The organism is Ochrobactrum sp. CGA5 (assembly GCF_006345815.1).
Lineage (GTDB): Bacteria > Pseudomonadota > Alphaproteobacteria > Rhizobiales > Rhizobiaceae > Brucella.
This window is the reverse complement of record NZ_VCIG01000007.1, coordinates 168,786-224,073: the sequence shown is the minus strand read 5'-3', so window position 1 is coordinate 224,073 and position 55,288 is coordinate 168,786. Positions and strand designations below refer to the sequence as shown.

Here is a 55,288-nt window from a genome sequence, read left to right as displayed (position 1 = left end):
CGAAGATCCACCGTGACAATCGCAGGTAGTTTCACATCAATGGTCTGAAGACCGCCGTCAACTTCACGTGTTACCTTGGCCGAACCGTCGCCCAGCTCAACCTTCGAGGCGAAGGTCGCCTGGCTCCAGCCCAGAAGCGCCGACAGCATCTGGCCGGTCTGGTTTGAATCGTCGTCGATTGCCTGTTTGCCGAGGAAGACGAGGTCTGGCTTCTCGGCTTCGACAACACCCTTCAGAACCTTGGCAACGCCAAGCGGCTCAACCGTTTCGTCCGACTTGACCAGGATCGCACGATCCGCGCCCATCGCCAGCGCCGTGCGCAACGTTTCCTGTGCCTGAGCCGGGCCAACCGAAACCGCGACGATTTCCGTCACCTTGCCCGCTTCCTTCAGACGGATCGCTTCTTCAACCGCGATCTCGTCAAAAGGGTTCATCGACATCTTGACGTTCGCAAGCTCAACGCCCGAACCGTCTCCCTTTACACGGATCTTTACGTTGTAATCGACAACCCGTTTCACTGCGACAAGGACTTTCATCCGCGATTACCTCTTCAATGACTCTTGCAGCACGACTATGCCGCCGTGAACTCCCACCCGCATGTCAAAATCCGACATGAAAGCGGCACCGGCGCAAACTGGTCAGTGACGCAAATGCGCCGCCTATCCGCCGGGAACCGGCACGAAACCTAAAGACGGTTGACGTGCACGTCAATCAGGGTTGGGCCGCTATATCGATTAAAATCACTTTATCTTGACAAGAGGTCATTCCGAATCCGAGCAACCCGACGCCTCTTCTTTTCATGTCATTTACAAGCGACGCGCCATGCTTTAGGTAACGCCCCGCTATCCGGTCGCAGCCTACCCGGTCAAAACAAGGAACCCTGACTTATGAAAACGCTCGTCGTCTGCTCCGGCGGACTCGATTCTGTTTCGCTTGCTTACAGAGTAGCAGCCGAACACCAACTCACCGCTCTCCTCTCCTTCGACTATGGCCAGCGCCACAAAAAGGAACTGGATTCGGCCAGCGCCTGTGCCAAAAGACTCGGCGTTCCCCATCAGGTCATCGATATCACCAGTATCGGCGCTCGTCTGACCGGCTCTGCGCTCACCGACAATGTCGATGTGCCGGACGGACATTATGCGGAGGAAACGATGAAGATCACCGTCGTTCCGAACCGCAATGCAATCATGCTGACAATCGCCTTCGGTGTGGCGGCGGCGCAAGGCGCAGACGCCGTAGCCCTCGCTGTCCATGGCGGCGATCATTTTATCTATCCAGACTGCCGCCCCGGCTTTATCGATGCTTTTCAAACGATGCAGAACCATGCATTGGACGGTTATGCGAACATAAAACTGCTCGCGCCTTATGTGCACGTTTCGAAAGCCGATATCGTTGTCGACGGCGTAAAACACGGTACGCCTTTTGCCGCGACGTGGTCCTGCTACAAGGGCGGCGAACATCATTGCGGGCGCTGCGGCACCTGTGTTGAGCGCCGCGAGGCCTTTCATATCGCGGGCATCGAAGACCCGACGCCCTATGAAGATACGGATTTCTGGCAAGACGCCGTTGCGCGGAGGAACGCCTGATGTTTCGCATCACGAAGGAATTTCATTTCTCCGCATCACACCAACTGGCCGGGCTACCCGCAGACCATCAATGCGCCCGTCTGCACGGCCACAACTATATTGTTGAGGTCGAGCTTTCAGCCCCCGATCTCAACCAGCATGGTTTTGTCCGCGACTATCATGAGCTGGCACCATTCAAGCGCTACATTGATGATCGTTTTGACCATCGTCATCTCAACGATGTTCTGGGGCACGATCAGAGCACGGCTGAGACCCTCGCCCGGCATTTTTTCGAATGGTGTCACGTGCGCTGGCCGGAAGTTTCCGCCGTACGGGTCAGTGAAACGCCCAAGACGTGGGCCGAGTACAGACCGTGACGCAAATACGCATCGCAGAGATCTTCGGCCCCACAATACAGGGCGAAGGCGTGCTGATCGGCGAGCCAACGGTTTTCGTGCGAACCGGTGGCTGCGACTATCGCTGTGTCTGGTGCGACAGCCTCCATGCCGTTGAAAGCCGTTTTCGTCACGAGTGGAAAGCGATGAGCGTGGAGTCGATTTGGGATAAAGTGACGACACTTTCTCGAAATAGACCGCTAACAGTGTCACTTTCTGGCGGCAACCCCGCCATTCAGCCCTTGGGACCGCTCATTGAGCATGGCAAAGCCGAGGGCTATCGCTTTGCGCTGGAAACTCAAGGCTCGGTTGCCCAAGGCTGGTTTTCTGCAGTGGACACATTGGTACTGAGCCCAAAGCCACCCTCGAGCAGCATGAGCTTCGATTTCGATGCTCTGGCGGCCTGTATTGAGGCTGCGGGTGGAGCGCCGCGAACAGTGCTGAAAATGGTCATCTTCGACGATGAGGATTACGCCTTCGCCAAAGAGTTAGGCAGCAGCTATCCCGCTCTGCCGGTTTATCTTCAGCCGGGCAATCACACACCGCCGCCGCCCGAAGCACATGACGGGGCAATTGATATTGACGGCATTATGCGGCGGATGGAGTGGCTGGTTGAAAAGGTGATTGCGGATGGCTGGTATGAAGCGCATGTCCTGCCCCAGCTTCACGTACTGATATGGGGCAACAGACGTGGTGTCTGACTATCTGTTTTGACCGGGAACCCAGAGAACATCCTGCGCGCCATTATCGTTGACAGTTCGCGACGCCACAAACAGGAAATCGGAAAGGCGGTTGATATATTGCAGAGCCTCCGCCGAAACGACCTCTCCTTCCACACGGGCAAGCGCCACCATCAAGCGCTCGGCCCGGCGTGAAACCGTGCGAGCGAGATGCAAAGCGGCAGACGCTGCCGATCCGCCTGGAAGAATGAACGAGCGCAGCGGCTGCAAATCGGCATTGAGGAGATCAATATCAGCTTCTACACGCGCGACCTGTGACGCGACGATGCGCAACGGTTCGTAAGCGAGCGGCTTGCCGTCGTCTGGCGTCGAAAGGTCCGCGCCCAGATCGAAAAGATCGTTCTGGATGCGGCTCAGCATTGCGTCGATCTTCGCAAAGGGGTTGTCTTCACCGCTCGTATGGATGCGCGCCATACCGATGCAGGCGTTGGTTTCGTCCACCGTACCATATGCTTCGACACGCAGGTCGGACTTCAGCCGCCGCGGCCCGCTGGCAAGCCCGGTCATACCCTTGTCACCGGTACGGGTGTAAATCTTGTTGAGCTTGACCATATTTACTGGCCGGTTTTCTGGCGCGCAAAATAGATGGCGCCGACGATCAGGACCACTGCGACAAACTGCAGGAAAATACGCAATCGCATCATCTTGTTTGAGAAATTTCCATCACCGCCACGCATCATGTTGCGCAGACCGATGATCAGAACGACGGCCACAGCGAGCATGGCCACCATTGCTGCGCCCTTGAACAGAACGTCCATTTTATTTCCTTCCCATGCGCACTGTTCCTGACCTCAAGACTGGTCGGACAGCATCCGGTAGAGCCAGCGTGCAGGCATCAGGCGCCTTGCCAGTGACCCAAGTTTCGCCGGTCTTGTCACCAAATAATGCGGACGGGGACGCGGCGCCTCCAATGCATGAAGCAGTACAGCATAGACGGCTTCCGGTCCAAGCTTGTTCTTGGATTTTGTGCCCCCGCTTTCCAATTTCGCCATCTGGCGTTGGTAAAGCTCGCGATGTACCGAAGTTTCCATGTCGATATTGGCTCGAGCATGAAGGGCAGCGTTATAGGTGAAGCGCGACGCAATAGGGCCAGGCTCAATCAGCGACATTTCAATCCCTGAACCTTCCAGTTCCATGCGCTGTGCAAGCATCAGCCCCTCAAGTGCAAATTTCGATGCCACATAGGCACCACGCCATTTCATAGGCACCAGTCCCAGGATGGACGAGCAATGCACGATGCGCCCGCGTCCCTGTCGGCGCATAACCGGAATCATGCGTCGGGTGAGATCATGCCAGCCGAAAAAATTGGCTTCAAACTGCTGGCGCAAGGCTTCAACCGGCAAGTCCTCTATCGCGCCGGGCTGGGCATATGCACCATTGTTGAACAGGGCATCGAGCTTACCGTCAGTCTGGCGCAACACCTCATCGGCAAGCGCGGCGATCGACTGCGACTCCGTATAATCGAGATAATGGGCTTTAATTCCCTTTGCCTTGAGTGCCGCAATATCCGAATCCTTGCGGGCGGTCGCAAAAACACGCCATCCTCGGCTGTGAAGCGCCTCGGCACAATAGGCACCAATACCGGAGGAACAGCCGGTGATAATAATACTGCGCTGTCGATTTCGACCGGATTGTGCCGGAGTCATGGGTTTGCTTCCTGCTGCGATTTTATCCAGCTTGCTTGATTCGGGTCCGGTTTAAAACGGGTCCGGCCCTTGCAATCCGCAGACCGATACTAGATTTAAGGCCTTGGAACACGGGCTGAACACCTATCGAACACCGAGCAAGGTTTTACGGGACAAATCTGCGGATGCGAAAAATAAAACGTTTTCTCCGTCAGATTACCTACGACGTGATTGGGCATTTCAGTTCGGACGACGGCTGGGCTTTCGCCAGCCATATCGCGCTTTCCGGCCTGATGGCGCTGTTTCCGTTCCTGATCTTCGCCACGACGCTTGCGAGCTTTCTCGGCACCAAGGAATTTGCCGATACGGCGGTGCATGTCATCTTCGACATGTGGCCATCGAACATAGCCGCTCCCATCGCCAATGAGGTGATGAACGTGCTGACCGTGCAGCGCAGCGGACTTCTGACGCTCAGTGTCATTGCAGCCGCTTACTTTGCCTCCAATGGTGTGGAGGCGCTGCGCATTGCGCTCAACCGCGCCTATCGCGTCAATGACCAGCGCTCGATCATTTTCTGCCGCCTGCAAAGCTTAGGCTTCGTTCTGGTCGGCACGCTGAGCCTCATGGCCATCAGCTTCCTGCTGGTTCTCGCCCCGCTTGCCGTGCGCATTGCCGAACAATGGTTTCCCGACATTGCGCCATTCACCGGCACGATCGCCTTCTGGCGCTATACGGTGGCGGTGGCGGTTCTGGTTTTGGCGCTGTTCATGGTGCATATCTGGCTACCCGCCGGGCGGCGCAGCCTCGGCGACATCCTGCCCGGCATATTGATCACACTCATAGCCTGGCTTGCCGCCGCGATGGCCTTTGCAAAGTATCTCGAAACCTTCGCCAATTATGTTTCGACCTATGCTGGACTGGCCTCCATCATGGTGGCGATCGTCTTTCTCTACATGCTGTCAGCAATTTTCATCATTGGTGCGGAAATAAACGCCGCGATCATGATTTTTCGCAAGCGCGAACAACAGCCGGAACTTATCGGCGCAAAGTAGTCAGAGCAACGCCGAGGGTTGTTACCACCATGCCCGCTATCTGGATTGCCGACAGTGTCTCACCGAAAATCAGGTAAGCCATGATCGCGGCGGTGCCGGGCACCAGATAAAACAGCGATGCGACTTTCGACATGGCGCCTTCGCGGATCATGACCAGAAGTGCCAGTATGGCGCCAATGGAAATGGCAAGCGTCAGCCAGACCAGTGCGAATATCAGCGAAGGTGACCAGATCATCACCCGCGTTTCAAAGGCAAAGGCGCAGATGGCAGTCAAAATGGCTGCGGCGATATATTGCACCGCAGTCCCTGTCTTCAAATCCGCAGCCGTGCCAAAACGCTTCTGCCATACGGTGCCGGTGCTGATCGCCAGAACTGCTACAAAAGCAGCTGCCAAGCTTTGCGGATCGACACCGCTGTGGCCTGAGAATTTCGGCCAAACCACCATGGCAACACCGAGAAAGCCAATCAGAAGCCCCAGCCATTGCCGCCCACTTGCGCGCTCCCCCAAAAGGAGAGCCGCAATCAGCGTGGTCAGCATGGGCTGAAGACCCGCGACAAGCCCCGACATACCGGCCGGCAATCCGTGATGTACCGCCCAGAACAAGGCGGAAAGATAGGCGCCATGGATGAGACATCCGGCAATCGCCGCATGAAGAAGCATATCGCCCTTGGGCCAGATGCTCCGGCTTGCCAGCGCCCAAAGCGTCATTATGACCGCCGCGATTGAGAACCGTACCGCCATGAAGGTAAACGGTTCGGCATAAGGCATGGAAAGCCCCGCACCGATGAAACCGGTGGCCCAAAGCAAGACAAACATTATGGGAAAGAAACGGGCGGCCATGACAGAATTCTCACTTTCGCGGCTCGCCTTATACCTTTTCGCGTCAATCACCTATCGCATAAAACTGATCGCAGCGTTGAATTTGCCAAACAGTCGTCCGCATTTTATGAAGCGGCATGAACAACGAACCTGAAATCATCCGCATTCTCGTCGACGCGGACGCCTGCCCGGTGAAAGCCGAAATCTATCGCGTGGCGGAACGACATAATCTGCCAGTCACACTGGTGGCCAACAGTTTCATCGCCATCCCACGCGATGCAGAGCGTGTTGAACGGGTCGTCGTATCAGACAAGCTCGATGCTGCCGACGACTGGATCGCCGAGAATTCACAGCCGGGCGCAATCGTGATTACCGCTGACATTCCTTTAGCCAGTCGCTCGCTCGAGAAAGGTGCATCAGTCATTGCGCCGAACGGGCGCGTCCACACCCGCAATACCATCGGCAATACGCTGGCGACGCGCAACCTGATGGATAGTTTGCGTTCCGCTGGTGAAGTCACAGGCGGACCCGCCCCCTTTTCACCCAAGGATCGCTCGGCATTTCTCTCAGCGCTTGATCTGGCCATCGTCAGGCTAAAGCGCGCCGGTTTCGTCTCAGGCTGACCGCATGGAAGCTGTAGCGACACCCGCGCCAACGAGCAACGTACCGCCCGCCCTATTGAACATGCGCAGCGCACGTTCGCTCGAAAAGAAGCGTCGTGCCCGGACCGCCAGAAGCGCATAGGTGAATGCGTTGAGGAAAGCCAACACTAGGAATGTGCTCTCGAAAGCCAGCATCTGAACCGGAAAGTCGCGGGTTGGACTGAGAAACTGCGGAAGAAAAGCCACAAAAAACGTGATGCTCTTCGGATTGAGAGCAGTCACCAGCCAGGCATGGACCAGCATCCGTCCCGGATGCACCTTGTCGTGCCGAGCCTTTGCATTGAGTGTTCCTCCCGCCCGGAAAAGCTTGATGCCGAGCCAGACAAGATAGGCGGCACCAGCCCATTTGACGACGGTGAACACGGTTGCTGAAGTAGCCAGCAGCGCGCCCACGCCAAGCATGGAAAGCGTCATCGCTGTGAAATCGCCCAACGCGACACCGACCGCCATTGGCAAAGCCGCCTTCCAACCCTGACCGAGTGCATATGAGACAACGAGCAGAATTGTTGGCCCCGGAATGACCAGAAGCACGATGGATGCGGCAGAAAATGCAAGCCAGACTTCAAGGCTCATGACCAACTCCCTCTTTTAAAGAGTAAGCAAGCCACTGATTCTCGACTTTGTCGAGTATTAAAGTCTCTGAGCCGCTTCTATGAGTTTTTTCGCTTCCGGGCTGTCCCATGGTGCCGGGCCGTTCATGGATGCAATCTGGCAGCCATCCTTGTCAACCAACAGCGTCACCGGAAGGCCGAAGGCCAGATTCTTGCGCTTCAGTTCGTTGAAGCTCGACATCGACGCGTCCCGGTGTAGCGTCAGGTTCTTGATGCCGACCTCATTCAGAAAGCCCTTGGGCTTGTCGTCCGAGCCGGTGTCGATGTTGATGGCGACGACCTCGAAATCGGCCCCACCCGCTTCGGCCTCCAGCTTGTCGAGAGCCGGCATTTCCTCACGACATGGCGCGCACCATGTCGCCCACAGATTGACGAGCAGTGTCTTACCCTTGAAATCGCCGAGCGTCATCTGCTTGCCGTCAGGCCCTGTAAAGGCGATATACGAGACTGAAATCGGTTTTTCGGCGGCACGCATTGCAGCCACGCCCCCGGTTGCAGCCGCATCAAGTGCCTTCAGCTTATCGACTTTCGATACGCATTGGGCCGAAGCTTCATCGCTTTCTACTGCAACATTCGTCGAAACATTCTGGGTAACCACATTGCCAGAAGGGCGCTCCATCACGTATACCGCCCCGATACCGGCAATGACACCGGCAAGGGCGGCAAGAAGGACGATCTTGCGATTTCCCGATTTCGCCTGCTGTTCGGAATTCGCCTTTTCGTTGTCTTCTGCCATGTCGCGTTACTTCTTTCCAATATTCCGCCAAACCGTCACTCGGGGCATATGAGCATGAGCGAACAAAAATCAAGCAACCAGATGTGGGGCGGCCGTTTTGCCTCAGGGCCCGATGCGATCATGGAAGAGATCAATGCATCGATCGGTTTCGACCGCAAGCTCTATGCGCAGGATATTCAGGGCTCGCTCGCCCACGCAGCCATGCTGGCAAAGACGGGCATTATTGGGGCGGAAGACCATCAACAAATCGAAAATGGTCTCAAAACCATCCTTAAGGAAATCGAGGACGGCAAATTCACCTTTTCGCGCAAGCTCGAAGACATCCACATGAACATTGAGGCGCGGCTTGCCGATCTGATCGGCCCGTCTGCCGGACGGCTCCATACCGCCCGTTCACGCAATGACCAGGTGGCCGTCGACTTCCGTCTTTGGGTGAAGCAGGAACTGGAAAAGACCGCAGCCGCCCTCAAGAACCTGATCGAAGCCTTCCTTGAGCGTGCAGAAGAACACGTCGCAACCGTCATGCCTGGGTTCACGCATCTCCAGACCGCTCAGCCCGTCACCTTTGGTCATCATTGTATGGCCTATGTGGAAATGTTCGGTCGCGATTTGTCGCGTGTGCGCGATGCAATCGAGCGCATGGACGAATCGCCTTTGGGTGCAGCGGCCCTTGCAGGCACCGGCTTCCCGATCGACCGTCACATGACGGCGAAAGCGCTCGGTTTCCGTGAGCCGACCCGTAATTCGCTCGATAGTGTTTCCGACCGCGACTATGCGCTGGAATTCCTGTCGCTCGCCGCGATTTGCGCCGGTCACCTGTCACGTCTGGCCGAAGAAATCGTCATCTGGTCGACACCGCAATTCAACTTCGTGCGCCTGTCCGACGCTTTCTCCACCGGCTCGTCGATCATGCCGCAGAAGAAAAATCCGGATGCCGCCGAGCTCGTTCGCGCCAAGACGGGCCGCATCAATGGTTCGCTGATCGCACTTCTCACCATCATGAAGGGTCTCCCGCTTGCCTACTCCAAGGACATGCAGGAAGACAAGGAGCAGGTCTTCGACGCCGCTGAAAATCTGGAACTCGCCATAGCAGCCATGGCCGGCATGGTGAGGGACCTGACAATCAATGTCGCATCAATGAAGAAAGCCGCAGGCTCCGGCTATTCCACAGCAACCGACCTCGCCGACTGGCTGGTGCGTGAACTGGGCCTCCCCTTCCGCGAAGCACATCACGTCACAGGCCGAGCCGTAGCTCTGGCAGAAAGCCGCAAGGTCGATCTGGCGAAGCTTTCACTTGAAGAACTCCAGTCGATCCATCCAGGTATCACCGATGCCGTCTTCGGTTATCTGACAGTCGAAAAGTCGGTGAAGAGCCGCCAGTCCTTCGGCGGCACGGCCCCTCAGGAAGTGCGCCGCCAGATCCGCTACTGGAAAAAGCGGATTGCCAAGGCCTGATAATCGATCAACATGACGTCATGTGGAATCATCTGTCAAACAGACGATTCCACTTTCGGGCATAATGGGTTAGACCTATCACAAAAGTATATATTTCGGGAACCAAAGCTGATGACAGGCCGCTCCGTTATTTCTTCCGTGCTTCTGATCGCCGCGCTCAGCGCCACACTCGCCGCTTGCGGTCGCAAGGGTCCGCTGGAGCCGCCGCCATCCGCCGTCGTGACGGACGAACAGGGCCATACCAAGCCGAAACCGAAGGAAGACAAGCCGATCATCCTCGACAAGCTGTTGTAAGTTTCTGCTGCAGGGCCTTTTTCCGTGAACCATTTCGAGTATCGCAACGGCGTTCTTCATGCCGAAAATGTCAGCCTGCCTGAAATCGCTCAGGCCGTTGGCACACCTTTCTATGTCTATTCTCGCGCAACCGTCGAGCGCCATTTCCGCGTGTTCAGTGAAGCGTTTGCGGACATGGAAACATTAGTGACATACGCACTGAAGGCCAATTCCAACCAAGCTGTTCTGAAAACACTGGCACAGCTTGGCGCCGGTGCCGACACGGTTTCGGAAGGCGAAATTCGCAGGGCGCTTGCTGCTGGTATCCCCGCCAACAAGATTGTCTTTTCCGGCGTCGGCAAGACGCCCCATGAAATGGACTTCGCGCTTGAGGCAGGCATCTATTGCTTCAATGTTGAATCCGAACCGGAACTGGAAATTCTTTCCACACGCGCCGTAAAGGCAGGCAAGGTCGCATCCGTGTCGCTGCGCATCAACCCTGATGTAGACGCGAAGACCCATGCAAAGATTTCGACCGGAAAATCCGAAAACAAGTTTGGCATTCCGCGCGTGAAGGCGCGCGAGGTCTATGCCCGTGCGGCAAGTCTGCCCGGTCTCGATGTGGTCGGCATCGATATGCATATCGGCAGTCAGATCATCGACCTTGAACCGTTTGACAATGCGTTCGCCCTGATGGCGCACCTGGTCAAGGAACTGCAGGCTGACGGTCACAACATCCGCCACGTCGATGTTGGCGGGGGACTCGGCATTCCTTATCGCACGGACAATACCCCGCCTCCCCTGCCCGTCGCATACGCAGAAATTGTTGCAAAACATATCAAGCCACTTGGCCTGAAGACCGTATTCGAGCCGGGGCGGCTAATCGTCGGAAATGCCGGACTTCTGGTCACGGAAGTGATCTTCGTCAAGGAAGGCGATGCCAAGAACTTCGTCATTGTGGATGCGGCGATGAACGATTTGATTCGTCCGACGCTTTATGATGCGTTCCACGACATCAAGCCCGTTGCTCTACCAAAAGACGACGCCCCGCGTATTCGCGCCGATTTCGTCGGCCCGGTCTGCGAGACGGGTGATTATCTGGGGCTCGACCGGGAAGTGGCGAAACCCGTTCCGGGCGACCTGATCGCCGTCTGCACGACAGGCGCTTATGGTGCAGTGCTTTCCAGCACCTATAACAGCCGCCTGCTCATTCCCGAAGTCCTGGTCGATGGCGACCGCTACCATGTCGTGCGTCCACGTCGTACCTATGAAGAACTCCTGGCGCTCGATTCCGTGCCGGAGTGGTTATAAAACCGAAGAGTACAATTATCATGGCAAAGCCTCGCCTTTGCCATGATGCGTGTTATCCTGTTGCAAGATGAAAACGCGATACACGCCAGAAAGCCGATATGACGGATCGTAGCAACGACAGGAAAGATAGGCCGCGCGCCGCGCGGGAAGCATTCCTGCGGCTCTTTTCCGGGGAAAGCGCTGCTCTGCGTCGGCTCCGTCTGCGTACATTTCTCTCCATCGGCTTCGAACGGTTCTGGCCGCTGATCCTTCCGCTGATCCTTCTCGTCGGCCTGTTTGCCAGTCTGAGCTGGCTCGGACTGTTCGGCATGATGCCGCGATGGCTGCATATCGGCGTGTTGGCCCTGTTCGGGTTGGCCGGTCTCATTGCGCTGTACCTGCCGTTTCGGTTTCGTCCTCCGACGGAAAGGGACGTCACACGCCGCATTGAGGCGATCAACGGTCTCATTCACGAACCGCTCTCCGTCCAGACAGGCCATATGGCAACCGGAGAACACGATCCATTCGCCGTCGCCTTGTGGCACGAACACCAGCGCCGCATGGCGGACCGACTTCAGAACCTGCAATCTGGCCTGCCCTACACGCGTATTCCCGAACGTGACCCGTTTGGCATTCGCGCGGTGATTGCCCTGATCTTCGTGACTTCCGTGGCCTACAGCTTCAGCCCTAACAGCGGTCGCATTGCCGATGCCTTTCATATCCGTCCGGGTGGCAGCACAGCCGTTGCGCGAATCGATGCTTGGGTGACGCCGCCGCGCTATACCGGACGCGCTCCCATTTTCCTGAACACTACGGATGACGGCAAGGTTGCCGCGATCAACGTCCCCCAAGGCAGCATTCTGTCCGTCCGGATCATCGGCGGCGGCTCTGAACGCCTTACTGCGACAGATGCGAAGGGGGAGCGGCGCGATGTACCGCCGACAAACACTCAGGAAGACCAGAAAGAGCCTGCAGAACAGGCCGTCGTCGATGGAAGCCGGAATTTCCGTTATGATTTGCAGCAGGACGAGACCTTGGGGCTTTCCGGCACCGATGCCCGCTGGAAATTTTCCGTTACCCCGGATAATCCACCAACGATTCGTTTTACCAAAGAACCGGGACACGCGCTGAACGGGACATTGCAGCTTTCCTATCAGATTGAGGACGACTATGCGCCCGTAAAAGCCGAAGGTGAGATTGTCCCACTCAACAATGATGACGATGAGGAAGCAACGCCGCTTTACGACGCACCGCAACTGCCGCTCACATTGCCACGCCGCGGCGTTAATGACGCCACGACGTCGAAAGACCTGACCGAGCACCCCTGGGCGGGCGAAAAAGTTGCGCTTACGCTGGTTGTCACCGATGCAGCCGGACAAACCGGGCGCAGCGAAACCAAGATTATTACCTTGCCCGAGCGCCCTTTCAGCAATCCGCTAGCGCGCGCTGTTGCGGAGCAACGCCATATCTTGGCGATCGACGCTACACAGCGCGATCATGTGCTCGATATGCTGTCGGCACTTACGCTTCGCCCGGAAGAAACCATCAAGAATGCAGCGCATTATCTGGGGCTGGTCACAATTGGAACACGTCTTCGTCTCGCCAGGAGCGATGACGCCCTGCGCGATACTGTGGACTATATGTGGCAGGTGGCCCTTGGCATCGAAGATGGCAATCTTTCCGCCGCCGAAAAGCGTCTGCGGCAAGCACAGGAAGCCTTGAAAAACGCTCTCCAGAATGGTGCGTCGCAAGAAGAAATCGAAAAGCTCTCGGCAGACCTGCGCAAGGCGATGCAGGATTTCCTGCGGGAATTTGCCCAGCGCCAGCAGCAGAACCAGAACACACGCCGCGCTACACCCGACCCCAATGCGCGAATGCTGACAGAAAAAGACTTGCAGCGCATGATGGATCAGATCGAAAATCTGGCGCGTCAGGGTTCGCGAGATCAGGCGCAAGAGTTGCTGTCGCAATTACAGAGCCTGATGAACAACCTACAGATGGGTCAGGCGCGTCAGGGCCAGGAAGGTCAAGGGCAAGGCCAACAAGGCCAGATGCAGCAGCAGATGAATAAGCTTGGCGAACTCATGCAACGCCAGCAAAAGACGATGAACGAAACCTTCGATCTCGATCAGAAGATGCAGCGCCAGTTTGGCGGCAGCGATGGTGAAGGCGAATTCGGCGACGACATGTTCCCCGGCGATGACGGCTCCATGGGCGGTGGACAGCCAGACCGTGAAGCGGAAAACGGTCAGGCCGGAAAAAGCGATATTCCACCGGATATGGCTGAAGCCATGCGTAAGCTGCAACAACAGCAGAAGAATCTCCAGTCCGATCTGCAGAAACTGTTGGACGATCTGAAGGGTATGGGCATTGAACCCGGCAAGGACTTTTCAGACGCCGGAAAATCAATGGGGAACGCCACGGACGCGCTCGGCCGCAGCGAAGGTGCCGAAGCAAGCGACCAGCAGGGCAACGCGCTGGATGCGCTGCGTCGCGGCGGACGCGACATGATGCAGAAAATGCAGCAGGCCATGGGTCAGCAAGGTCAGGGGCAGAATGGCGCCAATGGCAATCGCGGAAGAGACCCCCTTGGTCGCCAGCAGGGCAACGGCGACAGCGGCCTGGGCGAAGATGTCAAGATTCCCGGTGAAATCGACATCCAGCGCGCGCGCGAAATTCTTGATGAAATCCGCCGCAAGCTTGGCAATGCACTGACGCCGCAGATGGAAAAGGAATATCTGCAGCGCCTGTTGAAATTCGATTGAGAAACAGGTCGGAGCCTTATTCCATCACACGCCCGACAAAGGGCAACTGACGGAAGGCGTGCCCGACATCCATGCCATAGCCAACGACAAAATAATCCGGGCATTCGAAAGCCACGAAATCGGCATCAAGATCGACCTTGCGGCGCACACTCTTGTCAAGAAGAACAGCAATGCTGACGCTCCTCGCGCCCCGTTCCAGCATCAATTCGCGAACGAACTTCAATGTCTTGCCGGATTCCAGAATATCGTCGATCAGAAGCACATCGCGATCGCGAACGTCGCTGTCGATATCGCGTAGCAGGCGAACTTCCGTGCTCGTCGTCCCCTTGCCGTAGCTCGAAACGGTGATGAACTCGACATCGGGTTCTACGCCTGCATCGTGCATCGCTCGGATGAGGTCGGCTGCAAAGATGAAGGAACCCTTCAGGATCGAAATCGTCAGCAGATTATGAAACTTGCGTTCAGCAATAGCCTTGGCGAGCTCGAGATTACGACCGGCGATCTCGTCCGGGCTAAAGAGAACTTCGATTGTCTTGCCACCGACTTCGGGCATCTGCTGCTTCTCCTGATCGTTCGCTTTCGCGCAGACTTCGGCACCCGTCAAAGGTACCGGAAAGGCACGCTCTATAGCATGGTTTGAGCAAATTGCACCCCATCAGATGAAGCTGCTCCAGCTTCTCCATTTCCCAGCGACGAGATTTCATATAGCGTGACCCGCATGCATCCGGACATCATTGAACTGCGATCATTTTACGATACGACACTGGGCCATCTCGCAGAGCGCGCGATCCGAATGGCATTGGCTGGGTTGTGGAGCCACGTACCGGGAGAGCGACTTGTCGGCATGGGCTACAGCCTTCCCTATCTTGACCGTTTCAGTGCCGATACGGAGCGGTCATTCGCCTTCATGCCAGCCGGTCAGGGAGCTGTCGCCTGGCCTTCAGCAGAAAAAACCGCAACAGCGCTCGTTTTCGACGAGGAATTGCCCCTTCCCGATTCCTCAATTGATCGCGTGCTTATGATACACGCACTAGAATATGCTGAGAACCCGACGGAAACGCTTAAGGAGATGTGGCGCGTCCTCGCCCCAAACGGGCGGCTCGTTATCGTGGTACCGAACCGGCGCGGTCTCTGGGCCCGCTTTGAACATACTCCCTTTGGCAGCGGACGGCCTTATAGCCGTACGCAGCTCACCAGCTTGTTGCGCGAGGCGAATTTCACCGTCAGCACGGTGAGCGACGCTCTGCATTTTCCACCTGCCACACGTCGATGGTTGATGCGGCCTTGTCTTGCGCTGGAAGGCATGGGGCGAAGGTTATGGCCAGTCTTTTCAGGCGTCCTGGTGGTGGAGGCACAAAAGCGGCTCTATCAAGGGCTGCCGGTCGCCCAGCGCTCGTCACGCCGCGTTTTTGTTCCGGTTCTCGCACCACAGGGCACCCCCGTCGGCGGGTTGAGAAAAATACCGGTGCAGACCATCACGACAGATCATAAAAACTAGGACATTTGCGCATCAGCCCTGCGAAAACGACCAGTCGCTGGGGTTGGCAAGTATTACTTAACAAGGTTTTTCTCGACTTGCACGCAATGGCGGGATATGCCGCCATTGTAACTATAATCCATCGCAACTTTAACATTGACCTTTTGGCGGAGCCAAAATCATGACCGATACGCAGAACCTTACCCGTCCCCAGCCTAAGGCCGGCCTGCTCGACATCGCAGCCTACGTACCTGGCAAGGAACATGTGGAAGGTGTTGCAAAGGTCTATAAGCTCTCCTCCAACGAAACACCTGTCGGTCCGAGCCCTCTTGCAGTCGAAGCCTATCGACACGCAGGCGAAAAGCTGGAGCTTTATCCCGATGGACAGGCGCTGGCGCTCCGTGAGGCAATTGCCGAAACGCAGGGGCTCAACATGGCCAACATCCTGTGCGGCAACGGCTCCGACGAGTTGCTCGGCCTGATCTGTCAAACCTATCTTGCCCCAGGCGACGAAGCCATCATTACGGAGCATGGTTTTGCGGTCTACAAGATCCAGACGCTGGGCGCGGGTGCGACACCGATCACGGTGAAGGAAAAGAACGAGCGTATCGACGTGGACGCCATTCTGGCCGGTCTGTCGTCGCGCACGAAGATTGTCTTCATAGCCAATCCGGCCAATCCAACCGGCACCTATTTGCCTTTCGAGGAAGTACGTCGTCTTCATGCCGGACTGCCGAAGCACGTGCTTCTTGTTCTGGATGCAGCCTACGCCGAATATGTCCGTCGAAATGATTATGAAGCCGGTCTCGAACTCGTTTCGTCCAACGAAAACGTAGTCATGACGCGCACCTTCTCGAAAATCCACGGGCTGCCGGGCCTGCGTATTGGCTGGATGTATGCGCCGCTGCACGTGATCGATGCCGTCAATCGCATCCGCGGGCCGTTCAACATGAACTCGGCCGCCATTGCTGCCGGTGCCGCCGCTATCCGTGATCGCGCCCATGTCGAAAAGTCTGTCACCTACAATGAAAAATGGCTTGTCTGGCTGGCTGACGAGTTCACCAAGCTCGGCCTCCGGGTGACACCATCGGTCACGAACTTCCTGCTGATCCATTTTCCAGACGATGCTGCGCATTCGGCGGATAAGGCCGACGAATGGCTTTCCAGGCGCGGTTATATCCTGCGTCGCGTCGGCGGATACGGCTTTCCCAATGCGTTACGCATGACAGTCGGACCGGAAGAAGCCAATCGCGGCGTCGTTGCCGCCCTGACTGAATTTTTGAAGTAATCCCATGTCCACGGTTCATTTCGACAAGATCGCCCTGATCGGCATCGGCCTCATCGGTTCCTCGCTGGCCCGCGTCATTCGGCGCGAAAAACTCGCAGACCACATCGCCATCGCCACACGCAGCAGTGAAACGCTTAAACGTGCCGAAGAACTTGGACTCGGTGACAGTTACACCACCGATAGCACTGAAGCCGTCAAGGATGCCGATCTGGTCATCGTTTCGGTTCCTGTCGGCTCGTCAGGCACCGTGGCGCGCCAGATCGCGTCAAACCTGAAGCCGGGCGCCATCATCACCGATGTGGGCTCCACCAAAGCTTCCGTGATTGCACAGATGCAGCCGGAACTGCCTAACTATGTGCACTTCATTCCCGGACACCCGCTCGCAGGCACGGAATATTCCGGGCCGGATGCTGGCTTTGCAGAACTCTTCACCAATCGCTGGTGCATTCTTACTCCCCTGGCGGATACGGATAAAGCAGCACTGGAGAAACTGAGTGAATTTTGGCTCGCCTGCGGCTCGCGACTTGATCGCATGGATCCGCAGCACCACGATCTGGTGCTGGCCATCGTTTCGCATCTGCCGCACATCATCGCCTACAACATTGTCGGCACGGCCAGTGATCTGGAACAGGTGACGAAGTCAGAAGTCATCAAATATTCGGCTTCCGGTTTCCGCGATTTCACACGTCTGGCCGCGTCCGATCCGACGATGTGGCGTGATGTATGCCTGCACAACAAGGATGCCATCCTCGAAATGCTCGGTCGCTTTTCGGAAGACCTCGCCTCCCTTCAGCGTTCGATACGCTGGGGGGACGGAGAAGCGCTGTTCGATCTTTTCACGCGCACACGGGCTGTCCGACGCGGTATCATTGATGCTGGACAGGAAGTGGACGCACCGGATTTCGGTCGTCAGGCTGCGACACGTACCGGTGAACAAAAATAGGGTGAGACATACTACCCTATTCTCTTAAAGAGCAGGCAACCGCCCTAGCGGGATGAATCCGGCGCTGACTTTACCTTTGCGAACGGCGATCTCCATCACGGGATTGCCGTTTTCGTCTTTCGGCATGGCTGAGAGAGCGAACAAAACGGTGGCAATATTACCGCCCTGCTCAGGAAAAACTGTCTGTCCAGCCTGTGCCAACGATTGCGGATTGACCATAGTCAGCTTCACGTCGGCATTGATCAGCCCGTCTGCATCGACCGAAAACGGCCCGGTGACAGAGACCATGGCTCCATTTGGCATTGAGAGAAAAGCCTGATTGACCGTACCGGAATGTCCGCGCAGCCGTTCATGAAAAGGCATATCGCTTCGCGCAAGCAGCGCTGCAGCATCGACCACATCAATATCCGCCACCCCGTCGATTTCAGGACTGCTGGCATTGCCAATCACTGCCTTTGCTAGTTTCAATCCGGCAAAGCGACCATTGATCTTCAGGGTGCCGTCCTCTTGGCTTAAGCGGAAATCCATCTGTTCGAGCGTGCTCAGTGGCTCCGTCTTCGTGGTTTCCGTACGAAGGCCAACCGCGACCTCGTGTGCAGCCAGTTCGATTTCTGTCGGAAACGGACGCGCCAACCGGGTATTGGAGGTAAACTTGTTCCAGTTGACTTCCAACGGCTCCAGCCCCGGAAACTCGATGAAGGCAGGACCTGTAAGATCATTCGACAGAGAGCGCGGGGCGTAAACCGGAGACCCCGAGGTGAAACGTCCGGCGCGGAACGACATACCCTCGGAAGGACGCTGCCAGGAAATACTGTCGCAGACCACATTGACGCGCAGCGGATAACCGCCCATACGCAGGTCTTCGCACTTCACTCCAACACCCTGGGCAGCAAGCTTGGCCATGTCAGCCTCGGCTCGCGCTTCCAGTCTGTTTGCGATATAGAACCAGCCCACCGTGTAGCCTGCGATCAAGACAACAAGAATGACGACGAGCGCTATGGGACGCTTTCTGGCTTTCGGTGCGTTCATTCCAGTGTGCGCCATTTTAAAGCCTTACATTGTTCAGACGGTTATTTCGAAGAGCCTCATCCCAGGTTCAGATCGCGTATCTAATCCCGATCTCTTGTGCTCCTCCCGACTGTTGGCCATTTTATGGCAGGAATGTGCCTTGTGAAGCGTTGGAGGGGAAAAATCGAGAGATATCCGTTGATTACCGGTGGAAATCGGCGTTCACTAAATCAATATAGATACTCTGATGACCACACTCCTGGATGACAGGCGAATGAACGATTTCTGGGTTTTCGGCTACGGCTCGCTGATGTGGCGGCCGGGTTTCGCGCATGTGGAGACCGTGCGCGCGCGCCTTTACGGCTATAGGCGCAGTCTATGCATCTACTCCCATGTTCACCGTGGAACTCCCGATCAGCCCGGTCTGGTTCTGGGTCTCGATGCCGGTGGCTCATGCCTCGGTATTGCCTTTCGCGTACCCGGAGGCATGGCTGGTGAGGTGATGGCCTATCTGCGCGAACGGGAAATGTCGAACCAGGTCTATCATGAAAGAAATCTTCGGCTTCGCCTTGCAGATGGACGGAATGTCAGCGCTGTCACCTACGTAGCCGACCGCCATCACCTGCAATACGCAGGTTCGCTGAAAGCCGAGGAAGCCGCAGCAATTGTCGCATCGGCTCGTGGCGATTCCGGCGCCAATGTCGATTATGTCGCCAATACGCTTCAGCATCTGCGCAATATGCGTGTCCGTGACCACTGGCTGGAGCGCGTCAACGATCTCATTGACCACGATACTCAACGATAATCAGACGGTTCTGGGAGCCGAACGCAGTTGCTGCGCTTCGCAAAAATTCCGGCGCTCAAGCGCTCAGCCCTTGTTCTTGCCCAATGCAACCGCTACATCTCGGCCAATTGCCAAGGAGGCCTCCATGATCGCATTGTTCCGTACCATTGATTTGGCGCTCGATATTTACACCTATATTATTATTGCGAGTGCCATTTTCTCATGGCTCTATGCTTTCAATGTCGTCAATTCCGGCAACCGCTTCGTGGCCTCAATCGGTGAGTTTCTCTACAAGGTCACCGAGCCTGTTCTGCGCCCGATCCGCAATATCTTGCCCAATCTAGGCGGGATCGATATTTCGCCCATTATCCTGCTGCTGATCATCTTCTTCATCCGCCAGTTCATGTGGACAACGTTGCTGCCGCTTTTCCTATAAGCGCGCCAACCGGAATCTGAAGCCTGAAACAAAAGCGCCCGGACATTGCCGGGCGCTTTTGTTTTGGATGGATCGGATAGCTATCTCTTACTTGCCCTTGGCCCGTTCGATAGCTTCCACGATGAACTTACGAGCGTAATCTTCGTCGCCCCAGTCCCCGATTTTGACCCACTTGCCCGGTTCCAGATCTTTGTAGTGCTCAAAGAAATGCGCGATCTGCTTCAGAGTGATCTCCGGCATATCGGTGTAGTCGTGAATCTTCTCGTAGCGGCGCGTCAGGTGCGGCGACGGAACGGCGATGATCTTTTCGTCCTTGCCGGAATTATCTTCCATGACGAGAACGCCAATCGGGCGAACGTTGATCACGCATCCGGGAACCAGCGGACGGGTGTTGCAGACGAGAACGTCAATCGGATCGCCATCTTCCGAAAGCGTATGTGGCACAAAGCCGTAATTGCCCGGATAGGTCATTGGCGTGTAGAGGAAACGGTCGACGATGAGGGCGCCGGCCTTCTTGTCCATCTCGTACTTGATCGGCTGGCCGCCGACAGGCACTTCAATGATGACGTTGACGTCTTCAGGAGGATTGGAGCCGATGGAGATGGCATCAATATTCATGATGTGTCCTTTCGTGTCGGGCTCTGATAACGGGTTTCATGGTTGCGCGCAAGAAAAACGAAAGTTCAAGAAAACGCGGCGAATTGTCGTTCCCGCAACGCAATTGAACGTGATCAGGCCATAGATTGTTGTGAAGGCTAGGCACCGAGCTCGTTCAGTCTTTGAACAGCAGCCGGTGGCATAGGTGGTGGATTGGGATCGCGGCTGGCAGCGACGAGAAGTTCGTCGCAGGCCGTTTCCGTCGTTTCGATGAGCCGCTTCAGGAATTCATCCTTCGGGAGCCCCGCCGGAATTGGTGGTAGAATACGGGCGCGAATGGTTCCGGGATAACGCAGGAACTTGCGGCGCGGCCAGTAGAGGCCTGCATTGTGCGCAATCGGCAAAACCGGAAGATTGAGCGCTTCATAGAGATGAACGATACCGTATTTGTATTGTGGCGGAGCACCGGGGGATCTGCGTGTTCCCTCGGGATAGATCAAAATCTGTCGGCCCTCCGCAATCGCTTTTTCCGCTCCCTTGGTGATCGAATGCAGCGCCTTTACACGAGAGCCGCGATCAACCGGGATCATCTGCATCTTGGCGATATACCAACCGAAAAGCGGAATGCGCATCAGTTCTCGCTTCAGGATAAGAACCGGATCATCGAGATAGGGCAGGAAAGCATAGGTATCCCAGGCAGACTGGTGCTTTGGTGCGCAAATATAGGCGCCTTTGGGAATGTTCTCTAATCCTTCGACGACATAGTCGGTGCCCGCGATATACTTCTGGAGCCAGAGGTTGACCCTTGCCCACAACTTCGGCACGATCCAGGCCTTCTTGCGAGGCAACAGAAAATAAAAGGGCGTGTAAACGATCATCTGAACAAGTGTGCAGATATAGAACGCCGCATTAAACAAGATTGAGCGCAGATAGAGAAGCATCAGTCGGTGCAGACCCTGGCTAAAGCATTTTCGCTCCCGACTGGCGGTAAACGATCACGCGCGAATTCTGGACTTTTTGCAGAAAGTGACGGCATCGATATATCAGGAAGAGCGGCCATTTCCATCAGGAAATCGTAAACCCGCAGCGAGATCAGTTCTCAGTCACTGTATTTTGCCCGGGCCGTGTTCCAAACAGTTCGGTCGCCCCGACACGCACGACAGCGCCCAGATATTTCACATACTCGATAAAGAGCACGCGCAAAGTGTCGCTTTCGGCAACCCAGCTATGTTCACGGCGTTCCCCATTAACGACCGGATAGGGAATGAATTCCACATCTTTCATGCGATAGGACATTTCCAGCGTGCTGCGCGGAATATGATAGTTATTCGTAACCAGGATCACACGACGGTAATTGTTGGTGCGAATCCAGCGTTCGCTTTCCGTCGCGTTGCCGACGGTGTTGAGAGCCGACCGGTCGAGATCGACACAGCAATCGAACAGGCTCTGGTCCGCATGGGTTGCACGCTGCAACGTCTTTTCATTAGTGGCCGGATGAACACCGCTGATCAGAAGACGCTTCCCTCGCTTGTCCTTCAGAAGATTGACAGCAGCCTGTATTCTGGATTGTCCGCCAGTCAGAACGATGATCGCATCGGCAGGCTGGTCAAGCGCCGGAGGCTGCATGCTGGTGACCTTTTCACCAAACGCGACGAAGCCGACGAGAAACGCCAGAAGAACAATAAACAGAATGATGGAAACGGGCTGGAGACGTCTGAACATGCGCATCATCACAGACCATAAGAAATTGCCGGATGCAATCGTAAAGGAGTGCAGGGAAATGCTCCTCCGATTACGGCGCCAGACCACAACTCCCGTAGAGAGTCCGTTTGCTGTCTGCCTCTGTGCCACTGCATCGTCACTCGACCGGTGTCCCTCCGATGGCGCTTGCGGAATTCGCGTAACATCTCTTCGCCCATCATAGCCAGCATTGCGGCGAGAAGTCGGAGAAACGGGCGAAAAACTTGTCTTGAAAGCGGCCAGATCGGAAAAGGTCTTCATTCGGAGCGTACTCCCGGACCGTCCATGGTTGCAAGCTGTCGGATCACAGTCAGGCGACTTGTCAGCATGGTCAGGAAGCTGACCAGAATAATGATGACGGCAGCGCCGATGTAACCGCTGCGCCCAACGGCGAAATTGCCGAACATGGCAGCAGCCTGATCGCCTTCGGGGGTTGCCACATGGCTTGATGCCCACCACGAGAAGACCAGAAATACGAACATTGCCGCCGCACCGCCACAAAGCGCACCCTTCAATGCGGTGCGGAAGAAGTGCCATTCGAACTCGCGCGCCACAAATTTCGATTCAGCGCCAATAAAATGAAGCACCTCGATAATATGGCTGTTACCGGACATTGCGCCACGTGTGGCAAAGATCACGGTCAAAATGGTCGCAGCAATCACGAGCGAAAGAACGGCTGTCCCAACGAGCACCGTCGTATGCGCCATGGAGACAAGTCGATCAACCCAGGTACGGTGATCGTCAAACGTTGCCGCCGGAATGGCGCGTGTGATTTCAGCCCGCATGGTTTCAAAGTCAGGCGGCGCATTTTCATCGATCGTCACCACAACGAGCCTCGGCACGGGCAGTTCATCGATATTGAGGCCACTACCGAGCCATGGTTCGAGAAGCCGCGCGGTCGCATCCTTGTCGATAATACTCGCGCCTTTTACACCAGCAAAGCCACGCGCGATCTCACTCGCTTGAACCAGAGCCTTTTCCATGTCCTGTCCGTCGACAGGACGAATCTGGATTGTGGCTTCGCGGGCGATCTGGCTCTGCCAGGCGGCAGCCGAGGCGCGGACAAGTGTCACTCCTCCCATCGTCAGACATGCCAGAAACGTCATGATAGCAATCACGATGACAAGTGCGTTGCCTGTCACGCTGCCATCAGGCACGATGGGGCTTGGTCCCTGTCGTTTCCGGCGTTTGCCAATGCGGACAAGCAACATGTCCCTGAGGTCCTCGAAACGGACCTGGATATCAGTCAATGTACGTCGCCAGGCGTTCTTCACATCAATCATAAATGTCGAGCCGCCCATGTTCGAGGATCATGCGTCGCGCATCAACCTGCTCCATCAGGGAAAGATCGTGGGTCGCGATAATCACAGCCGTTCCAGAACGATTCAACTCGGTGAAAAGGCGCAGTAGACGCTTTGCAAGAGGCGGATCGACATTGCCCGTCGGTTCGTCGGCCAGAAGAAGTTCCGGCTGATCGATAAGCGCGCGGGCAATCGCTGCGCGCTGCTTCTCTCCGCCCGAAAGAACCGGCGGCAACACGTTCATTCTGTCGCCGAGCCCGACCCAATGCAGCAGCTCCTCCACCTCGTGACGATAGGTCGCCTCTTCCTTTCCGCGGACACGTAGCGGCAGCGCCACATTCTCATAAGTGGTCATATGATCGAGCAGGCGAAAATCCTGAAAAACGATACCAATGCGGCGGCGCAGAAGCGGAATTTCCGCATGATTGAGCCGCGCAACATCCCTGCCGAAAATATTGATGAGGCCGCGCGTAGGCTTCAGCGCCATGAAGAGAAGGCGCATGAGCGAGGTTTTCCCGGCCCCTGACGGGCCGGTCAGAAACTGAAATGAACGCGGCGGAATATGGAAACTGACATCGCGCAAGATCTCAGGACCCATTCCATATCGAAGGCCGACATTCTCGAAACGTATCACCGGGCTGTTTCTCTTCAATTGTCCGCGCGCTAAAGGACGCACGGATGACATGGATATCAGATCGACCTTTATCCTCTATGGTTAATGTTGCGTTAATTCTGCTCGAGCGAGCCTTAAAAAATGCGTGACCGTGGCGCTGGCCATGAAGCATTAACCATTCTGAGCCAGTGTGTGGAATTGGTCGAAGGGGCGAAAAACGCAAAGGAAGATGACGGCATGATGGCGAGAAAACCATCGACAGCGCGGAAGTCGCGCGGGCCTTTGCGCGAAACTCATAGCGCGACATGGTTTGCTTTCGATGCCGAACCGGTCGAGGACGCTGAATTTGAAACCATTCTCCCGGCCTCGCCGCGCCCGAAATCCCTATCATACGGCATTTCGCAGAAGTCGTTCACACCGGGCAAGTTGCTGCCCGAAGCGGGCATTCAAAGCGAATGGCCGGGCTTCGGTTATTGGGTTTTCGTCGCTCTTTGCGCAACGACCGCCTTCTGGATAGCGGGCGGGTATACCCTTCTTTCCTATAAGCCGTTTGCCGGCGGACAGCCGGCCCTGCCGCTGATTTCGGCGCTTCAGCTAAGCAATCTCCGAACCAGCATTGCAGTGCATGATAAAGGCGACGTGCTGAGTGTCGGCGGGCGCATACGGAACATCGCAGATGAGGAACGCGCCGCGCCACCGCTGATCGTCATGATCACTTATAGCAATGGCAGCAAACGCGAACGTCGTCTGCCCCTCGGTAAAACCATGTTGAAACCCGGTGCGTATATCAACTTTGAAACAGTGCTTCCGGCGCTGCGCGGCACTATCGAGAACGTCGATGTGCGATTGGCCGCACCAACTTAAAACGGTACGGCTACTGCCAGCAACCGAGGTTGCGGCCTTTGAGATTGTGCGAATCGATTGCGACGACGAGACGTGGGTCTTCGCGCAAAAGAACCAATGTCGTGCGCTGCTTGAGATCAATTTTCTCCCAGCCCGCGCATTCCGTAGGCATGGGCGTACTGTCGATCTTGACTTTTTCGGTCCATGCAGTCGCTGTACAGCCCGACAGGGCCGCAACAATCGGAACGACTTTAGCCACCTCAAAAACGAGCCTTTGTGTTTTCGTTCCACGATGAGTGTTCAAGGCTGACAACTCCAATCTGCCCCGCGAAAGCCCAGCCAAACAATTTTGTATCGGCAAGCGTCGCCCATTCGACATCTGCGCTTATAACGTGTCGGCACCCTCCTCCGCAATACAGCTGAACGGGGTCGAGAGCTTTTAGACAAGCCCAGTCGAGCAGCTCTTCCTGTCTGTCGGAACCCAAATTAGTAGATGCATAAAAGCAAACCCGAATACAGGAAGAATAGCTTTTCTATTTACTAAAATGAAAGGGAGATTCGCAGACAACAAAACCCCGCAATAAAGTTAAACGCGATTGTCGAAAGAAAAAGACGACTATATGCTTCTTTCTATATGATTCGCATATGACATTTTCAATACACCAACCTTGGGGACTTCCATGCTTAACAAATTGTCGGCTGAGTTTTTCGGAACATTCTGGCTTGTTTTCGGCGGCTGTGGCAGCGCAATCCTCGCCGCAGCCTTCCCTGAACTGGGCATCGGCTTTCTCGGTGTCGCCCTCGCCTTTGGCTTGACTGTCCTTACCATGGCCTATGCTGTAGGCGGCATTTCCGGCGGGCATTTCAATCCCGCCGTTTCCTTGGGCCTCATGGTGGCTGGACGTTTTCCAGCCAAGGACCTGATCCCATACTGGGTTGCACAGGTTCTGGGTGCTATTGCGGCTGCGGCCGTGCTCTTCCTCATTGCGTCCGGCAAAGAAGGCTTCTCGGCCGGTGGCCTTGCTTCAAACGGCTTTGGCGAACTTTCGCCAGGCGGCTACAGTATGATGGCAGGACTGCTCATTGAGGTTGTCCTGACGGCCTTTTTCCTCATCATCATTTTGGGCTCCACGTCGTCGTTGGCTCCAGCTGGCTTTGCTCCAATTGCCATCGGTCTCGGTCTGACGCTGATCCATCTGGTTTCGATCCCGGTCACCAATACATCGGTCAACCCGGCCCGCTCGACCGGCGTCGCTCTCTTCGCCGACACGGCTGCACTCAGCCAGCTCTGGCTGTTCTGGGTAGCGCCGCTTGTTGGCGCGGCTATCGGCGCGGTCATATGGAAAGGCCTACTCGGCAAGGATTGATCCCGAACCACAACAAAGAAAGGCCGGCTCAAACCGGCCTTTCTTGCTTTTGAAGACTACATTGAAACTGACTGATGCTGAACTTCACAAAAGTGGTTCCGATCATGGGAAGGATGCTGTAAGTAACACCCATCTTCCTGTTGTTGCGCATTATGCCAAGCAAAGCCGCTTCGTACTTTTGCTGGAAATGCTTTAGATGTTATGAGCAATGTCCCCCACCCCTGATGCTCCTTCTTCGGATCGTTACGCAGCATTCCGGCACTCTGCCTTCAAAAAATACTGGGGCGCACGCTTCCTGAGCGCTTTTGCCGTGCAAATCGTAAGTGTGTCGGTGGGTTGGCAGATCTATGATCTCACCCGTGATGCCTTCAATCTGGGCATGGTCGGACTTGTGCAATTCCTACCGGCCCTACTGCTGGTTCTGATAACCGGCGCTGCTGCCGATCGTTTCGGCAGACGCTTCATCATGGGCTTGTCGCTCATTCTCGAGAGCATGGTAACGGCGCTGCTGCTCTATCTGACGCTTGCAGGGCTGTTCGAGCCCCTGACCGTCTTTGCAGCACTGACCCTCTTTGGTGTCGCACGCGCGTTTCTGGGCCCTTCTTCTGCGTCATTGGTTGTCAACCTCGTGCCGACAGAGGATTTCGCCAACGCCGTTTCATGGAATTCATCGGCATGGCAGGTGGCGACAATCGTGGGACCGGTTGCGGGGGGCCTGCTCTATGGAATTTCTCCGGTCGCGGCCTATTCCATCGCAACGCTGTTCCTGCTGATCGGCTCCTTGCTGATCTTCTCCATTCCAAAGCCCACACAGCACACGCTTACCGAGCAGCGCTCGCTGACGAGCATGCTGGCTGGCTTCCGCTATATCTGGAAGGAGAAGATCGTTCTTGGCGCGATTTCGCTCGACCTTTTCGCCGTGCTGCTTGGCGGAACGGTGGCTCTGCTGCCCGTTTATGCGCGCGACATCCTTGACCTCGGCCCGTGGGGGCTGGGCTTGCTGCGATCCGCTCCAGGGATCGGTGCCGTACTGACTGCCGTCTGGCTGGCTGGGCATCCGATTCGCGACCATGCTGGCCGTGTGATGTTCGTCTTCGTCGGCCTCTTCGGCTTCTTCAATATTGTCTTCGGCGTATCGACCCTGACATGGCTGTCTGTCGTCGCCCTGGCGCTTGCAGGCGCTGCGGATATGATCAGCGTCTATATCCGCGAAACGCTGATGCAACTCTGGACTCCCGATCACGTGCGCGGTCGCGTCAACGCCGTCAACATGGTATTCGTGGGTGCATCGAACGAGCTTGGCGAGTTCCGCGCCGGCCTGATGGCAGCAGCCCTCGGCGCTGTTCCTGCCGTCGTCATCGGTGGATTGGGATCAATCGCTGTTGCGGTCGCCTGGGCTGCAATGTTCCCACAGTTGCGCAAAGCCCGCCATTTGCAGGGGCGTACTTGATCGCTCGAAATATTTGAGACTGTCAGGAGGCGGATGTACTGCGGCTTGCCGTGTCCATGCGCTCCTGAATGGCATTCAGGTCTTCCTGCTGGATGCCTACAAGTTCAGCGACACGCCACATCACATTGGCTTCAACTTCGCTCACCTTGCCATCGGCATAGACCATTTCCCACATCAGGCCGATCAGGTCGAGCCTTGCGCGATAGTCGAGCTGTCGCTTCAGAACCGACGTGAAGTCCGACAGATCAATTGCTTCTTGATCGGCTTGTTCCGCCGCAAGAATCAACTGTTTCAGGCGATCACCCTTCAACCCGTATTTCTGCGACAGCGTTGAAGAGAGCTTCTTGCGCTCACTTTCGCGCGTTTCACCGTCGGCATCCATGATGTGATAAAGCAAGGCTGCGGCGGCCAGTCGTGGATCATCATTGGAGAATTTTTCGTTCCGGTCACGAAAACCGCTGGCCGGCAGTTCTTTTAAAAAGTCCAGAAGACGATCGAACATTCACCCTCGCTGCCACATTCACTGCTTGCCGACCGTAAACGTGGTTCCGGCTTTTGGTTAGCAACATCAAAGGTAACGGGCTGGATAGGTCACGCAAGGCAGTAAACTGTCTTACACTGCCATTTACAGCGCATGAGGTGCGCTGCGTTGTTTTTCGGCAACGATTCGCGGAAAGTCGGATCAGAAAAGCCTCAATCCGTTCTGCGCCTTTTGTGAAGATTTGCTTTCGTCGACACCCGGATCGTCCACCACAAGGTGCTCTCGGCGCGGCTCATCCTCTGCATAGTTATCAGTCACGACGACATCGGCCACCGGCGGCTTCACGTCTTCGACCTTCTTTACAGCAACGGCTGACGAGACCTTAACTGGCTCCGCGGCGGGGACAATGACCTCAGCTTCCTCGACATCGCGAACAGCCGGCTTGTTCTCGGTTCCTGCGGAAATATCCTTCGCGTCAGCCTTTTCCCCAGGCTCGGGCAGAACGATTTGATTGACCGGCTTTGCCTCCACCGGACCTTTGATTTCAGGCCTCTCCGCTTCAATCGCCGGAGCGAGTTCCACCAAGGGAACTTTCCACTCGAAACTGTTGAGCCGACCGGTGACCGGGGACACAGGCGACCATTGTTCGGAAACATAACCATCTGCGGTCCACGCCGGATCGCGCGGTGCCTTGACCGCACGCGCCAGCCATTCACGAACCTTGCCCTGATCGCCAGTTTCAGCTTCTTCAATATCGGCCAGCAGCAGATATGCGCTTTCACGCGGCGAGGCGCGAAGTACCTGCTCGGCATTGTCGCGCGCAAGGCGATAGTCGCCCGCCTCATAGGCGGCACGCGCCAGAGCGAGGCTGCCCTCGGGATTGTTCGATCGCAGCGATACCAGATGCTTTGCGCGCTTCAGTCGATCCTGTGCGGTATCCCCGGAGCGGGCATAGACATAGGTCGAGGCAATGTCGGGATGCGGAAACCGTTTCCAGGCGGCTTCCAGAGTTTTCGAGCCTTTCCGCACATCACCATCGGCAAAAAGCGCACGTGCGGCAACCACGGCGGCGGGCACCAGATCGGGCGCGAGTTTGTTTGCATCCAGCGCCAGCGCCTTCGCCTGCGCATGATCGACATCAACGACTGCCATCGCCTTGGCAGTTAGTAATGCGGCGCGTTCCTTCTTCACCACATCCTTGCTATGGGCGAGCGCCTGCTTGCGTGCATCCACGAGCTTCAGCGCAGCGTCCCAATCGCCCTCGGCACAAAGCTGGCCCATCATGGCCGAAGAGGCCCATTCAAGCTGCGGTGCCTGCTGGGCGGCTTCGGCAGCGTAATGGCGGGCAGCATCAAGGGCACCAACGCGCTGGGCTTCGATGTAAAGCCCACGCAAGCCGAGCAGCCTTGTCTCGGGATCCTCCACCATCGCCTCGAAGCCCTTGCGGGCATCTTCCGTGCGACCTTCCAGCATCGCGGTCTGCGCTTCGAGAAGGTTTATCAGCGGCTCCTGATCGGAACTCAGCAATTTTCCTGCCTGCTTCGTCATGCGGCGCGCCGCTTCCGCGTCGCCTGCACCGGCTGCAATCAATCCGGTCGAAAGCGACTGATAGCCACGATCGCGCTTGCGTGCGCGAAAATGCCTGCGCAGCGTGTAAGGTGACTGAATAATGCTCTTGATGAGCCACCACAGGATGAGAATGGCCGCGACAATGGCAACGATTCCCGCGACAGCGGTTATCAAAGGCACATTGTAGTGGTTGCCTGCGAAGGTGACATCGAGTTCGCCCGGACGGTCCGCAAGCCAGGCAAAGCCGAAACCGAGTGCAGCAACAATAGCCAGATAGAACAGGACACGCAGCATCGGCCGCCTCCTATTGACCGGAAGAGGCCGGAGCCCCTCCGGTTTCACCCGCCGAAACCTTCGGCTTCAGACTGTCTGCAACGAGGCGCTGCACAAGCGCGTCTGCATCCCGTCGCGCTCGCAATTGATCGGCAAATTCCTGAGAGGTTGCCTTCGCATCGGCAGGAAGTTGCTCCCATTCACTAAGTGCACGCTCCAGGTCACCAGATTGAAGGGCAGCCTCCATACGGGCGGTGATCGGTCCGACTCCGGTACCGCTGATATTTCCCGCAACCGGGCGCACACTAACCAGACCTTTGGCGCTGGCAACGAGCTGGTCCCAGATTCCGGCATCGGCTGGCAATTTATTCTCCGTCGCTACTATCTTGTTCGCAACGGCACCGAACCATGAATTCAGGTCTGCAACGGTCGGGACGCCCCTATCGGCGAACGCACGCAGCTGTTCGACAGGCGCACCATCCGATGCGACAGACGCATATGTGTCGAGCTCTGCCTTGAACGAGCCACCGCGATCAATCGCCGTTTTCAATGCGTTCGCCGCTATCAAAGCCGTCGCATCAGGTTGGCGTGAAGCCTGGGTAATCTTTTCCTGCAACGAGGACAGCTTCGATTCGAGCGATGAAATCGTACCGCTGTTTCCAGAAACTCCGGCTGTCGCCTCATCGGCCCGATTCTGTGCCGCTGAAAGTTTGCTTTCCAGCGCATCCAACCGCTCTGTCAGAGCAGTGGTATCCCTTTCCGCGTCCTGCCCGGCCTCTTTCGGCAAGGCAGCAAATTGCTGCTGAAGATCAGCGAAAGAACCCGCTACCGCTTCTGCCTTGATTTCTGCTGCCTGAACATTCTTCTCCAGAGCCGCAAGCTGCGTGCGGCTCGCATCGTCAAGCGGCGCCGGCGTCGGATTGCTTCGTAGATCGGCAATCTGCTGTTCCATATGCGCGAGCTGTTCCGCTGTAACTCTTGCGCCCGGAGAGGCTATAACATTCCCCCATTGCAGCGCCAGCAATCCGCCAAGGCCGATAACGCCGCCAGCAATTCCAGCCAGAAGATGCGACACAACCGCACCGCTCTTTTGCGCGGGCCGCTGGGTTTCTGGTTTCACGCCGGACGTAAAGGGTGGTTTGGTATAAGTAGAATTTTGTGGCTTTTCTGCATTTACTGCCTTTTCGGCAGCCATGGCTTCCGGCTTCGGTTCTGCAGGCTTCGGGGTTTCCGGCTTTGGGTTTTCAGATTCTGAAAAACTTCCAACCGGCTCCGCCTCTGGCGAAGCCTTCGCCGGTTCGTCAACCCGCTTCACATCTGAAGGATCGAGATTGATCGTCACAGGATTACGGGCCGATTTGGAGTGTCGCGGAGTGCCGGGTTTCGCCATGGATCCTCTCGTAAACGCCAAGTGGTTGCATCAGACTCTAACAGATAAAATCGCCAGATGAAGGAAGGTTGCGCCAAAATGAGTCAAAGTTTGGCAAACAACCGGAAAAGTCCATCTTCATCCGGCTGGTTCGGAACAAGTGCATTGGCCCGCCAGCGCGCTGGCAACCGGTCGGCCACTCGGTCAGAAATGCATAGAAACCGCGTTCTCTCGCTAAAAGGCGGCTCGATTTCACGCATTGCTTCGACGAAGCTCGTCGCAGCAATGCCGGAATAAAGCATGACCGCGACAAAAGGCGCACCATCAAGCACCTTCAGAAGTGCTGACGCAGAATAGGAAACAGTCTCCGTGTCATAGACATCAGCCACATGCATATCCAATTGAGCGGCGCGCACCTCATCTTCGAACACCGGCTGGCGCACCCGTCCAGCGAGATAAAGGATACGGGATCGTTCGGGAAGAAAGCGCCGCATCGTCGCCGCAAGACGAACCGCATCGCCGCCACCGTCGATCACCTGACCGAATCCAGCCTTCCGTGCGGCCCGTGCTGTCCCCTGCCCTACTGCAAAAAGCGGTAAGCCAAGAAACGGTCTCAACCGTTCAAGCTTCATGTGGTGAAGCGCATTGGCGCTCGTCACCGTCAAAGCCGCAAACGGGCCATCAGGCAAAGCGAATGAAAGCGCAACGGTCCGGCTCAGCGGAAGCAAAACCGGTTCGTACCCCCTCGACGCCAGTTCTGCGGCGGTCTGCGAGCAAGCCGGCTGAGGCCGCGTTACCAGAACGCGGCCTTGAGATACGGTTTGTGTCCGCTCCGCCAAGTCTACTCCCAGCCCTCAAAAAATTGGGGACCGGCTTTCGCACACAGATGTTCTGCGGCTTCTGTACCAAGTGCGGCAGCATTCGATGTCGGACCTTCCGCCCTGATCTCATGCGCCTCTGTCCCATCCGGTTTCAAAATCATGCCGTGAAACGAAACCGTATCGCCGTTGACATTTGCAAGGCCAGCAATAGGCGTGCGGCATGACCCGTCAAGTGCGGCCAGAAATGCTCGTTCACAGGCAAGTGCTATTCCCGTTTCACGGTGCGCGAGAGGCGCCAGCAGCGCATCGATGCGGGTGTCACCGATGCGTGTCTCGATCCCGATGGCCCCCTGTCCCGGCGCAGGCGGAAAACTTTCCGGGTCAGCCAAATCTGTAATGACATCGCCAAGCCCCAGTCGCCGCAAGCCTGCACAGGCGAGAAACGTCCCGTCTACCTCACCAGCTTCCAGCTTGCGCAACCGGGTATCGACATTGCCGCGGAAAATCACCACTTGGATGTCGGGGCGAAGGCGCCGGATCAAAGCCTGACGGCGTAATGACGATGATCCGACGGTGGCGCCATGCGGCAGATCAACAAGGCGGGAAGCCGTGCGACCAACAAAGGCATCGCGCGGGTCTTCGCGTTCAAGGAAAACAGAAAGATGAAGACCATCAGGCAGCACCGTCGGCATGTCCTTAGTCGAATGGACCGCAAGATCGATTCGCCCGTCCGTCAGCGCCTGCTCAATCTCTTCGGTAAAGAGCCCTTTGCCACCGATTTCGGAGAGCGCGCGATCCTGAATGCGGTCGCCAGCCGTCGACATGGGAACGATTTCGACGGCTTCTTCCGGCAGACCATGTGCCTCCATAAGGCGGCGACGCGTCTCGTAAGCCTGGGCGAGGGCAAGCTTGCTGCCCCGCGTGCCTATCTTCAACGTGCCATTCTTCAAGGATGCTGTTTGCATATTGCGCTGTCCATGGTACCGGATTTTTCAATGAATTATGAGACAGGCAGGGTCTAACCGCAAATGCGCATTCTTGGAATAGAAACAAGTTGCGACGAAACAGCCGCCGCAATCGTCGAACGGGACGATCAAAGCGAGGGACGGATTCTGTCCAATGTGGTTCTGAGCCAGATCGCCGAACATGAACCCTATGGCGGCGTAGTACCGGAGATTGCCGCCCGCGCTCATGTCGAGGCCCTGGACAGGCTGGTTGCACGGGCACTGGAGGATGCCGGCATGAAGCTTTCCGAGGTCGATGCCGTGGCAGCCACTGCGGGACCTGGATTGATCGGCGGATTGATCGTCGGGCTCATGACCGCCAAAGCGTTGGCCATGGCTGCTCAGAAACCATTTTATGCCATCAACCATTTGGAGGGGCATGCCTTGACGGCGCGTCTTACCGACGGCCTACCTTTTCCCTATCTGCTGCTGCTCGTTTCTGGCGGGCATACGCAGATGGTACTTGTACGCGGTGTTGGCGATTACGAACGTCTTGGCACGACCATCGACGATGCGCTCGGCGAAGCTTTCGACAAGACGGCCAAGCTTCTTGGGCTGCCTTATCCGGGCGGCCCGGCGGTCGAGCGCATGGCGCTCCAGGGTGATCCAAAGCGATTCGCTCTGCCACGACCGCTCAAAGGCGAGGCAAGGCTCGATTTCTCTTTCTCCGGGCTCAAGACGGCAGTGCGCCAGACGGCAACAGAACTGGTTCCATTGTCTGACCAAGATGTGGCCGATATTTGCGCCTCTTTCCAAGCCGCGGTCGCCGACACCCTGACCGACCGGGTGGGCCGTTCGCTCGAACGTTTCAGAAGCGAGTTTTCCGATTGCGAAACACCGGCACTCGTCGTCGCCGGCGGAGTCGCGGCCAACAAGACCTTGCGTAACGCGCTCGAAACTCTTTGCGCCCTGCACGGTTTCAGCTTTATCGCTCCGCCGCTCGATCTGTGCACCGACAATGCCGCTATGATTGCCTGGGCTGGAGCTGAACGTGCGGCAACCGAGGCTCCTGATCAGCTTGACCTTGCGCCGCGTTCCCGCTGGCCGCTTGATGAAAAGTCGGCTCCGCTGATTGGCACCGGGCGACGTGGAGCCAAGGCATGAACAAAAGAACGAGCAAAATTGCCATTCTGGGTGGCGGCGCCTGGGGAACGGCCCTAGCGGCCATGGCGAGCAAGAGCGGCCACGAAACTTGGCTATATGCCCGCGACGAGGCGACGGTCGAAGCTATTAATCGAACGCATCGCAATCCGCGCTATCTGGACGCCATCGAGCTTCCCGCCGCTATCAATGCGAGTGCGGACGTAGCTGCCGTGGTCGATCGTGCGGATGCCGTTCTGGCCGTCATTCCCGCACAGACCATGCGCGCCGGGCTTTCGGAGTTAAGCAGTATTATTCCGCAAACCGCACCCGTCGTACTCTGCGCAAAAGGGATCGAACGCAGCACAGGACGATTGATGTCGGAAGTCGTGGCCGAAGTACTGCCGAACCACCGGATTGCCGCACTATCGGGTCCGAGCTTCGCAACCGATGTCGCACACGGCCTTCCAACCGCCGTGACGGTTGCCTGCGAGGATGCAGCAACTTCCGATCAGCTCGCAGCACTTCTGTCCGGTCCGGCTTTCCGCTGCTATTCGACAACCGACCTTAAAGGCGTCGAGATTGGCGGCGCCTTGAAGAATGTTCTCGCCATTGCCGCCGGTGCCACCATCGGGCGCAGCTTTGGTGCAAGTGCACAGGCAGCACTGGTCACGCGCGGGTTCGCCGAACTTCGCCGCATCGGACAAGCCATGGGTGCTAGACCCGAAACCATCATGGGCCTGTCCGGTCTCGGCGATCTGATGCTGACCTGTTCGTCGTCGCAGTCGCGCAATTATTCCTATGGACTGGCGCTTGGACGTGGCGAAGACTTGACCAATCGTCCGCTTGCGGAAGGCGTGGCGACCGCACCGATTGCCGCCGAATTATGCCGCAAACACGCTATCTCCGCCCCAATCATTGATGCGACGGGTGCGCTGCTTGACGGCGCCATCACCATTGACGAAGCCGTTACGGCTTTACTCAACCGACCACTCAAGGCCGAGGACTAGAGCATGATCGCAAAAAGTGGGAACCGGTTTTCAGACAAGATCGTGCTCGAACGAAAAGGATAATTGACAATGCTTTTTGCCCTTCTATGCAACGACAAGCGGGACCATCTGCAACTGCGCCTCGATACACGCCCTGCACATCTCGACTATCTCAAGGGGCTTGGTGACGGCCTGAAATTCGCGGGTCCCTTCGTTGGTGAAGACGGCAAGCCGAACGGTAGTCTGGTTGTTATCGAAGCTGCGGACAAGGCCGCAGCGGAAAAGATAGCCGCTAACGATCCATATGCGCTGGCAGGCCTGTTCGAGAGCGTAACCGTACGTCCATGGAACTGGGCGATCAACAACCCGGCCAACGCTTGAGGCTCGTGAACGATGGCTTACTGGCTGTTCAAATCCGAACCGTTCAAATGGTCATGGGAAATGCAGAAAGCCCGTGGCGAGAAAGGCGAGCAGTGGGATGGGGTGCGCAATTATCAGGCGCGCAACAACATGCGCGCCATGAGACTGGGTGACAAAGGCTTCTTCTATCATTCCAATGAAGGGTTGGAAGTCGTCGGTATCGTCGAGGTCTGCGCGCTGGCCCACCCTGATAGCACCACCGATGACCCACGCTGGGAATGTGTGGACATCAAGGCCGTTCGCGACATGCCAAAGCCGGTAACGCTGAAAGATGTGAAGGCCAATCCGAAATTGGAGAAGATGGCGCTTGTCACCTCGATGCGGCTTTCGGTGCAGCCGGTAACGGAAGACGAATGGATCGAAGTTTGCCGTATGGGCGGGCTGGACACAAAGAACGCCTTGTCATGAGCGTGTCTTTATTCCCAAACCGGTTCCCGCTTTGGAGAGACATGCTCTGATGTCAGACCCGGCAAATAAGGGTGCGCGTGATTTCATTCTGGCCAATACCAGTCTGCAAACGCCGCCGCATGTGCCGGAAATTCGCTTGCATCTGGCCGATGAAGCGCACGACCTCTGGCACAAAACAGAGGAAGAACTCGCCACAATCGGCCTGCCGCCGCCTTTCTGGGCCTTCGCATGGGCGGGCGGACAGGGCGTGGCGCGTTATGTTCTGGATTACCCCGAAACAGTCAAAGACAAGACGGTACTGGATTTCGCATCGGGTTCCGGCCTTGTCGCCATTGCTGCCATGCAAGCGGGTGCATCAAGTGCGCTTGCGTCGGACATCGACCCCTTTGCGCTTCCCGCCATCGAGATCAACGCATCGGCCAATGGCGTGTCGGTTATTCCTTCGCTGGATGACCTTATTGGGAGGGACGATGGCTGGGATGTCGTGCTGGCGGGCGACGTCTTTTATGAAAAGCCGCTCGCCGAGCGGCTTATTCCCTGGTTTTCAAAGCTCGCCGCACGCGGCGCGCGTATCGTAGTAGGCGACCCAGGACGCGCCTATCTGCCCAAGGAGCGGCTGCAGTTCCTTGCCGTCTATACCGTGCCGGTCACCCGCGCCCTCGAAGACGCGGAAGTGAAGCGCACGACCGTTTGGGCCTTTGAGGCCGTTCCGGTTAAAACGGAGTCGTCGGAACCGCTCTAACTATTTGTTTTCGAGCATGTCTTCCAAAACCGGTTTCCACTTATGGGAGACAAAGTCAGGCAAACCGCTTTGCACCGGCCACGCAAACGACGACCACCGCTGCCGTGCCGACCATCCCCATACTAACGGGTTCTCCCGCAATACCGGCCGCGAGCATAAGGCCAAAGAACGGCTGAAGAAGCTGCAACTGGCCGACAGTAGCGGCGCCGCCCTGCGCAAGGCCGCGATACCAGAAGAAAAAACCGATCAGCATCGAAAACAAGGAGACATAGCCGAGGCTCATCCAGGCTTGCGTGCCGATGCCTGTCCATGTCTCAGGGCGCGTCATCACACTCAGCGGCAGCATGACCGGCAACGAGAACACCAGCGCCCAGCAGATAACCTGCCAGCCTCCGAGCCTGCGCGAAAGCTGTGCACCTTCTGCATAGCCCAGACCGCAAACAATAACAGCAGCGATCATCAGCACATCCCCCAGAAGTGTGGACTGGCTTCCCTGTCCATAGGCATAGGACGCGACAATGAGGCTTCCCAAGACAGAAAATAGCCAGAACATCGGGCGCGGATGCTCTCCGCCGCGCAGGACAGCGAAGATTGCCGTGGCGAGCGGCAACAGTCCGATAAAGACAATCGCATGGGCCGATGTCATGTGCTGAAGGGCAAGCCCCGTCAGAAGCGGAAAGCCGACGACCACGCCAAGCGCAACAACAATCAACGAGATCGCATCGCTACGGCGTGGAAAAGGCTCCCGGAACGCCAGCAGCATCGCCAGTCCCAGCACACCTGCAATAGATGCGCGCGCCATCGTCAGGAAAGTCGGATCGATATCGATCACCGCCAACCGAGTTGCCGGCAGCGACCCGGAAAAAATCAATACACCCAAAAACCCGTTAACCCATCCAGCGCTCTTATTCCCAACATTCTCACGCATTGTGTCTTTTCGACTTTCTCTAAAATCGTATAAGGATTCGTAAGACAATGTCGCGAAACTGACGGAATGATCAGAGACAGTATCCAGACAATTCAGGTAAACTGTACTGGTACAAGGGATAGTACAGATGATTTCGACGGGCCTGCTGCGCAGCCTTGAAGCTGTAGAAGCCGCTTACGCGAGTGAAGAAACCGAGCGCGGCGACGAAAACGCCACCGCCAACAGGACCCCGCTGGTTGAAAAGGTGATGGGCATTATTCGCGGGCGCATTACGGCGATGAGCCTTGCGCCGGGCGCGCGACTGCCCTCTATCCGGCGCCTCGCGGAAACGATGAATGTCTCGAAATCCACGGTCGTGGAAGCTTATGACAGGCTGGTGGCAGAAGGCATCATCCAGTCGCGACGCGGTGCAGGATTTTATGTTTCCGAACGCGCACGCCAGCCATTTTCACTCGCCACCAAGACGCCGCACAAGGAACGGCAGATCGATCCTTTCTGGGTCATGCGGCAATCGCTTGAGGCTGACGACGCCACTCTTAAGCCGGGATGCGGCTGGCTACCCGACGAATGGCTTCCGCAGGACGCGATCCGACGCGCGATGCGCATGGTTGCCCGCGACGAGACAAGCAACCTTGCCACCTATGGCGAACCTCTCGGTTTTCGTCCGTTGCGCCAGCATCTGGCTCACCGGCTCGGCGAACAGGGCATTGATGTTTCGAGCGGAGAAATATTGCTGGCCGATTCCGGCACGCAGGCCATCGACCTGATCTGCCGCTATTTGTTGCAGCCGGGCGATACGGTTCTGGTCGACGATCCCTGCTACTTCAACTTTCAGGCCGTACTTCTGACACACCGCGTCAAACTGATCGGAGTGCCTTATACCCATACCGGCCCGGATCTCGAAGCCTTTGCGAGAGCGGCCAGCAATCACGCGCCAAAACTCTATATTTCCAACGCGGGGCTACACAATCCGTCCGGCGGCTCTATGACGCCAGCCACAGCCCACCGTCTGCTGAAGCTCGCCGAAGCACATGGCATCACACTCGTCGAGGACAATATCTTCGGCGATTTCCACCCCTCGCCCGCGCCGCTGCTTGCCGAACTGGACGGATTTGATCGCGTTCTGCATATCGGCAGTTTCTCCAAGACGCTGTCGGCAGCGGCCCGCGTCGGCTATATTGCCGGGCGTAACGACTGGATCGATGGGCTGACCGACCTGAAGCTCGCCACCAGCTTCGGCGGCAATGCATTGTCACCGCAGATCGTGCATGCACTTCTGACCGACGGCACCTATCGCCGCCATATCGACAGCCTGCGCGCCAAACTGGCGGATGCCATGACGTTGACGGCCAACCGCCTGAAGGCTGAAGGACTCACTTTGTGGACAGAGCCGCAAGGCGGTATGTTTCTTTGGGCGGAATTGCCGGATGGGCTGGACTCCGGCCAGATTGCCCGGCATGCTCTGGAAAAAGGCATTCTTCTGGCACCGGGCGATGTCTTCAGCCCATCACGCACGGCAAGCAGTTTTCTCCGCTTCAACGTTGCGCAATCGCTGGAACCGCGCATTTTTGCAGTGTTGCGCGATGCAATGATAGAAGCCCGCCCCAAATAAGAGCTGAAAAACTCCCTCAACATTCACGTTCCCGCATCGAAAACAATTTCAAGCAAAACAGGCACAGTCATCCGGACGGCTGCGAGTATACTTCTGCCACATGTCTTTGGAGGAGACATTGCGCATTTCATCGTCGGTTCCCCATCGAAAGACAGGGCATCATGACGATCCAGCGCAGGGAGAACGGAGAGAGCAGGTTGTCGATACGTTCGCGCCTGCTGGGAGGAAGTATCATTGAATACGCACCAGTCCGGGGCGGATACGCTTTCGCGTCCCGAAGATGAAAAACTATCTGTGACCGCCAATCTGGCATATGGCTTCCAGCATGTGCTGACAATGTATGGTGGCATCGTGGCGGTTCCTCTGATCATCGGTCAGGCAGCGGGCCTCAGCCCGACTGAAATCGGCCTGCTCATCACCGCATCGCTTTTTGCCGGCGGTGTCGCGACTGTCCTGCAAACCATCGGCGTTCCCTTTTTCGGCTGCCAGCTACCTTTGGTTCAGGGTGTCTCGTTTGCAGGTGTCGCCACCATGGTGACCATCGTCACATCAAGCCAGACAGGTGAAGCGGGCTTGCAGGTGGTACTTGGCGCCGTGATCGCCGCGGCAGCGATCGGCCTTATCATCACGCCGATATTCTCGCGCATCACGCGCTTCTTTCCACCACTCGTTACAGGCATCGTCATCACCACCATTGGCCTGACGCTGATGCCTGTTGCAGCGCGTTGGGCGATGGGCGGAGACAGTAATAGCCCCGAGTTCGGCAGCATGGCCAATATCGGTCTTGCAGGCCTCACACTGGTTATCGTTCTCATTCTCAGCAAGATGGGCAATGCCACGATTTCCCGGCTTTCAATCCTGTTCGCCATGGTCATCGGAACCTTTATTGCCTGGGCACTCGGCATGACCGATTTTTCGCGGGTGGGTGAAGGTTCGATGATGGCGCTGCCAGAGGTCTTCCATTTCGGCATGCCAGTGTTCAGCCTTGCGGCAACGCTTTCAATGTTCATCGTAATCATGGTTACACTCGTCGAGACTTCCGCCGATATTCTGGCAGTCGGTGAAATCCTTGGCACGAAAGTGGACTCCCGACGTCTCGCCAATGGCTTACGAGCGGATATGCTTTCCAGCATCCTTTCGCCGGTTGTAGGTTCTTTCACACAAAGCGCCTTCGCGCAGAACGTCGGACTTGTCGCGGTGACAGGTGTGAAAAGCCGTTATGTCGTGGCAACAGGCGGACTGATCCTCATCACGCTCGGCCTCCTGCCCGTGATGGGCCGAGTGATTGCCTGCGTTCCTCCCTCGGTTCTGGGGGGAGCAGGTATCGTCTTGTTCGGCACGGTAGCTGCAAGCGGCATCCGTACCCTCGCCAAAGTGGACTATGAGAACAATGTCAATCTCATCATCGTCGCGACCTCGATAGGCTTCGGCATGATCCCGATCGCGGCACCCCAGTTCTACCACCACTTTCCGAGCTGGTTCGAAACCATTTTTCATTCCGGTATCAGCTCGGCAGCGTTGATGGCTATGGCGCTCAACCTGATGTTCAATGAGATCAAGCTCGGCAATAGCAATCAGATGTCAGTCTTCGCGGAAGGTACGGAACGCATCATCCGCCACCACAACATCTCTGAGCTGCATGACGGCGATTATTTCCTGAACGGCAAGCTCTATGACGCTGATGGCAATGAGGTCAGGGTCGTTGCTGCTGCACATTGAGTAGACTATCGCAGAACACGGATCACAGTCCGATCCGTCAAATGAGGCAGGAGGCGCGCCATGTCGGCGCGCTTCAGCGCTATGCAGCCTTCGGTCGGCGTATAGCCCGGTCGTGCAAGATGAAAGAATATCGCACTGCCGCATCCGCGGCGGCGCGGTACAATGTTCCAATCCATGACAATGCAGACATCGTAATTATGGTCGTTCCGCCACATGACCTCATGGCTTGCCTTGTAGGGCAGGCGCACCGGGCGATTGTAATTGGCGTCCGAAGGCGCATCGCACCAGCCGTCCAGACGGCGGATACGCCCGAGCGGCAGGCGCGATGACGGCAGCGCGCCTTTGTCTCCGCGCCTATAGCCATAGAGCAATCGCATGGATGCCAGAGGTGTCGCCCCGTCGCCTTCGCGCTTGAACGCACTGATTCCCCCCTTGCCAAGAGCGCATTCCAGCACCAGATTGCCTGCAACAAGCAAACCGCGAGTCTTGTGGCCCGGTTTGGCCCGAACATCGATAACGCCGATTCCCAGGCTAATTTTGTATCTAGCCAAGCCTCCGCCTCCGTGTCATGCATGTTCCAAGTTGTAGTTGGCGAAAGCAAAAAACGGTTTCGCGTTTCGCCGCTTCAACTTGTCACCATTAAATGTCATAAAAGCACCAAGAGCCATTTAAATCAAAGAGTAACGAGGACAGGCATGACAGGCCGTACGATACTGATTGTGGACGATGACGAGGACCTCCGCTCCATTCTCGTCGAGCAGCTTGAGCTGTGCGAAGAATTCCAGATTTTGCAGGAAGACAATGCCACAAAAGGTATCCAGACTGCGCGCAACGGCATTGTAGATCTCCTCATCATGGATGTCGGCCTGCCGGATATGGATGGGCGTGAAGCCGTAAAACTGCTGCGCAAAGGTGGTTTCAAGGCGCCTATCATTATGCTCACAGGTCACGATACGGAATCGGATACGATTCTCGGCCTCGAATCGGGCGCCAATGATTACGTCACCAAGCCGTTCAAATTCGCGGTGCTTCTGGCGCGCGTGCGCGCGCAGCTACGCCAGCACGAACAAAGCGAGGACGCGACGTTCATTGTTGGTCCCTATACATTCAAACCGGGCCAGAAACTTCTTATCGACGAAAAGGGCAGCAAGATACGCCTCACCGAAAAGGAAGCGGCGATCATCAAATATCTCTATCGCGCCGGCGATAAAGTTATCAGTCGCGATGTGCTCCTTGAAGAAGTATGGGGCTACAATTCGGGCGTGACCACGCATACGCTGGAAACCCACGTCTATCGGCTGCGCCAGAAAATCGAAAAAGATCCGTCCAATGCGGCACTTCTGGTCACAGAAAGCGGGGGATACAAGCTTGTCCCATGATGGACAGCGCCCGATGCAGGTGTATTGACGATCCATGGCGCTCGATGACGATATTCGTATTCTCGGCACGGTAGGCCTGTTCGAGTCTTTCGCGCCCGAACAGTTGCGGTTGCTTGCCTTCGGTGCGGAACGCCTCGTTCTGAGAGCTGGCCGTGAGCTTTTCCGCGAAGGACAAAGCGCCGACTGCGCCTATATCGTCGTATCGGGCAGTATCACCCTTTTTCACGAACGAGACGAAGGGCGGATTGCGATCCGCCCTGTCGGTCCCGGTGCCATGATCGGAGAAATGGCGTTGATCGCACAGACCTCGCGTCTCACGGGTGCGATCGCCGAAACGGAAACCGAAGTTATTCGCATCAGCCGTGCAATCTTCCGACGCATTCTGGAAGAATATCCCGAAGTGGCGGCATCGCTCCACACGCATATCAGTCGCAACCTGCTGGAATTGATCGGCGAAATCGAAAAGGTTGCACCGCGCCTTTAAGCGCATCCCGAAAAGGGTCAAGCGGTTTTCAGGATGCGCGTAAAATAAATGATCAAAGCGCGATTACCCTTTTCAGAGTTCAATCACTCTTTCCAACCCGATAGCATCAAGAAAAGAATGATCATGGCTCACGACGATCAATGCCCCTTCATAGGCATTGAGAGCGGCTTCCAGCGCTTCAATGGAATCGAGATCGAGATGATTGGTCGGTTCATCCAGGATCAGGAGTTCAGGACGCTCCGTGCCGCCCAAGACGCAGGCAAGTGCCGCGCGCAACAATTCTCCTCCGCTCAGACTACCGGCAAGCCGTGAGGCACCCTCGCCACGAAATGAAAAGCGCGCCAGCGCTGCACGCGCATCATTGTCGTTCGATACCGGGTTGAGACGCCGATAATTCTCATAAAGGGTCTGGTCACGATTCATCAGGTGCATCTGTTGATCGAACATTGCTATGCGCGCGGGGCGCATGACGGTTCCGGCCACAGGTTGAAGCTCCCCTGTCATCAGCCGCAGAAGGCTGGTCTTGCCCGCCCCATTCGGCCCCCCGACAGCCACACGCTCGCCCCCCATGATCTTCAATGACAGGTCGCGGATCACCGGATAATCGGCTTGCGGCCCGCCCGAAACATTCTGCATATCGAGCATGACGCGACCGGGAGGCAGAACTGCGCCCGCCACATCGAAATGCATCGGCTTTACCCGCTCGACCTTTGCCTCGGCCTCCCGCAATCGCGCGCTGGCCCAGCAAGACTGGCGCTCCGCGAGCACATCGCCCCGGCCTTTCGACCGTTGCGCACGATCCTTACGCGCATCGAGCAGCATCTTGCTCATCCCAGCATCAGTACGCGACCTGCGACCCCGCGCGTCACTGCGCGCCTGTCGTTCAGCGGCCGCCTGCGCCTTGCGTTCGACCTGCTCGACCTCGCGCCGCGCTGTTGCAAGATCGCGTGCAGCCATCTCGCGCTCCTCGGTCTTTCTCTCGTGATAAAAATCCCAGTTACCACCATAGAACCGCAGCCCATCGGAAGATAATTCAGCTATCGCATCCATGAATTTCAACAGCTCGCGGTCATGACTGACCACCACGGCAGCACCGCACCAAGCGGTCAGTAATTCGACAACCGCCTTGCGACCGGCACAATCGAGATTATTGGTCGGCTCGTCCAAAAGAATGAGATCGGGCTTGTGGAAGATTAGGGCTGCAAGCGCTGCACGTGTCTGCTGACCTCCGCTCAAGGCTGAAACAGAGATGTCGGGAACCATATCAGGCAAACCAAGCTGCTGTAGTGCATCGGCAAAGCGCTGCGGTAGAAGCCAGTCGGCCTCATCCAGATCAGTGTCACTGGCCAAGCCCTGTGCTACACGCGTCAGTATATCGAAATCTGTGCGCACATCGAAAAGGTCAGCTAGCGTCTCGGTAGCATCGCTGCCGATATTCTGCCGCAACACACCGATAGTTCCGTTCACCGTCACATTTCCGCTTGTCGGGAGCAGCGCGCCACTCATCACGCGCAACAGCGTGGATTTACCCACACCATTGCGCCCGACCAGACCAATACGGCCTTCGGGTATGCTGAAATTTATAGATTCGAAGAGACTACGACCATCAGCCGTGACGCAGGAAATATCCCGAAGAGTAAGAAGAGCAGACATCGCGAACCATGGAAACGTTGATAACACTGGTCATATGAAACAGCGCAATCCGATCCATCGTTCTTCTCTCCTTGTTAGACTCCTCTCTATATAGGCCCTACGACGCGATCAATCCAGATCGAATGTCGCAATAACGGGCACGTGGTCGGATGGGCGATCCCAACCGCGTGCATCGCGAAGGATTTGCAGACCTTGCATGTGCCCTTCGAGATCAGCAGAACCCCAGACGTGATCCAGCCTGCGACCGCGATCCGATTCTGCCCAGTCCTTGGCACGATAGCTCCACCAGGTGAAGATTTTCTGATCTGCAGGAACAAGCTGTCGCATCAGATCGCTCCAACCACCCTTCACACGCAGGTCTTCCAGCGTTTCAGTTTCGATCGGCGTATGGCTGACAATCTTGAGTAGTTGCTTATGGGACCAGACATCATTTTCAAGCGGAGCGATATTGAGATCGCCAACGAGAACGGAAGAGTGCCCGTCTTGCCGGTCGGCGACGATGGCGCGCATTTCTTCGAGAAAAGCAAGCTTATGAGCAAACTTCGGATTGATCTCCGGGTCCGGCTCATCACCGCCCGCGGGAACGTAGAAATTATGAATACGAAGCTTTTTACTACCGGCTTCCACCACCGCGCTCAAATGGCGGCAATCGCCCATTTCACAGAAGCCAATCTTTTCCACGTCCGTCAGCGGACGCCGCGAAATTGTTGCAACGCCGTGATAACCTTTCTGACCGCTGATCGCGATGTGTTCATAGCCGAGCGCGCGAAAACCCTTGGCCGGAAACAGGTTATCAGGGCACTTTGTTTCCTGAAGACACAGAACATCAGGCTGATAATCCCGCAGAAACTGTTCGACAAGCGGCATACGCAGACGAACGGAATTGATGTTCCAGGTAGCAACGGAAAAAGCCATGGAGATCGGACTCGCAGCAACGAAAAAGATGCCGCGAACCTAATCATTTATCCGACAAATGCAAACAGCTTGCCATAGCAAGGTGACAGTTACTGACCTTTGCGCTTCATGGCGATGCGCTGATAGTCGATCTTGAACATATCGTCCGTAAAGCGCACACCGCTGCGCACGTTGAAGATCATCACAGTGGTATCAAGCTTTTGCGCGTCGGTGATGGTCCACTGCTTCAACTCGTAGGACTTCGGATCGAACATCATGGTGATCTTTGAATCGCCGAAGATTGACTTGTCGCCCAGCACCAGCGTTGTCATATCCGGTTCCTGCTTCACGTTCTGAAGACGTCCGCCACCCAGATCGATGCGATCCGCCAGCAGCAACTTCAAGGGCGTCTTTGAAAGCGGATAGAGGTCCCAGGTGTCGAGCTTGCGATTGTTGATGACGACCGATTCGCCGTCCGAAATCACCCGGATCGGAGAATTGTTGTAGTTGAAGCGGATCTTGCCCGGACGCTCGATATAGAAAGTGCCGCCCGTCTGTTCGCCCTTCGGGCCGAACTGTACGAACTCGCCGGTCATGGTGCGCACCGATGAGAAATGATCTGCAATCTGTTGCGCCGCCGCGCCGCCGCCCGCCCCTTGCGCCATCGCCGTGACCGGCGCCAGCAACAGTGACGTCATACCAAGGCCAAGCGCTCCCATTCCCAGCACGGCTGCAAGACGACCAGCTTTCGCGAAGGCGGAGAAACGGGAGAACATCATCGACAAACTTTCTCTTTTCATCATTCTGTTTAACTACGCCGCCAGTTGGGCGCGAGTATGGCCATCAGAAATCATCGTCGCCAGTCGGAACCAAAATTTCACGCTTGCCCGCATGGTTGGCCGGACCGACAATCCCCTCCTCTTCCATGCGTTCGATGATTGAGGCAGCCCGGTTATAACCGATGCCGAGACGACGCTGGATGTAGGAAGTCGAAGCCTTCTTGTCACGCAGCACCACGGCAACGGCCTGATCGTAAGGATCGTCAGAATCTTCCAGATTGCCAGTACCAGCCGGACCGCTGCCGCCTTCGTCGTCTTCTTCATCCTCGGTGATGGCGTCGAGATATTCCGGCACGCCCTGAAGCTTCAGATGCTGCACGATGCGTTCCACCTCGTCGTCGCCGACGAATGGTCCGTGCACGCGCTGGATACGACCGCCGCCAGCCATGAAGAGCATATCGCCCTGACCGAGAAGCTGTTCGGCACCCTGCTCGCCCAAAATGGTGCGACTGTCGATTTTCGACGTCACCTGGAAGGAAATACGGGTCGGGAAATTGGCCTTGATCGTGCCGGTGATGACATCGACCGAAGGACGCTGCGTCGCCATGATGACGTGGATTCCCGCCGCACGGGCCATCTGCGCCAGACGCTGCACGGCACCTTCGATATCCTTGCCAGCGACCATCATCAGGTCAGCCATTTCGTCGATAATCACGACGATATACGGCATCGGCTCGAGATCGAGTTCTTCTGTCTCGTAAATCGCCTCGCCGGTATTGCGGTCAAAGCCCGTCTGCACGGTGCGGGCGATCGGCTCGCCCTTCTTCTGCGCAAGGCCGACACGCTGATTGAAACCGTCAATATTGCGAACGCCGACCTTCGACATCTTGCGATAGCGGTCTTCCATTTCGCGAACGGTCCATTTGAGCGCAACGACAGCTTTCTTCGGATCGGTCACAACGGGCGTCAGCAGATGCGGAATACCGTCATAGACGGAGAGTTCCAGCATCTTCGGATCGATCATGATCAGGCGGCATTCCTGCGGCGTCATGCGATAGAGCAGCGACAGGATCATCGTGTTGATCGCCACCGACTTGCCCGAACCGGTTGTACCCGCAACGAGAACATGCGGCATCTTCGCAATATCGGCGATGACCGGCTCACCATTGATGGTCTTGCCGAGCGCAAGCGCCAGTTTCGCCTTGGACTGTTCGAAGTCGCGGCTTGCCAGCATTTCGCGCAGATAAACCATTTCACGCTTCGGGTTCGGCAGTTCGATGCCGATGGCATTGCGTCCCGGAATGACGGCCACGCGTGCCGCAATCGCGCTCATCGAGCGGGCGATATCGTCGGCAAGGCCGATGACGCGTGAAGACTTGATACCCGGCGCAGGTTCCAGTTCGTAAAGCGTGACGACCGGGCCAGGTTTCACATTGATGATTTCACCACGCACACCGAAATCTTCCAGAACACCTTCCAGCAAACGGGCGTTCTGTTCCAGCGCATCCTTGGAAAGCGCAGGATCGCGCTGGACAAGCTTCGGCTCGGCAAGGAAATGCAGTGATGGCATTTCGAAGACGCCGTTGTCCTTGAGGAAGGATGGCTGTGCCTCGCGCTGGGCGCGTGGACCGGGCTTAGGCGATGGGGCGGCCTGTTCCACGCGGGCCTTGCGGCTCCGCGGCGGCGGCGCATCGTGCCATTCCTGACCGGCGAGCGGCGCGCCGTCATCCATATCGTCCATATCGAAAGGCGGTTCGTCATCGGCAGCGGCAGGCGCACCGAAACCGGGTTCACGGCGCGGCGCGTTGCGTGTTTCGGCATTGCGGCGCACGACGCGCATATCGTCGAAATCTTCCGCACGCGGGCGACGTCGGCCAAGCCCGGTCAGGCGCTTGAAGTTCGCGGTCGTGGTCAGTGCCAGATGGGTGAGTGCGCCCATAAGCTGGAAACCGCCACCGGCTGATGCTTCATCGTCCTCGTCATTCGCCGCGAAATCATCTTCCTCCGCACCACGCCGGGCAGAAGGCTGCGCAGGATTGACGATCCCCGCACCGCGCCCAATGATACCGCTGGCGAAAAGACAGAGCCAGAAAGCCGGGACTGCAAGGATAAGCGCAATGCCCGATGCGATGGCGCCCTGCGGGAAGCTACCCAGGAAGAGCCCCGGAAACTTCAGGATCATGTCACCGAAAACGCCACCGAGACCGATCGGCATCGGCCAGCTTGCAGGTACGGCGAAGCAGCTAGCGATGGCTGCGAATAGCAAAGCAGCGCCAAGCCATGCGAAGCTACGCTTGGCGACCCGTCCAATGCCACCGCGCGTCATCAACAGCAGCGACCAGACAGCGAGCGGAAGCAGAGCGGGAACACTCGCCAGACCGAAAAACTGCATAGCAATGTCGGAGAACACAGCGCCGGGATAGCCAAGCGCATTCGTGACCGGATTGTCAGTTGCGTGACTGAAACTCGGATCGGCGACATTCCATGTCGCCAATGCGCCCACAGCCATGCCAGTGAGCGCCAGAAGCCCTAAGCCGAACAGAATATAGAACTGCCTGCGGAAGAGATTGGCCAGTTTCAGCCTGTCTTCCGTAATCCGCTCGTCACGCAGCGGGTATGATGGCGAATATCCTTGGCGCATATAGCCTGTCCCGAACCGATAGTATCTGCTGGACCCTGGGCAGCAACGCTCGGGGTACATTGAATCGGTCCGATCCTAGTCGCCGGATGGTTAATTCCTCATTAACCATGCAAGAAGCCGCAAACAAAACCGTTGATGAATTGAAAAAGGCGCGGTTTCCCGCGCCTTTTTCCTTTTGAGACAACCCCGTCCTACTGGACGGACTCGCCGTGCAAAGCGATGTCGAGGCCTTCAATCTCGGCCTGCTTGCTTGGCCGCAGACCCATGACGGCCTTGATCACGTAAAGAATAATCGCGGTAGCGATCGCCGTATAGACAATCGTGATGGCGGCACCGAAGAACTGCTTACCGATGGTTGCACCTTCGCTGGCCGGGTTGATTGCCGCGTCGGCAAACAGGCCAGTCAGTACGGCACCGACAAAGCCGCCGACACCATGGACGCCAAACGCATCAAGCGAATCGTCATAGCCGAGCGCGTGCTTGATCTTCACGGCAGCCACATAGCAAACCACACCGGCGACGATGCCGATGATGAGCGCGCCCATCGGGTTGACGAAGCCGGCGGCGGGCGTGACGGCGACAAGGCCTGCCACCGCGCCGGAAATGATGCCGAGTACGCTTGGCTTGCCCGCAATCGCCCATTCCACGAACATCCAGGCCAGAGCCGCACCTGCAGTTGCAACCTGGGTGTTAAGCATAGCTATGCCAGCGAGCGCATTGGCGCCAACAGCGGAACCAGCATTGAAGCCGAACCAGCCGACCCACAGAAGAGCTGCACCGATGACCGAGAGAACAAGGTTATGCGGCGCCATGTTGGTATGGCCGTAGCCGTCGCGCTTGCCGATAATAAGGGCGGCAACCAAACCAGCGACGCCGGCATTGATATGAACCACCGTACCGCCGGCAAAATCAAGCACGCCATCCGACGCCATGAAACCACCGCCCCAAACCCAATGCGCAACCGGGATGTAGACGATGAAGAGCCAGAGGGTCAGGAAGACCAGCATGGAGGAAAACTTCATTCGCTCGGCAAACGAACCGGCTATGAGCGCGGGCGTAATAATGGCAAAGGTCATCTGGAAGGTGATGAACACATATTCGGGGATCGTTCCCGTCAGTGATTCCATCGTGACGCCCGAGAAGAAGGCCTTGGAAAGACCTCCTATATAAGAGTTGAGCGATCCACCGTCGGTAAAAGCCAGCGAGTAACCTGCGACCATCCACAGAATGGACATGAGACAGGTAATGGCAAAGCTCTGCATTACAGTGGACAGCACGTTCTTCTTGCGCACCATGCCGCCATAGAAAAGTGCGAGGCCGGGTATGGTCATCATCAACACAAGCGCGGTTGAAGTCAGCATCCACGCCGTATCGCCCGTATCGAGGGTTGGTGTCGGTGCGGCGTCTTGTGCCATTGCCGTCCCGGCCATGGCGACGAGCGCAGGCAAGGTAGCCAGAAGGGCCGTTTGCTTGTTTCTTCCTGTTATGAGCATCGAATATCTCCGTCGAAGGGCGGCTTCAAACGCGGCTGCGCTGGAAAAACCGGTTCAAACAGAGAGAAACAAAAATCGTGCCAGTTGGCCCCGATCAGCAAATTAACTGCAAATTTTCTGATATTCGACGTGCCGAATGCGTAAATTCCGGGCCGTTGAAGAGATGCCTCCGCTGCAATTTCGAACCCAATGATACCTTAAGTGATTCATTCGATTCGGTTTTTGCACCACGGGCATTCCGCTAACCGGCAGATAGATGCCCTATTTTTAATCGATAGGCCGACGGTCGATTAAAATTTAATCAACTCTTTTCGTCATGGACACGGATCAGTCCTTCCTGTGCGACCGATGCGATCAGCACGCCGTCGCGCGAATAAAGCGCGCCGCGGTTAAAGCCGCGCGCACCGGACGCACTCGGCGTATCCTGCGTATAGAGCAGCCAGTCATCAAGCCTGCACGGCCGATGAAACCACATGGCGTGATCAAGGCTTGCAACTTGCAAATCACGGTCGAAAATCGTGCGGCCATGTGGATGCAAGGACGTATCAAGCAGCGTCATGTCAGAGAGATAGGCGAGAATGGCGGCCTGCAGCGCCCGGTCATCCGGTACGATGCCCCGCGCCCTAACCCAAACATGCTGTGCAGGCTCGAGCTTCTCACGCGAAAAATAATGGGTCAGCGACACAGGCTTGATCTCGATTGGCCGTTCCCGCTCCCAATACTTGCGGACATTGGGCGGGGCCATATGGAGATATTGTTCCTTGATATCGCGATCACCGACAAGCTGTTCGGGCATTGGCAGCCCTTCCGGCATAGGAAGCTGGTGATCAAGTCCGCCTTCATCCACCTGAAACGAGGCCGACAAGGTGAAAATGGCCTTGCCATGCTGCTTTGCCAGAACACGCCGTGTGCTGAAGCTCGATCCGTCGCGAATACGATCCACCTCATAGACGATCGGGAGCGCCGGATCACCCGGACGAACGAAATAGGCATGCAGGGAATGGACATGTCGCTCGTCTTCGACGGTGCGTTGTGCAGCGATCAGCGCTTGCCCAATCACCTGCCCGCCAAAAACTCGCTGCCAGCCGACCTGAGGACTGTTGCCGCGAAACAGGTCCACCTCAAGCGTTTCGAGGTCGAGGGTGGAAAGAAGCTCACGCATTGCGTCGGTTTGAGCATCTGCGGACTTTTCTTGATCGGTCATGGACAGCCTGTCTCCTGCAACCATATATATGCTTTGGGTTCATGTTTGAGCCGGAGCGTTGGAACCTGTCAAGAACCGTGCGGTAAAAGCTGTATTGGCGGAGGCCCGGATACCTCCCTTTGGCGACTCGCGTTCCGATAGGCACCGCGGCAAAATATCGGGTTTATTGGACCACGATATATGCCAAAACAGCGCTTGTGAGATGGATTCTCGAAAGGAAATGATAATGGCCGCCCGAAAGAAGCAGGAAGCAGCACGCGATAACGATGTGGTGATTGCAGGCGGCGGCTATGTCGGCCTCGTCACGGCAGTTGCTATCAAGTCGGGGGCCCCGCATCTTTCCGTTACTGTCATCGACGGTGCACCCGCCGGTGCCTGGAGGAACGATCCGCGAGCTTCCTCCATTGCTGCAGCCGCATCGCGCATGCTCGACAAACTCGGCTGCTGGCAAGAGATCGTTGCCGACGCGCAGCCGATTACAGAAATGGTCGTCACCGATTCCCGTACCTCTGATCCAGTTCGCCCGGTCTTTCTGACCTTTTCAGGCGATGTGAACCCCGGCGAACCTTTCGCACACATGGTCGAAAATCGTGTACTGAACACCGCCCTTCACAAACAGGCCGATGAGCTTGGCATCACCTTCATCGAAGGCGTGAGCGTCGAGAACTTCGAAACCAATCCCGAATCCGTCATCGTCAAACTGGCAAATGGCGAAACGCTCATCACACGCCTGCTGATTGCTGCTGACGGTGCAAAATCACGCCTGCGTGACATTGCCGGCATTAAAACGGTTAACTGGGACTATGATCAGTCCGGCATCGTCTGCAATGTTGCACATGAGCGTCCGCATGGTGGCCGCGCGGATGAACATTTCCTGCCTGCTGGTCCCTTTGCCATCCTCCCGCTCAAAGGCAATCGCAGTTCGCTCGTCTGGACAGAACGCAGAGCCGATGCTGAACGCCTGATCCGCGAAGATGATTTCATCTTCGACGCCGAACTTGAACAGCGTTTTGGCCATCGCCTTGGCGCGCTACACGTTGAAGGCCCCCGCCGCGCGTTCCCGCTTGGCCTGACACTGGCGCGAGAATTCGTAAAGCCACGCTTTGCTCTCGTGGGAGACGCAGCCCACCGCATTCACCCGATTGCCGGTCAGGGACTGAACCTCGGTTTCCGGGATGCAGCAGCCATTGCTGAAGTCATTGTCGAAACGGAACGTCTCGGCCTCGACATTGGTTCATTTGCAGCGCTTGAACGCTATCAGGCCTGGCGCCGTTTTGACACCGTGCAAATGGGAGTAACGACTGACGTGCTGACCAAGTTGTTCTCCAACGACAATCCCGCAGTGCGCACCATTCGCGACATAGGCCTCGGCCTTGTGGATCGTGTGCCAAGCCTCAAATCCTTCTTCATCAAGCAGGCTGCCGGTCTTTCGGGCGATACGCCGCGTCTTTTGCAGGGCGAGGCGATTTAAATCTGGAAGCTTGGGGAAGCTGCCCTATCTGGTTGGTAGGAACCAATCAGGAGGAGCTTCCCAATGGACAGAAAAGCAACCGCAGTCTGGAAAGGCACACTCAAGGAAGGCAAAGGCACGCTCAATACGCAGAGCGGAGCGCTCAAAGATCTTCCCTATGATTTCAAGGCGCGCTTTGAAGACGAACGCGGCCGCGCAGGCACCAATCCTGAAGAACTTTTAGGGGCAGCGCATGCCGGTTGTTTCGCCATGCAGCTTTCAGCGCTTTTGACAGAACACGGCACACCGCCGGAGAAGCTTGAAGCAACAGCGGCTATCAGCATCGGCCCGGCTTCGGGTGGTGGTTTTGCAATCAGCAAAAGCGCAATAACGCTCACAGCCACAATCCCCGGCATTGAAGAAGCTGATTTTGCGGAGCTGGCAAAAAAAGCGAAGGAATCCTGCCCGCTGTCCAAGGCACTGGGTGCCATTGAAGTAACATTGGACGCCAAGCTGGTTTAATCAGAGCGCATTCCGAAAAGTGTGAAACGGTTTTCGGAAAAAATTCGTGTTAAAATAGATAGTTAGATCGCATATCTTATCAGATATGATCTATACTTTAAACCTATTTACTTAAAACATAATCTTATTAATATTCATTGCACTCCACACGAATTAAAATATAAGCAAAATCATTTTTAATAGGAAAATATAATGCGAAAAAAGTCAGTTATTTTTGCCGCCATTACTGTTAGTTTATTAGCACATTCTTTCGCTATAGCTGAGACAGCCCATACTCAAACAGTAAGGCAGATGCTGGATAAGACACAGCAAAAAGTCGGAACAGGCGCATTCACGGCATCTGATTATAAGCCAGGCACAATCCAGCACATTGTTTTGTTCAAATTCAAAAAATCAGTTACCGCGGCGCAAATCAGGGATGTCCGCCAACGTTTTCTGGCCTTGAAGACTGAGGCCAAAAGAAATGGAAAGCCCTATATCAAGCAGCTTGAAGCAGGGGCCCAAAGCAGCGGTGAAGGAGCAGATCACGGCTTACAGGAAGGCTTCATCGTAACCTTCCGTTCTGAGGGTGACCGTAATTATTATGTGGGATCGCCTATTGTGACCAATTCCAAGTTCTACGATCCCGCCCATCAGAAATTCAAAGACTTTGTCGGTCCGCTTCTCGCGGAAAAGGACGGGGTAGTTGTCTTCGATTTCAAAGCTCAGACAAAATAGACCCAATCACTCTGGAAGGTGGCAGACGGCCTCAATATTGTGCCCGTCAGGATCAATGACAAAAGCCGCATAATAATCGGGATGATAGTGCTCGCGGATTCCCGGTTTGCCATTATCACGCCCGCCTGCCGCAAGTGCAGCCTCATAAAAACGGTCAACCTCGGATCGCGTGCCCGCTGAAAAGGCCACATGCAGCACGCCTTCGAGTTTGGCTCCCTTCTGCTTGCCGATCCAGAATTCCGGCTTGCCATTGCGGCCGTACCCCACCCAGTCGCCAAACTCCATGGCGCGGGAAATGCCCAATGGGGCAAGCGCTTCATCATAAAACTTGCGCGACTTGGCCATGCTGGAAATGTTGAAACCGATATGATCGAGCATAGTTGCCCTGTCTCCGATGAATCTGTTCTTCAATGAGATATCGGCGCTTTCCCAAAGATCAAGCCTGCGACGAAGCAACCGCGTCCAAATAAAAAAGGGGAAGGTATGAACCTTCCCCTTTTGATCTTTGGTTCGGTATCGCGATTAAACGCGGCGCTCGACCATCATCTTCTTGATTTCGGCAATCGCCTTGGCTGGATTCAGACCCTTCGGGCAGGTCTGAGCACAATTCATGATCGTGTGGCAACGATAGAGCCGGAACGGATCCTCGAGATTGTCGAGGCGTTCACCCTTGGCTTCGTCGCGGCTGTCGATCAGCCAGCGATAGGCCTGAAGCAGCACGGCAGGGCCCAGATAACGGTCGCCGTTCCACCAATAGCTCGGGCACGAGGTCGAGCAGCAGGCGCACAGAATGCACTCATAAAGACCATCAAGCTTCTGAC

The 55,288-nt window shown here is 56.4% G+C and carries 59 protein-coding genes (2 of these 59 only partly in view); 29 read left to right on the top strand and 30 right to left on the bottom strand.

The features are described 5' to 3' along the window. Window positions 1-536 carry the 5' portion of an electron transfer flavoprotein subunit beta/FixA family protein gene (locus FJQ48_RS09100; protein ID WP_139974856.1) on the bottom strand. Its footprint begins 211 nt before the window's first position, so only the first 536 of its 747 coding nucleotides appear in the window; it begins with the start codon at window positions 534-536; its stop codon lies beyond the left edge, outside the window. Window positions 537-887: 351 nt separating this feature from the next. Between FJQ48_RS09100 and queC the strand changes: the two genes are divergently transcribed. The 3 genes from queC to queE are packed head-to-tail and all read left to right on the top strand — an operon-like array spanning window position 888 to window position 2,661. Continuing rightward, the gene (gene queC, locus FJQ48_RS09095) at window positions 888-1,586 is read left to right on the top strand and encodes a 7-cyano-7-deazaguanine synthase QueC (protein ID WP_139974855.1); all 699 of its coding nucleotides are present in this window, start codon (window positions 888-890) and stop codon (window positions 1,584-1,586) included. Beyond that, a complete protein-coding gene (gene queD / locus FJQ48_RS09090; protein WP_139974854.1) occupies window positions 1,586-1,942 on the top strand; it encodes a 6-carboxytetrahydropterin synthase QueD in 357 nt (118 codons plus the stop codon). The genes queC and queD overlap by 1 nt, the downstream gene beginning before the upstream one ends. Continuing rightward, on the top strand, window positions 1,921-2,661 hold the full coding sequence (queE, locus tag FJQ48_RS09085; protein WP_139974853.1) for a 7-carboxy-7-deazaguanine synthase QueE: 741 nt from the start codon (window positions 1,921-1,923) through the stop codon (window positions 2,659-2,661). The genes queD and queE overlap by 22 nt, the downstream gene beginning before the upstream one ends. Here queE and FJQ48_RS09080 read toward each other — a convergent pair whose 3' ends face one another. Genes FJQ48_RS09080 through FJQ48_RS09070 form a run of 3 tightly spaced genes read right to left on the bottom strand, consistent with a single transcriptional unit; the run spans window position 2,662 to window position 4,346 of the window. Continuing rightward, window positions 2,662-3,252 (bottom strand): cob(I)yrinic acid a,c-diamide adenosyltransferase, encoded by a 591-nt coding sequence (locus FJQ48_RS09080; protein ID WP_139974852.1) that lies wholly within the window; start codon window positions 3,250-3,252, stop codon window positions 2,662-2,664. It lies immediately after the preceding gene. A gap of 2 nt (window positions 3,253-3,254) precedes the next feature. Continuing rightward, complete coding sequence (locus FJQ48_RS09075) at window positions 3,255-3,458, bottom strand: twin transmembrane helix small protein (protein ID WP_139974851.1); 204 nt, start codon at window positions 3,456-3,458, stop codon at window positions 3,255-3,257. A 33-nt stretch (window positions 3,459-3,491) separates the two neighbouring features. After that, a complete protein-coding gene (locus FJQ48_RS09070) occupies window positions 3,492-4,346 on the bottom strand; it encodes an SDR family oxidoreductase (RefSeq protein WP_139974850.1) in 855 nt (284 codons plus the stop codon). A 164-nt stretch (window positions 4,347-4,510) separates the two neighbouring features. Between FJQ48_RS09070 and FJQ48_RS09065 the strand changes: the two genes are divergently transcribed. Further along, a complete protein-coding gene (locus tag FJQ48_RS09065) occupies window positions 4,511-5,377 on the top strand; it encodes a YihY/virulence factor BrkB family protein (RefSeq protein WP_139974849.1) in 867 nt (288 codons plus the stop codon). Here the strand turns inward: FJQ48_RS09065 and FJQ48_RS09060 are convergent. Further along, the gene (locus tag FJQ48_RS09060) at window positions 5,361-6,218 is read right to left on the bottom strand and encodes a DMT family transporter (RefSeq protein WP_139974848.1); all 858 of its coding nucleotides are present in this window, start codon (window positions 6,216-6,218) and stop codon (window positions 5,361-5,363) included. The genes FJQ48_RS09065 and FJQ48_RS09060 overlap by 17 nt on opposite strands. 116 nt (window positions 6,219-6,334) lie before the next feature. Here FJQ48_RS09060 and FJQ48_RS09055 point away from each other — a divergent pair, with 116 nt between their 5' ends. After that, the gene (locus FJQ48_RS09055; RefSeq protein ID WP_139974847.1) at window positions 6,335-6,820 is read left to right on the top strand and encodes a YaiI/YqxD family protein; all 486 of its coding nucleotides are present in this window, start codon (window positions 6,335-6,337) and stop codon (window positions 6,818-6,820) included. Here the strand turns inward: FJQ48_RS09055 and FJQ48_RS09050 are convergent. Both FJQ48_RS09050 and FJQ48_RS09045 read right to left on the bottom strand, forming a co-directional pair. Then, window positions 6,812-7,432 (bottom strand): LysE family translocator, encoded by a 621-nt coding sequence (locus FJQ48_RS09050; RefSeq protein WP_139974846.1) that lies wholly within the window; start codon window positions 7,430-7,432, stop codon window positions 6,812-6,814. The two genes, FJQ48_RS09055 and FJQ48_RS09050, sit on opposite strands and share 9 nt — an antisense overlap. A 57-nt stretch (window positions 7,433-7,489) precedes the next feature. After that, the gene (locus FJQ48_RS09045) at window positions 7,490-8,206 is read right to left on the bottom strand and encodes a TlpA disulfide reductase family protein (RefSeq protein WP_139974845.1); all 717 of its coding nucleotides are present in this window, start codon (window positions 8,204-8,206) and stop codon (window positions 7,490-7,492) included. A gap of 54 nt (window positions 8,207-8,260) precedes the next feature. Between FJQ48_RS09045 and argH the strand changes: the two genes are divergently transcribed. The 4 genes from argH (at window position 8,261) to FJQ48_RS09025 (ending at window position 13,989) form a co-directional block, all read left to right on the top strand. Continuing rightward, complete coding sequence (argH, locus tag FJQ48_RS09040) at window positions 8,261-9,661, top strand: argininosuccinate lyase (protein ID WP_139974844.1); 1,401 nt, start codon at window positions 8,261-8,263, stop codon at window positions 9,659-9,661. 111 nt (window positions 9,662-9,772) lie between these two features. Beyond that, a complete protein-coding gene (locus tag FJQ48_RS09035) occupies window positions 9,773-9,955 on the top strand; it encodes a lipoprotein (protein ID WP_139974843.1) in 183 nt (60 codons plus the stop codon). A 24-nt stretch (window positions 9,956-9,979) separates the two neighbouring features. Then, window positions 9,980-11,245, top strand: coding sequence for a diaminopimelate decarboxylase (gene lysA / locus FJQ48_RS09030; protein WP_139974842.1), 1,266 nt, complete (start codon window positions 9,980-9,982; stop codon window positions 11,243-11,245). 98 nt (window positions 11,246-11,343) lie between these two features. Next, window positions 11,344-13,989 (top strand): TIGR02302 family protein, encoded by a 2,646-nt coding sequence (locus tag FJQ48_RS09025; RefSeq protein ID WP_139974841.1) that lies wholly within the window; start codon window positions 11,344-11,346, stop codon window positions 13,987-13,989. A gap of 16 nt (window positions 13,990-14,005) precedes the next feature. On the opposite strand, the gene hpt is transcribed toward FJQ48_RS09025, so the two are convergent. Then, window positions 14,006-14,542, bottom strand: a complete 537-nt coding sequence (gene hpt / locus FJQ48_RS09020) for a hypoxanthine phosphoribosyltransferase (protein ID WP_139974840.1) — start codon at window positions 14,540-14,542, stop codon at window positions 14,006-14,008. Between the two features lie 165 nt (window positions 14,543-14,707). Between hpt and FJQ48_RS09015 the strand changes: the two genes are divergently transcribed. The 3 genes from FJQ48_RS09015 (at window position 14,708) to FJQ48_RS09005 (ending at window position 17,697) form a co-directional block, all read left to right on the top strand. Further along, on the top strand, window positions 14,708-15,487 hold the full coding sequence (locus FJQ48_RS09015) for a class I SAM-dependent methyltransferase (RefSeq protein ID WP_139974898.1): 780 nt from the start codon (window positions 14,708-14,710) through the stop codon (window positions 15,485-15,487). A 160-nt stretch (window positions 15,488-15,647) separates the two neighbouring features. Then, window positions 15,648-16,754, top strand: coding sequence for a histidinol-phosphate transaminase (gene hisC, locus FJQ48_RS09010; RefSeq protein WP_139974839.1), 1,107 nt, complete (start codon window positions 15,648-15,650; stop codon window positions 16,752-16,754). Window positions 16,755-16,758: 4 nt separating this feature from the next. After that, window positions 16,759-17,697: a prephenate/arogenate dehydrogenase family protein gene (locus tag FJQ48_RS09005; protein WP_139974838.1), complete on the top strand. Its 939-nt coding sequence runs from the start codon at window positions 16,759-16,761 to the stop codon at window positions 17,695-17,697. 24 nt (window positions 17,698-17,721) lie between these two features. Here the strand turns inward: FJQ48_RS09005 and FJQ48_RS09000 are convergent, their stop codons facing one another. Next, on the bottom strand, window positions 17,722-18,741 hold the full coding sequence (locus FJQ48_RS09000; RefSeq protein ID WP_139974837.1) for a DUF2125 domain-containing protein: 1,020 nt from the start codon (window positions 18,739-18,741) through the stop codon (window positions 17,722-17,724). A 211-nt stretch (window positions 18,742-18,952) separates the two neighbouring features. On the opposite strand from FJQ48_RS09000, the gene FJQ48_RS08995 reads away from it, so the two are divergent. Then, entirely contained in the window at window positions 18,953-19,510 is a 558-nt protein-coding gene (locus FJQ48_RS08995; RefSeq protein WP_139974836.1) for a gamma-glutamylcyclotransferase, read from the top strand. A 124-nt stretch (window positions 19,511-19,634) separates the two neighbouring features. Next, window positions 19,635-19,925: a YggT family protein gene (locus FJQ48_RS08990; protein WP_061344492.1), complete on the top strand. Its 291-nt coding sequence runs from the start codon at window positions 19,635-19,637 to the stop codon at window positions 19,923-19,925. 87 nt (window positions 19,926-20,012) lie between these two features. On the opposite strand, the gene ppa is transcribed toward FJQ48_RS08990, so the two are convergent. The 5 genes from ppa to ftsE form a co-directional block, all read right to left on the bottom strand. Then, window positions 20,013-20,543: an inorganic diphosphatase gene (ppa, locus tag FJQ48_RS08985; protein ID WP_010657539.1), complete on the bottom strand. Its 531-nt coding sequence runs from the start codon at window positions 20,541-20,543 to the stop codon at window positions 20,013-20,015. A 137-nt stretch (window positions 20,544-20,680) separates the two neighbouring features. After that, entirely contained in the window at window positions 20,681-21,463 is a 783-nt protein-coding gene (locus FJQ48_RS08980; RefSeq protein ID WP_139974835.1) for a 1-acyl-sn-glycerol-3-phosphate acyltransferase, read from the bottom strand. Between the two features lie 151 nt (window positions 21,464-21,614). Next, the gene (locus tag FJQ48_RS08975) at window positions 21,615-22,523 is read right to left on the bottom strand and encodes a YdcF family protein (protein WP_139974834.1); all 909 of its coding nucleotides are present in this window, start codon (window positions 22,521-22,523) and stop codon (window positions 21,615-21,617) included. Next, complete coding sequence (locus FJQ48_RS08970) at window positions 22,520-23,563, bottom strand: ABC transporter permease (protein ID WP_139974833.1); 1,044 nt, start codon at window positions 23,561-23,563, stop codon at window positions 22,520-22,522. The genes FJQ48_RS08975 and FJQ48_RS08970 overlap by 4 nt, the downstream gene beginning before the upstream one ends. Then, the gene (ftsE, locus tag FJQ48_RS08965; RefSeq protein ID WP_247870335.1) at window positions 23,538-24,161 is read right to left on the bottom strand and encodes a cell division ATP-binding protein FtsE; all 624 of its coding nucleotides are present in this window, start codon (window positions 24,159-24,161) and stop codon (window positions 23,538-23,540) included. Before ftsE ends, FJQ48_RS08970 begins: the two co-directional genes overlap by 26 nt. 156 nt (window positions 24,162-24,317) lie before the next feature. Between ftsE and FJQ48_RS08960 the strand changes: the two genes are divergently transcribed. Next, entirely contained in the window at window positions 24,318-25,040 is a 723-nt protein-coding gene (locus FJQ48_RS08960; protein WP_247870334.1) for a hypothetical protein, read from the top strand. 10 nt (window positions 25,041-25,050) lie between these two features. Here FJQ48_RS08960 and FJQ48_RS08955 read toward each other — a convergent pair whose 3' ends face one another. Continuing rightward, on the bottom strand, window positions 25,051-25,323 hold the full coding sequence (locus FJQ48_RS08955; protein ID WP_139974831.1) for a hypothetical protein: 273 nt from the start codon (window positions 25,321-25,323) through the stop codon (window positions 25,051-25,053). 376 nt (window positions 25,324-25,699) lie between these two features. On the opposite strand from FJQ48_RS08955, the gene aqpZ reads away from it, so the two are divergent. Together aqpZ and FJQ48_RS08945 are read left to right on the top strand one after the other, a co-directional pair. Then, entirely contained in the window at window positions 25,700-26,386 is a 687-nt protein-coding gene (gene aqpZ / locus FJQ48_RS08950) for an aquaporin Z (RefSeq protein WP_139974830.1), read from the top strand. Window positions 26,387-26,594: 208 nt separating this feature from the next. Beyond that, window positions 26,595-27,836: an MFS transporter gene (locus FJQ48_RS08945; RefSeq protein WP_139974829.1), complete on the top strand. Its 1,242-nt coding sequence runs from the start codon at window positions 26,595-26,597 to the stop codon at window positions 27,834-27,836. A gap of 22 nt (window positions 27,837-27,858) precedes the next feature. Here FJQ48_RS08945 and FJQ48_RS08940 read toward each other — a convergent pair whose 3' ends face one another. The 5 genes from FJQ48_RS08940 to hemC all read right to left on the bottom strand — a co-directional run bounded on the left by FJQ48_RS08940 (window position 27,859) and on the right by hemC (window position 33,314). Further along, on the bottom strand, window positions 27,859-28,338 hold the full coding sequence (locus FJQ48_RS08940) for a TerB family tellurite resistance protein (protein WP_139974828.1): 480 nt from the start codon (window positions 28,336-28,338) through the stop codon (window positions 27,859-27,861). Window positions 28,339-28,518: 180 nt separating this feature from the next. Then, window positions 28,519-30,180: a heme biosynthesis protein HemY gene (locus tag FJQ48_RS08935; RefSeq protein ID WP_139974827.1), complete on the bottom strand. Its 1,662-nt coding sequence runs from the start codon at window positions 30,178-30,180 to the stop codon at window positions 28,519-28,521. Between the two features lie 10 nt (window positions 30,181-30,190). Beyond that, window positions 30,191-31,549 carry a mitofilin family membrane protein gene (locus tag FJQ48_RS08930; protein ID WP_139974826.1) on the bottom strand — a complete coding sequence of 453 codons (1,359 nt, stop codon included), beginning with the start codon at window positions 31,547-31,549 and terminating at the stop codon, window positions 30,191-30,193. A gap of 83 nt (window positions 31,550-31,632) precedes the next feature. Then, complete coding sequence (locus FJQ48_RS08925; protein WP_139974825.1) at window positions 31,633-32,367, bottom strand: uroporphyrinogen-III synthase; 735 nt, start codon at window positions 32,365-32,367, stop codon at window positions 31,633-31,635. Between the two features lie 2 nt (window positions 32,368-32,369). Next, entirely contained in the window at window positions 32,370-33,314 is a 945-nt protein-coding gene (gene hemC / locus FJQ48_RS08920; protein ID WP_139974824.1) for a hydroxymethylbilane synthase, read from the bottom strand. 63 nt (window positions 33,315-33,377) lie between these two features. On the opposite strand from hemC, the gene tsaD reads away from it, so the two are divergent. The 5 genes from tsaD (at window position 33,378) to FJQ48_RS08895 (ending at window position 36,992) form a co-directional block, all read left to right on the top strand. After that, on the top strand, window positions 33,378-34,457 hold the full coding sequence (gene tsaD / locus FJQ48_RS08915; RefSeq protein ID WP_139974823.1) for a tRNA (adenosine(37)-N6)-threonylcarbamoyltransferase complex transferase subunit TsaD: 1,080 nt from the start codon (window positions 33,378-33,380) through the stop codon (window positions 34,455-34,457). Further along, on the top strand, window positions 34,454-35,443 hold the full coding sequence (locus tag FJQ48_RS08910) for an NAD(P)H-dependent glycerol-3-phosphate dehydrogenase (protein WP_139974822.1): 990 nt from the start codon (window positions 34,454-34,456) through the stop codon (window positions 35,441-35,443). The genes tsaD and FJQ48_RS08910 overlap by 4 nt, the downstream gene beginning before the upstream one ends. 69 nt (window positions 35,444-35,512) lie before the next feature. Continuing rightward, window positions 35,513-35,803 (top strand): YciI-like protein, encoded by a 291-nt coding sequence (locus tag FJQ48_RS08905; protein ID WP_139974821.1) that lies wholly within the window; start codon window positions 35,513-35,515, stop codon window positions 35,801-35,803. A gap of 12 nt (window positions 35,804-35,815) precedes the next feature. Continuing rightward, the gene (locus tag FJQ48_RS08900) at window positions 35,816-36,250 is read left to right on the top strand and encodes an EVE domain-containing protein (RefSeq protein ID WP_139974820.1); all 435 of its coding nucleotides are present in this window, start codon (window positions 35,816-35,818) and stop codon (window positions 36,248-36,250) included. Window positions 36,251-36,299: 49 nt separating this feature from the next. Next, the gene (locus FJQ48_RS08895) at window positions 36,300-36,992 is read left to right on the top strand and encodes a methyltransferase (RefSeq protein ID WP_139974819.1); all 693 of its coding nucleotides are present in this window, start codon (window positions 36,300-36,302) and stop codon (window positions 36,990-36,992) included. 55 nt (window positions 36,993-37,047) lie between these two features. On the opposite strand, the gene FJQ48_RS08890 is transcribed toward FJQ48_RS08895, so the two are convergent. After that, complete coding sequence (locus FJQ48_RS08890) at window positions 37,048-37,920, bottom strand: DMT family transporter (RefSeq protein WP_139974818.1); 873 nt, start codon at window positions 37,918-37,920, stop codon at window positions 37,048-37,050. A gap of 127 nt (window positions 37,921-38,047) precedes the next feature. On the opposite strand from FJQ48_RS08890, the gene FJQ48_RS08885 reads away from it, so the two are divergent. Further along, a complete protein-coding gene (locus tag FJQ48_RS08885) occupies window positions 38,048-39,532 on the top strand; it encodes a PLP-dependent aminotransferase family protein (RefSeq protein WP_139974817.1) in 1,485 nt (494 codons plus the stop codon). A gap of 234 nt (window positions 39,533-39,766) precedes the next feature. Continuing rightward, window positions 39,767-41,251, top strand: a complete 1,485-nt coding sequence (locus tag FJQ48_RS08880; RefSeq protein ID WP_139974816.1) for a nucleobase:cation symporter-2 family protein — start codon at window positions 39,767-39,769, stop codon at window positions 41,249-41,251. Between the two features lie 5 nt (window positions 41,252-41,256). Here the strand turns inward: FJQ48_RS08880 and FJQ48_RS08875 are convergent, their stop codons facing one another. Further along, the gene (locus FJQ48_RS08875; protein ID WP_139974815.1) at window positions 41,257-41,802 is read right to left on the bottom strand and encodes a L,D-transpeptidase; all 546 of its coding nucleotides are present in this window, start codon (window positions 41,800-41,802) and stop codon (window positions 41,257-41,259) included. Between the two features lie 144 nt (window positions 41,803-41,946). Between FJQ48_RS08875 and FJQ48_RS08870 the strand changes: the two genes are divergently transcribed. Together FJQ48_RS08870 and FJQ48_RS08865 are read left to right on the top strand one after the other, a co-directional pair. Further along, a complete protein-coding gene (locus tag FJQ48_RS08870) occupies window positions 41,947-42,630 on the top strand; it encodes a response regulator transcription factor (protein ID WP_139974814.1) in 684 nt (227 codons plus the stop codon). Between the two features lie 34 nt (window positions 42,631-42,664). Beyond that, window positions 42,665-43,114, top strand: a complete 450-nt coding sequence (locus FJQ48_RS08865) for a cyclic nucleotide-binding domain-containing protein (RefSeq protein WP_139974813.1) — start codon at window positions 42,665-42,667, stop codon at window positions 43,112-43,114. A 72-nt stretch (window positions 43,115-43,186) separates the two neighbouring features. Here the strand turns inward: FJQ48_RS08865 and FJQ48_RS08860 are convergent, their stop codons facing one another. From FJQ48_RS08860 to tesB, 6 genes are all read right to left on the bottom strand, one after another. Then, on the bottom strand, window positions 43,187-44,767 hold the full coding sequence (locus tag FJQ48_RS08860; protein WP_139974812.1) for an ABC-F family ATP-binding cassette domain-containing protein: 1,581 nt from the start codon (window positions 44,765-44,767) through the stop codon (window positions 43,187-43,189). A gap of 108 nt (window positions 44,768-44,875) precedes the next feature. Beyond that, window positions 44,876-45,682 (bottom strand): exodeoxyribonuclease III, encoded by an 807-nt coding sequence (locus FJQ48_RS08855; protein WP_139974811.1) that lies wholly within the window; start codon window positions 45,680-45,682, stop codon window positions 44,876-44,878. A gap of 89 nt (window positions 45,683-45,771) precedes the next feature. Beyond that, window positions 45,772-46,440, bottom strand: coding sequence for an outer membrane lipoprotein carrier protein LolA (locus tag FJQ48_RS08850; RefSeq protein ID WP_180350162.1), 669 nt, complete (start codon window positions 46,438-46,440; stop codon window positions 45,772-45,774). A 64-nt stretch (window positions 46,441-46,504) separates the two neighbouring features. After that, window positions 46,505-49,081: a DNA translocase FtsK gene (locus tag FJQ48_RS08845; RefSeq protein ID WP_139974809.1), complete on the bottom strand. Its 2,577-nt coding sequence runs from the start codon at window positions 49,079-49,081 to the stop codon at window positions 46,505-46,507. A gap of 191 nt (window positions 49,082-49,272) precedes the next feature. Beyond that, a complete protein-coding gene (locus FJQ48_RS08840; protein WP_139974808.1) occupies window positions 49,273-50,574 on the bottom strand; it encodes an ammonium transporter in 1,302 nt (433 codons plus the stop codon). A 301-nt stretch (window positions 50,575-50,875) separates the two neighbouring features. After that, window positions 50,876-51,778: an acyl-CoA thioesterase II gene (tesB, locus tag FJQ48_RS08835; RefSeq protein ID WP_139974807.1), complete on the bottom strand. Its 903-nt coding sequence runs from the start codon at window positions 51,776-51,778 to the stop codon at window positions 50,876-50,878. Between the two features lie 226 nt (window positions 51,779-52,004). Between tesB and FJQ48_RS08830 the strand changes: the two genes are divergently transcribed. The 3 genes from FJQ48_RS08830 to FJQ48_RS08820 all read left to right on the top strand — a co-directional run bounded on the left by FJQ48_RS08830 (window position 52,005) and on the right by FJQ48_RS08820 (window position 54,467). After that, complete coding sequence (locus FJQ48_RS08830) at window positions 52,005-53,249, top strand: ubiquinone biosynthesis hydroxylase (RefSeq protein WP_139974806.1); 1,245 nt, start codon at window positions 52,005-52,007, stop codon at window positions 53,247-53,249. 63 nt (window positions 53,250-53,312) lie between these two features. Then, window positions 53,313-53,750, top strand: coding sequence for an OsmC family protein (locus FJQ48_RS08825; protein WP_139974805.1), 438 nt, complete (start codon window positions 53,313-53,315; stop codon window positions 53,748-53,750). Between the two features lie 192 nt (window positions 53,751-53,942). Continuing rightward, window positions 53,943-54,467 carry a Dabb family protein gene (locus tag FJQ48_RS08820; RefSeq protein WP_139974804.1) on the top strand — a complete coding sequence of 175 codons (525 nt, stop codon included), beginning with the start codon at window positions 53,943-53,945 and terminating at the stop codon, window positions 54,465-54,467. A gap of 6 nt (window positions 54,468-54,473) precedes the next feature. On the opposite strand, the gene FJQ48_RS08815 is transcribed toward FJQ48_RS08820, so the two are convergent. Both FJQ48_RS08815 and FJQ48_RS08810 read right to left on the bottom strand, forming a co-directional pair. Continuing rightward, window positions 54,474-54,845: a VOC family protein gene (locus tag FJQ48_RS08815; protein WP_139974803.1), complete on the bottom strand. Its 372-nt coding sequence runs from the start codon at window positions 54,843-54,845 to the stop codon at window positions 54,474-54,476. A gap of 144 nt (window positions 54,846-54,989) precedes the next feature. Beyond that, on the bottom strand, window positions 54,990-55,288 hold the final stretch of the coding sequence (locus FJQ48_RS08810; RefSeq protein WP_104755034.1) for a succinate dehydrogenase iron-sulfur subunit. The gene runs 481 nt beyond the window's last position; only the last 299 of its 780 coding nucleotides appear in the window; its start codon lies beyond the right edge, outside the window; its stop codon occupies window positions 54,990-54,992.

Excerpts from the sequence above, each read along its gene's own strand:
- FJQ48_RS08935 (WP_139974827.1), bottom strand. The coding sequence starts at position 30,180 with ATGCTGCGTGTCCTGTTCTATCTGGCTATTGTTGCTGCACTCGGTTTC.
- FJQ48_RS09060 (WP_139974848.1), bottom strand. The coding sequence starts at position 6,218 with ATGGCCGCCCGTTTCTTTCCCATAATGTTTGTCTTGCTTTGGGCCACC.
- FJQ48_RS08945 (WP_139974829.1), top strand. The coding sequence starts at position 26,595 with ATGTCCCCCACCCCTGATGCTCCTTCTTCGGATCGTTACGCAGCATTC.
- FJQ48_RS09000 (WP_139974837.1), bottom strand. The coding sequence starts at position 18,741 with ATGGCGCACACTGGAATGAACGCACCGAAAGCCAGAAAGCGTCCCATA.
- FJQ48_RS08830 (WP_139974806.1), top strand. The coding sequence starts at position 52,005 with ATGGCCGCCCGAAAGAAGCAGGAAGCAGCACGCGATAACGATGTGGTG.
- FJQ48_RS09055 (WP_139974847.1), top strand. The coding sequence starts at position 6,335 with ATGAACAACGAACCTGAAATCATCCGCATTCTCGTCGACGCGGACGCC.
- FJQ48_RS09005 (WP_139974838.1), top strand. The coding sequence starts at position 16,759 with ATGTCCACGGTTCATTTCGACAAGATCGCCCTGATCGGCATCGGCCTC.
- FJQ48_RS08870 (WP_139974814.1), top strand. The coding sequence starts at position 41,947 with ATGACAGGCCGTACGATACTGATTGTGGACGATGACGAGGACCTCCGC.
- argH (WP_139974844.1), top strand. The coding sequence starts at position 8,261 with ATGAGCGAACAAAAATCAAGCAACCAGATGTGGGGCGGCCGTTTTGCC.
- FJQ48_RS08895 (WP_139974819.1), top strand. The coding sequence starts at position 36,300 with ATGTCAGACCCGGCAAATAAGGGTGCGCGTGATTTCATTCTGGCCAAT.
- FJQ48_RS08865 (WP_139974813.1), top strand. The coding sequence starts at position 42,665 with ATGGCGCTCGATGACGATATTCGTATTCTCGGCACGGTAGGCCTGTTC.
- FJQ48_RS09070 (WP_139974850.1), bottom strand. The coding sequence starts at position 4,346 with ATGACTCCGGCACAATCCGGTCGAAATCGACAGCGCAGTATTATTATC.
- ppa (WP_010657539.1), bottom strand. The coding sequence starts at position 20,543 with ATGAATATTGATGCCATCTCCATCGGCTCCAATCCTCCTGAAGACGTC.
- queC (WP_139974855.1), top strand. The coding sequence starts at position 888 with ATGAAAACGCTCGTCGTCTGCTCCGGCGGACTCGATTCTGTTTCGCTT.
- queD (WP_139974854.1), top strand. The coding sequence starts at position 1,586 with ATGTTTCGCATCACGAAGGAATTTCATTTCTCCGCATCACACCAACTG.
- FJQ48_RS08825 (WP_139974805.1), top strand. The coding sequence starts at position 53,313 with ATGGACAGAAAAGCAACCGCAGTCTGGAAAGGCACACTCAAGGAAGGC.
- FJQ48_RS08855 (WP_139974811.1), bottom strand. The coding sequence starts at position 45,682 with ATGGCTTTTTCCGTTGCTACCTGGAACATCAATTCCGTTCGTCTGCGT.
- tsaD (WP_139974823.1), top strand. The coding sequence starts at position 33,378 with ATGCGCATTCTTGGAATAGAAACAAGTTGCGACGAAACAGCCGCCGCA.
- FJQ48_RS09035 (WP_139974843.1), top strand. The coding sequence starts at position 9,773 with ATGACAGGCCGCTCCGTTATTTCTTCCGTGCTTCTGATCGCCGCGCTC.
- FJQ48_RS08820 (WP_139974804.1), top strand. The coding sequence starts at position 53,943 with ATGCGAAAAAAGTCAGTTATTTTTGCCGCCATTACTGTTAGTTTATTA.
- FJQ48_RS08995 (WP_139974836.1), top strand. The coding sequence starts at position 18,953 with ATGACCACACTCCTGGATGACAGGCGAATGAACGATTTCTGGGTTTTC.
- FJQ48_RS09045 (WP_139974845.1), bottom strand. The coding sequence starts at position 8,206 with ATGGCAGAAGACAACGAAAAGGCGAATTCCGAACAGCAGGCGAAATCG.
- FJQ48_RS09025 (WP_139974841.1), top strand. The coding sequence starts at position 11,344 with ATGACGGATCGTAGCAACGACAGGAAAGATAGGCCGCGCGCCGCGCGG.
- FJQ48_RS08975 (WP_139974834.1), bottom strand. The coding sequence starts at position 22,523 with ATGAAGACCTTTTCCGATCTGGCCGCTTTCAAGACAAGTTTTTCGCCC.
- FJQ48_RS08930 (WP_139974826.1), bottom strand. The coding sequence starts at position 31,549 with ATGGCGAAACCCGGCACTCCGCGACACTCCAAATCGGCCCGTAATCCT.
- FJQ48_RS08910 (WP_139974822.1), top strand. The coding sequence starts at position 34,454 with ATGAACAAAAGAACGAGCAAAATTGCCATTCTGGGTGGCGGCGCCTGG.
- hemC (WP_139974824.1), bottom strand. The coding sequence starts at position 33,314 with ATGCAAACAGCATCCTTGAAGAATGGCACGTTGAAGATAGGCACGCGG.
- FJQ48_RS08840 (WP_139974808.1), bottom strand. The coding sequence starts at position 50,574 with ATGCTCATAACAGGAAGAAACAAGCAAACGGCCCTTCTGGCTACCTTG.
- FJQ48_RS08890 (WP_139974818.1), bottom strand. The coding sequence starts at position 37,920 with ATGCGTGAGAATGTTGGGAATAAGAGCGCTGGATGGGTTAACGGGTTT.
- FJQ48_RS08885 (WP_139974817.1), top strand. The coding sequence starts at position 38,048 with ATGATTTCGACGGGCCTGCTGCGCAGCCTTGAAGCTGTAGAAGCCGCT.
- FJQ48_RS09065 (WP_139974849.1), top strand. The coding sequence starts at position 4,511 with ATGCGAAAAATAAAACGTTTTCTCCGTCAGATTACCTACGACGTGATT.
- FJQ48_RS09075 (WP_139974851.1), bottom strand. The coding sequence starts at position 3,458 with ATGGACGTTCTGTTCAAGGGCGCAGCAATGGTGGCCATGCTCGCTGTG.
- hisC (WP_139974839.1), top strand. The coding sequence starts at position 15,648 with ATGACCGATACGCAGAACCTTACCCGTCCCCAGCCTAAGGCCGGCCTG.
- ftsE (WP_247870335.1), bottom strand. The coding sequence starts at position 24,161 with ATGGGTCCTGAGATCTTGCGCGATGTCAGTTTCCATATTCCGCCGCGT.
- FJQ48_RS08980 (WP_139974835.1), bottom strand. The coding sequence starts at position 21,463 with ATGCTTCTCTATCTGCGCTCAATCTTGTTTAATGCGGCGTTCTATATC.
- FJQ48_RS08970 (WP_139974833.1), bottom strand. The coding sequence starts at position 23,563 with ATGGGCGGCTCGACATTTATGATTGATGTGAAGAACGCCTGGCGACGT.
- FJQ48_RS08860 (WP_139974812.1), bottom strand. The coding sequence starts at position 44,767 with ATGTCTGCTCTTCTTACTCTTCGGGATATTTCCTGCGTCACGGCTGAT.
- hpt (WP_139974840.1), bottom strand. The coding sequence starts at position 14,542 with ATGCCCGAAGTCGGTGGCAAGACAATCGAAGTTCTCTTTAGCCCGGAC.
- FJQ48_RS08960 (WP_247870334.1), top strand. The coding sequence starts at position 24,318 with ATGCGTGACCGTGGCGCTGGCCATGAAGCATTAACCATTCTGAGCCAG.
- FJQ48_RS09050 (WP_139974846.1), bottom strand. The coding sequence starts at position 7,432 with ATGAGCCTTGAAGTCTGGCTTGCATTTTCTGCCGCATCCATCGTGCTT.
- FJQ48_RS08815 (WP_139974803.1), bottom strand. The coding sequence starts at position 54,845 with ATGCTCGATCATATCGGTTTCAACATTTCCAGCATGGCCAAGTCGCGC.
- FJQ48_RS09080 (WP_139974852.1), bottom strand. The coding sequence starts at position 3,252 with ATGGTCAAGCTCAACAAGATTTACACCCGTACCGGTGACAAGGGTATG.
- FJQ48_RS08845 (WP_139974809.1), bottom strand. The coding sequence starts at position 49,081 with ATGCGCCAAGGATATTCGCCATCATACCCGCTGCGTGACGAGCGGATT.
- FJQ48_RS08850 (WP_180350162.1), bottom strand. The coding sequence starts at position 46,440 with ATGATGTTCTCCCGTTTCTCCGCCTTCGCGAAAGCTGGTCGTCTTGCA.
- FJQ48_RS08905 (WP_139974821.1), top strand. The coding sequence starts at position 35,513 with ATGCTTTTTGCCCTTCTATGCAACGACAAGCGGGACCATCTGCAACTG.
- tesB (WP_139974807.1), bottom strand. The coding sequence starts at position 51,778 with ATGACCGATCAAGAAAAGTCCGCAGATGCTCAAACCGACGCAATGCGT.
- FJQ48_RS08990 (WP_061344492.1), top strand. The coding sequence starts at position 19,635 with ATGATCGCATTGTTCCGTACCATTGATTTGGCGCTCGATATTTACACC.
- FJQ48_RS08900 (WP_139974820.1), top strand. The coding sequence starts at position 35,816 with ATGGCTTACTGGCTGTTCAAATCCGAACCGTTCAAATGGTCATGGGAA.
- FJQ48_RS08940 (WP_139974828.1), bottom strand. The coding sequence starts at position 28,338 with ATGTTCGATCGTCTTCTGGACTTTTTAAAAGAACTGCCGGCCAGCGGT.
- aqpZ (WP_139974830.1), top strand. The coding sequence starts at position 25,700 with ATGCTTAACAAATTGTCGGCTGAGTTTTTCGGAACATTCTGGCTTGTT.
- FJQ48_RS09015 (WP_139974898.1), top strand. The coding sequence starts at position 14,708 with ATGCATCCGGACATCATTGAACTGCGATCATTTTACGATACGACACTG.